Source organism: Sphingopyxis sp., from assembly GCF_034380315.1.
GTDB lineage: Bacteria > Pseudomonadota > Alphaproteobacteria > Sphingomonadales > Sphingomonadaceae > Sphingopyxis.
The window spans coordinates 221,728-276,939 of the sequence record NZ_JAXMPB010000001.1; the positions used below are offsets into that span (position 1 = coordinate 221,728).

The 55,212-nt window shown below is 64.0% G+C and carries 60 protein-coding genes (1 of these 60 only partly in view); 26 read left to right on the plus strand and 34 right to left on the minus strand.

All coding sequences use genetic code 11. The annotated features are described in order from the left end of the window. Positions 1-468, plus strand: the 3' portion of a protein-coding gene (locus tag U0S50_RS01160; RefSeq protein WP_322306915.1) for a M20/M25/M40 family metallo-hydrolase. It extends 945 nt beyond the left edge of the window; only the last 468 of its 1,413 coding nucleotides appear in the window; its start codon lies off the left edge, out of view; the stop codon is at positions 466-468. Between the two features lie 30 nt (positions 469-498). Here U0S50_RS01160 and U0S50_RS01165 read toward each other — a convergent pair whose 3' ends face one another. After that, positions 499-1,839: an acyltransferase gene (locus U0S50_RS01165; protein ID WP_322306916.1), complete on the minus strand. Its 1,341-nt coding sequence runs from the start codon at positions 1,837-1,839 to the stop codon at positions 499-501. A 337-nt stretch (positions 1,840-2,176) separates the two neighbouring features. Between U0S50_RS01165 and parC the strand changes: the two genes are divergently transcribed. Next, a complete protein-coding gene (gene parC / locus U0S50_RS01170) occupies positions 2,177-4,474 on the plus strand; it encodes a DNA topoisomerase IV subunit A (protein ID WP_322306917.1) in 2,298 nt (765 codons plus the stop codon). An 89-nt stretch (positions 4,475-4,563) separates the two neighbouring features. After that, positions 4,564-6,243 (plus strand): bifunctional diguanylate cyclase/phosphodiesterase, encoded by a 1,680-nt coding sequence (locus U0S50_RS01175; protein WP_322306918.1) that lies wholly within the window; start codon positions 4,564-4,566, stop codon positions 6,241-6,243. Here U0S50_RS01175 and U0S50_RS01180 read toward each other — a convergent pair. The 4 genes from U0S50_RS01180 to U0S50_RS01195 all read right to left on the minus strand — a co-directional run bounded on the left by U0S50_RS01180 (position 6,207) and on the right by U0S50_RS01195 (position 9,306). Beyond that, entirely contained in the window at positions 6,207-7,418 is a 1,212-nt protein-coding gene (locus tag U0S50_RS01180; protein ID WP_322306919.1) for a CCA tRNA nucleotidyltransferase, read from the minus strand. The two genes, U0S50_RS01175 and U0S50_RS01180, sit on opposite strands and share 37 nt — an antisense overlap. Then, positions 7,415-8,005, minus strand: coding sequence for a CoA pyrophosphatase (locus U0S50_RS01185; protein WP_322306920.1), 591 nt, complete (start codon positions 8,003-8,005; stop codon positions 7,415-7,417). The genes U0S50_RS01180 and U0S50_RS01185 overlap by 4 nt, the downstream gene beginning before the upstream one ends. Then, positions 8,005-8,589: a DUF1285 domain-containing protein gene (locus tag U0S50_RS01190; protein WP_322307271.1), complete on the minus strand. Its 585-nt coding sequence runs from the start codon at positions 8,587-8,589 to the stop codon at positions 8,005-8,007. Before U0S50_RS01190 ends, U0S50_RS01185 begins: the two co-directional genes overlap by 1 nt. A 213-nt stretch (positions 8,590-8,802) precedes the next feature. Continuing rightward, the gene (locus tag U0S50_RS01195) at positions 8,803-9,306 is read right to left on the minus strand and encodes an N-acetyltransferase (protein WP_322306921.1); all 504 of its coding nucleotides are present in this window, start codon (positions 9,304-9,306) and stop codon (positions 8,803-8,805) included. Positions 9,307-9,395: 89 nt separating this feature from the next. Between U0S50_RS01195 and U0S50_RS01200 the strand changes: the two genes are divergently transcribed. Both U0S50_RS01200 and U0S50_RS01205 read left to right on the plus strand, forming a co-directional pair. After that, positions 9,396-9,767, plus strand: coding sequence for a dihydroneopterin aldolase (locus U0S50_RS01200; protein ID WP_322306922.1), 372 nt, complete (start codon positions 9,396-9,398; stop codon positions 9,765-9,767). Beyond that, positions 9,764-10,528 carry an SDR family oxidoreductase gene (locus U0S50_RS01205; protein WP_322306923.1) on the plus strand — a complete coding sequence of 255 codons (765 nt, stop codon included), beginning with the start codon at positions 9,764-9,766 and terminating at the stop codon, positions 10,526-10,528. Before U0S50_RS01200 ends, U0S50_RS01205 begins: the two co-directional genes overlap by 4 nt. 46 nt (positions 10,529-10,574) lie before the next feature. On the opposite strand, the gene U0S50_RS01210 is transcribed toward U0S50_RS01205, so the two are convergent. Then, entirely contained in the window at positions 10,575-12,008 is a 1,434-nt protein-coding gene (locus U0S50_RS01210; protein WP_322306924.1) for an NAD-dependent succinate-semialdehyde dehydrogenase, read from the minus strand. A gap of 109 nt (positions 12,009-12,117) precedes the next feature. Further along, the gene (locus U0S50_RS01215) at positions 12,118-12,717 is read right to left on the minus strand and encodes a TIGR02466 family protein (protein ID WP_322306925.1); all 600 of its coding nucleotides are present in this window, start codon (positions 12,715-12,717) and stop codon (positions 12,118-12,120) included. A 46-nt stretch (positions 12,718-12,763) separates the two neighbouring features. Between U0S50_RS01215 and U0S50_RS01220 the strand changes: the two genes are divergently transcribed. Next, positions 12,764-13,696, plus strand: coding sequence for an SMP-30/gluconolactonase/LRE family protein (locus U0S50_RS01220; protein WP_322306926.1), 933 nt, complete (start codon positions 12,764-12,766; stop codon positions 13,694-13,696). A 13-nt stretch (positions 13,697-13,709) separates the two neighbouring features. Then, positions 13,710-14,411, plus strand: coding sequence for a VIT family protein (locus U0S50_RS01225; protein ID WP_322306927.1), 702 nt, complete (start codon positions 13,710-13,712; stop codon positions 14,409-14,411). Positions 14,412-14,438: 27 nt separating this feature from the next. Here the strand turns inward: U0S50_RS01225 and U0S50_RS01230 are convergent, their stop codons facing one another. Further along, on the minus strand, positions 14,439-14,810 hold the full coding sequence (locus tag U0S50_RS01230) for a DUF488 domain-containing protein (RefSeq protein ID WP_322306928.1): 372 nt from the start codon (positions 14,808-14,810) through the stop codon (positions 14,439-14,441). On the opposite strand from U0S50_RS01230, the gene U0S50_RS01235 reads away from it, so the two are divergent. The 3 genes from U0S50_RS01235 to U0S50_RS01245 are packed head-to-tail and all read left to right on the plus strand — an operon-like array spanning position 14,794 to position 17,445. After that, entirely contained in the window at positions 14,794-16,026 is a 1,233-nt protein-coding gene (locus tag U0S50_RS01235; protein WP_322306929.1) for a DUF2855 family protein, read from the plus strand. The two genes, U0S50_RS01230 and U0S50_RS01235, sit on opposite strands and share 17 nt — an antisense overlap. Further along, on the plus strand, positions 16,020-16,757 hold the full coding sequence (locus U0S50_RS01240; RefSeq protein ID WP_322306930.1) for a glutathione S-transferase family protein: 738 nt from the start codon (positions 16,020-16,022) through the stop codon (positions 16,755-16,757). The genes U0S50_RS01235 and U0S50_RS01240 overlap by 7 nt, the downstream gene beginning before the upstream one ends. Before the next feature lie 37 nt (positions 16,758-16,794). Beyond that, positions 16,795-17,445, plus strand: coding sequence for an HAD-IA family hydrolase (locus tag U0S50_RS01245; RefSeq protein ID WP_322306931.1), 651 nt, complete (start codon positions 16,795-16,797; stop codon positions 17,443-17,445). A gap of 50 nt (positions 17,446-17,495) precedes the next feature. On the opposite strand, the gene U0S50_RS01250 is transcribed toward U0S50_RS01245, so the two are convergent. Both U0S50_RS01250 and U0S50_RS01255 read right to left on the minus strand, forming a co-directional pair. Further along, entirely contained in the window at positions 17,496-18,299 is an 804-nt protein-coding gene (locus U0S50_RS01250) for a universal stress protein (protein WP_322306932.1), read from the minus strand. A gap of 60 nt (positions 18,300-18,359) precedes the next feature. Then, positions 18,360-19,268 carry a LysR family transcriptional regulator gene (locus tag U0S50_RS01255; protein WP_322307272.1) on the minus strand — a complete coding sequence of 303 codons (909 nt, stop codon included), beginning with the start codon at positions 19,266-19,268 and terminating at the stop codon, positions 18,360-18,362. An 89-nt stretch (positions 19,269-19,357) separates the two neighbouring features. On the opposite strand from U0S50_RS01255, the gene U0S50_RS01260 reads away from it, so the two are divergent. From U0S50_RS01260 to U0S50_RS01285, 6 genes are all read left to right on the plus strand, one after another. Then, a complete protein-coding gene (locus U0S50_RS01260; protein WP_322306933.1) occupies positions 19,358-20,068 on the plus strand; it encodes a CoA transferase subunit A in 711 nt (236 codons plus the stop codon). Further along, on the plus strand, positions 20,068-20,703 hold the full coding sequence (locus U0S50_RS01265) for a CoA transferase subunit B (RefSeq protein ID WP_322306934.1): 636 nt from the start codon (positions 20,068-20,070) through the stop codon (positions 20,701-20,703). Before U0S50_RS01260 ends, U0S50_RS01265 begins: the two co-directional genes overlap by 1 nt. After that, positions 20,696-21,145, plus strand: a complete 450-nt coding sequence (locus tag U0S50_RS01270; RefSeq protein ID WP_322306935.1) for a hypothetical protein — start codon at positions 20,696-20,698, stop codon at positions 21,143-21,145. The genes U0S50_RS01265 and U0S50_RS01270 overlap by 8 nt, the downstream gene beginning before the upstream one ends. A gap of 96 nt (positions 21,146-21,241) precedes the next feature. Beyond that, positions 21,242-22,549: a serine hydrolase domain-containing protein gene (locus tag U0S50_RS01275; protein WP_322306936.1), complete on the plus strand. Its 1,308-nt coding sequence runs from the start codon at positions 21,242-21,244 to the stop codon at positions 22,547-22,549. A 104-nt stretch (positions 22,550-22,653) separates the two neighbouring features. After that, on the plus strand, positions 22,654-23,598 hold the full coding sequence (locus U0S50_RS01280; protein ID WP_322306937.1) for an MBL fold metallo-hydrolase: 945 nt from the start codon (positions 22,654-22,656) through the stop codon (positions 23,596-23,598). Positions 23,599-23,659: 61 nt separating this feature from the next. Then, complete coding sequence (locus U0S50_RS01285; protein ID WP_322306938.1) at positions 23,660-24,343, plus strand: glutathione S-transferase family protein; 684 nt, start codon at positions 23,660-23,662, stop codon at positions 24,341-24,343. 50 nt (positions 24,344-24,393) lie between these two features. On the opposite strand, the gene U0S50_RS01290 is transcribed toward U0S50_RS01285, so the two are convergent. Continuing rightward, the gene (locus U0S50_RS01290; protein ID WP_322306939.1) at positions 24,394-24,912 is read right to left on the minus strand and encodes a sterol desaturase family protein; all 519 of its coding nucleotides are present in this window, start codon (positions 24,910-24,912) and stop codon (positions 24,394-24,396) included. A 164-nt stretch (positions 24,913-25,076) separates the two neighbouring features. Here U0S50_RS01290 and leuC point away from each other — a divergent pair, with 164 nt between their 5' ends. The 5 genes from leuC to U0S50_RS01315 all read left to right on the plus strand — a co-directional run bounded on the left by leuC (position 25,077) and on the right by U0S50_RS01315 (position 28,820). After that, positions 25,077-26,507 carry a 3-isopropylmalate dehydratase large subunit gene (leuC, locus tag U0S50_RS01295; protein WP_322306940.1) on the plus strand — a complete coding sequence of 477 codons (1,431 nt, stop codon included), beginning with the start codon at positions 25,077-25,079 and terminating at the stop codon, positions 26,505-26,507. Next, positions 26,504-27,103 carry a 3-isopropylmalate dehydratase small subunit gene (gene leuD, locus U0S50_RS01300; RefSeq protein ID WP_322306941.1) on the plus strand — a complete coding sequence of 200 codons (600 nt, stop codon included), beginning with the start codon at positions 26,504-26,506 and terminating at the stop codon, positions 27,101-27,103. Before leuC ends, leuD begins: the two co-directional genes overlap by 4 nt. 23 nt (positions 27,104-27,126) lie before the next feature. Next, a complete protein-coding gene (locus U0S50_RS01305; RefSeq protein WP_322307273.1) occupies positions 27,127-28,122 on the plus strand; it encodes an NADPH:quinone oxidoreductase family protein in 996 nt (331 codons plus the stop codon). Between the two features lie 68 nt (positions 28,123-28,190). Further along, positions 28,191-28,400 (plus strand): DUF167 domain-containing protein, encoded by a 210-nt coding sequence (locus U0S50_RS01310; RefSeq protein WP_322306942.1) that lies wholly within the window; start codon positions 28,191-28,193, stop codon positions 28,398-28,400. Positions 28,401-28,526: 126 nt separating this feature from the next. Continuing rightward, positions 28,527-28,820, plus strand: a complete 294-nt coding sequence (locus U0S50_RS01315) for a hypothetical protein (protein ID WP_322306943.1) — start codon at positions 28,527-28,529, stop codon at positions 28,818-28,820. Between the two features lie 54 nt (positions 28,821-28,874). Here U0S50_RS01315 and sdhA read toward each other — a convergent pair whose 3' ends face one another. From sdhA to ald, 5 genes are all read right to left on the minus strand, one after another. After that, complete coding sequence (sdhA, locus tag U0S50_RS01320; RefSeq protein ID WP_322306944.1) at positions 28,875-30,677, minus strand: succinate dehydrogenase flavoprotein subunit; 1,803 nt, start codon at positions 30,675-30,677, stop codon at positions 28,875-28,877. A 1-nt stretch (position 30,678) separates the two neighbouring features. Continuing rightward, complete coding sequence (gene sdhD, locus U0S50_RS01325) at positions 30,679-31,086, minus strand: succinate dehydrogenase, hydrophobic membrane anchor protein (protein ID WP_322306945.1); 408 nt, start codon at positions 31,084-31,086, stop codon at positions 30,679-30,681. Next, a complete protein-coding gene (gene sdhC, locus U0S50_RS01330) occupies positions 31,086-31,523 on the minus strand; it encodes a succinate dehydrogenase, cytochrome b556 subunit (protein WP_322306946.1) in 438 nt (145 codons plus the stop codon). Before sdhC ends, sdhD begins: the two co-directional genes overlap by 1 nt. A 290-nt stretch (positions 31,524-31,813) precedes the next feature. Next, on the minus strand, positions 31,814-32,041 hold the full coding sequence (locus tag U0S50_RS01335; protein ID WP_322306947.1) for a hypothetical protein: 228 nt from the start codon (positions 32,039-32,041) through the stop codon (positions 31,814-31,816). A gap of 20 nt (positions 32,042-32,061) precedes the next feature. Next, entirely contained in the window at positions 32,062-33,177 is a 1,116-nt protein-coding gene (ald, locus tag U0S50_RS01340; protein ID WP_322306948.1) for an alanine dehydrogenase, read from the minus strand. A gap of 160 nt (positions 33,178-33,337) precedes the next feature. Here ald and U0S50_RS01345 point away from each other — a divergent pair, with 160 nt between their 5' ends. From U0S50_RS01345 to U0S50_RS01360, 4 genes are all read left to right on the plus strand, one after another. Next, positions 33,338-33,811 carry an Lrp/AsnC family transcriptional regulator gene (locus U0S50_RS01345; protein WP_322306949.1) on the plus strand — a complete coding sequence of 158 codons (474 nt, stop codon included), beginning with the start codon at positions 33,338-33,340 and terminating at the stop codon, positions 33,809-33,811. Positions 33,812-33,934: 123 nt separating this feature from the next. Further along, positions 33,935-35,287, plus strand: a complete 1,353-nt coding sequence (locus U0S50_RS01350) for a methyl-accepting chemotaxis protein (protein WP_322306950.1) — start codon at positions 33,935-33,937, stop codon at positions 35,285-35,287. A gap of 48 nt (positions 35,288-35,335) precedes the next feature. Beyond that, positions 35,336-36,028: an SDR family NAD(P)-dependent oxidoreductase gene (locus U0S50_RS01355; protein ID WP_322306951.1), complete on the plus strand. Its 693-nt coding sequence runs from the start codon at positions 35,336-35,338 to the stop codon at positions 36,026-36,028. 3 nt (positions 36,029-36,031) lie between these two features. Continuing rightward, positions 36,032-37,003: a 50S ribosomal protein L11 methyltransferase gene (locus tag U0S50_RS01360; protein ID WP_322306952.1), complete on the plus strand. Its 972-nt coding sequence runs from the start codon at positions 36,032-36,034 to the stop codon at positions 37,001-37,003. 33 nt (positions 37,004-37,036) lie between these two features. Here the strand turns inward: U0S50_RS01360 and phhA are convergent, their stop codons facing one another. The 5 genes from phhA to U0S50_RS01385 form a co-directional block, all read right to left on the minus strand. Continuing rightward, positions 37,037-37,909, minus strand: coding sequence for a phenylalanine 4-monooxygenase (gene phhA / locus U0S50_RS01365; protein ID WP_322306953.1), 873 nt, complete (start codon positions 37,907-37,909; stop codon positions 37,037-37,039). Between the two features lie 38 nt (positions 37,910-37,947). Next, positions 37,948-38,568, minus strand: a complete 621-nt coding sequence (locus U0S50_RS01370; protein ID WP_322306954.1) for an ATP-binding cassette domain-containing protein — start codon at positions 38,566-38,568, stop codon at positions 37,948-37,950. Beyond that, positions 38,558-39,253, minus strand: coding sequence for a molybdate ABC transporter permease subunit (gene modB, locus U0S50_RS01375; protein ID WP_322306955.1), 696 nt, complete (start codon positions 39,251-39,253; stop codon positions 38,558-38,560). The genes U0S50_RS01370 and modB overlap by 11 nt, the downstream gene beginning before the upstream one ends. A 109-nt stretch (positions 39,254-39,362) precedes the next feature. Continuing rightward, positions 39,363-40,124, minus strand: coding sequence for a molybdate ABC transporter substrate-binding protein (gene modA, locus U0S50_RS01380; RefSeq protein ID WP_322306956.1), 762 nt, complete (start codon positions 40,122-40,124; stop codon positions 39,363-39,365). Positions 40,125-40,145: 21 nt separating this feature from the next. Beyond that, a complete protein-coding gene (locus U0S50_RS01385) occupies positions 40,146-40,796 on the minus strand; it encodes a Crp/Fnr family transcriptional regulator (RefSeq protein ID WP_322306957.1) in 651 nt (216 codons plus the stop codon). A 73-nt stretch (positions 40,797-40,869) separates the two neighbouring features. Here U0S50_RS01385 and U0S50_RS01390 point away from each other — a divergent pair, with 73 nt between their 5' ends. Beyond that, complete coding sequence (locus tag U0S50_RS01390) at positions 40,870-41,748, plus strand: sterol desaturase family protein (protein WP_322306958.1); 879 nt, start codon at positions 40,870-40,872, stop codon at positions 41,746-41,748. 68 nt (positions 41,749-41,816) lie between these two features. On the opposite strand, the gene U0S50_RS01395 is transcribed toward U0S50_RS01390, so the two are convergent. The 13 genes from U0S50_RS01395 to U0S50_RS01455 form a co-directional block, all read right to left on the minus strand. Then, positions 41,817-43,184: a PepSY domain-containing protein gene (locus U0S50_RS01395; RefSeq protein WP_322306959.1), complete on the minus strand. Its 1,368-nt coding sequence runs from the start codon at positions 43,182-43,184 to the stop codon at positions 41,817-41,819. 76 nt (positions 43,185-43,260) lie between these two features. Further along, positions 43,261-43,893 (minus strand): SCO family protein, encoded by a 633-nt coding sequence (locus U0S50_RS01400; RefSeq protein ID WP_322306960.1) that lies wholly within the window; start codon positions 43,891-43,893, stop codon positions 43,261-43,263. Further along, entirely contained in the window at positions 43,886-44,365 is a 480-nt protein-coding gene (locus U0S50_RS01405; RefSeq protein WP_322306961.1) for a copper chaperone PCu(A)C, read from the minus strand. The genes U0S50_RS01400 and U0S50_RS01405 overlap by 8 nt, the downstream gene beginning before the upstream one ends. A 15-nt stretch (positions 44,366-44,380) precedes the next feature. Then, complete coding sequence (locus U0S50_RS01410) at positions 44,381-46,387, minus strand: TonB-dependent receptor family protein (protein ID WP_322306962.1); 2,007 nt, start codon at positions 46,385-46,387, stop codon at positions 44,381-44,383. 69 nt (positions 46,388-46,456) lie between these two features. Beyond that, positions 46,457-46,849, minus strand: a complete 393-nt coding sequence (locus tag U0S50_RS01415) for a hypothetical protein (protein WP_322306963.1) — start codon at positions 46,847-46,849, stop codon at positions 46,457-46,459. Between the two features lie 104 nt (positions 46,850-46,953). Then, positions 46,954-48,123 (minus strand): sterol desaturase family protein, encoded by a 1,170-nt coding sequence (locus U0S50_RS01420; RefSeq protein WP_322306964.1) that lies wholly within the window; start codon positions 48,121-48,123, stop codon positions 46,954-46,956. 161 nt (positions 48,124-48,284) lie between these two features. After that, positions 48,285-50,459, minus strand: coding sequence for an NAD-dependent DNA ligase LigA (ligA, locus tag U0S50_RS01425; RefSeq protein ID WP_322306965.1), 2,175 nt, complete (start codon positions 50,457-50,459; stop codon positions 48,285-48,287). Next, positions 50,456-50,854, minus strand: a complete 399-nt coding sequence (locus tag U0S50_RS01430; RefSeq protein WP_322306966.1) for a putative quinol monooxygenase — start codon at positions 50,852-50,854, stop codon at positions 50,456-50,458. The genes ligA and U0S50_RS01430 overlap by 4 nt, the downstream gene beginning before the upstream one ends. Further along, positions 50,851-51,540 carry a GNAT family N-acetyltransferase gene (locus tag U0S50_RS01435; protein ID WP_416194936.1) on the minus strand — a complete coding sequence of 230 codons (690 nt, stop codon included), beginning with the start codon at positions 51,538-51,540 and terminating at the stop codon, positions 50,851-50,853. The genes U0S50_RS01430 and U0S50_RS01435 overlap by 4 nt, the downstream gene beginning before the upstream one ends. Further along, positions 51,537-51,830 (minus strand): hypothetical protein, encoded by a 294-nt coding sequence (locus U0S50_RS01440; RefSeq protein ID WP_322306967.1) that lies wholly within the window; start codon positions 51,828-51,830, stop codon positions 51,537-51,539. The genes U0S50_RS01435 and U0S50_RS01440 overlap by 4 nt, the downstream gene beginning before the upstream one ends. Then, positions 51,827-53,497 carry a DNA repair protein RecN gene (gene recN, locus U0S50_RS01445; protein WP_322306968.1) on the minus strand — a complete coding sequence of 557 codons (1,671 nt, stop codon included), beginning with the start codon at positions 53,495-53,497 and terminating at the stop codon, positions 51,827-51,829. Before recN ends, U0S50_RS01440 begins: the two co-directional genes overlap by 4 nt. 57 nt (positions 53,498-53,554) lie before the next feature. Next, positions 53,555-54,349, minus strand: a complete 795-nt coding sequence (locus U0S50_RS01450; RefSeq protein ID WP_322306969.1) for an outer membrane protein assembly factor BamD — start codon at positions 54,347-54,349, stop codon at positions 53,555-53,557. A 67-nt stretch (positions 54,350-54,416) separates the two neighbouring features. Continuing rightward, on the minus strand, positions 54,417-55,142 hold the full coding sequence (locus U0S50_RS01455) for a peptidylprolyl isomerase (protein WP_322306970.1): 726 nt from the start codon (positions 55,140-55,142) through the stop codon (positions 54,417-54,419). Positions 55,143-55,212 lie beyond the last annotated feature (70 nt).

Here is a 55,212-nt window from a genome sequence, read left to right on the forward strand (position 1 = left end):
ACCACCTGCGTCGCGACCTTGCTCGACGGAGGCCATGCCGCCAACGCCCTGCCGCAACGCGCCGGTGCCAACATCAACTGCCGTATCTTTCCCGGCCATGCGATAGAGGAAATCAAGGCCGAACTGGAGCGCATCATCGGCGACGTCGGCGTTACGGTGACGCAGCTTCCCCCCAAGCGTCCGGCGCCGCCCGCCCCGCCGCTGGCGTCAAAGGTGATCGGTCCGATGCAAAAGCTGGTCGATAGATATTGGCCTGGATTAAAAGTGATCCCGTCAATGGCGAACGGCTACACCGATGCGACCTTCCTCGGCGCGGCGGGAATTCCGACCTATGGCATCCCTGGCATGTGGGGCGATCCCGACGGCAATGGCGCGCACGGCCTGAACGAACGGATGGAGGTTCGGTCCGTCTATGTCGGGCGTGACTATATGTTCGATCTGGTCAAGGCCTATGCCAGCAATCCATGATCGGAGCGCCTCTTTGTGAGGCGCTCCGGCTTACGCACGCGACTGAGCCAGCCGGTGCACCGGGCCGAACTGAGCGATCGCCGCGCCAATGAAGGGCAGCGCGACGAGCCATAGCCGCACCCCGGTCACGCCCATCGGGCTCGCGATGCTGATCGCCGCGGTCGCGCCCAACCCGGCACAGATCAGGACCAGGCCGGTCATCAGGCGCCAGTGCGGCACGTCCCTGTCGCTGCCGCTCGCGCGTTCGTGGCGCGCGAAGGCCATGATCAGCGGAAAGAGCGCAAGGATATAGAGCAGGAACCAGACGGGTCGCGCGATCCACCAGTTTGCACTGCCCGGCTGGACATCAAGTCCGACCCCGCCAAGCAGCCAGGCCGCCACCATTACCAGCACAAAGGCGGTCAGATGCCAGAGATAGATGGTCATGATCATGCCGTTGACGAGCACCACGCTGGTCCAGACGCGCATATTGTCCAGCATCCGTCGGCCCGCTGGCTCAAGCGCGAGCGCAAATCCGCTTTGGGCGATACCAAGCGCGAGCAGCGCTATCGTCGGAGGCATCGAATTGCTGAGTTCCGCACCCGGAACGCCGATCATCGCGATCGGATAGGGACCAAAGCTGACAAGCAGGCCGAGCGCGATCGATCCGCCCATCCCCCATATAAGCGCCCTTCCCGGCGTCAGCCGCCCTTCGCTCCATGCAAAGCCGAGTTGATGGATCGCGAGCCAGACAAAGCCGAAGTTCAGGAAATTGACATAAGGGACATCGAACCGCAGCGCGGCGATATCGACCGCCACCGCCCCGGCGGCCAGCGCCCAGAAGGATGCAAAACCCCAGCGCTTCCAGGCGCGCCAGGTCATCGGCACCAGCGCCGCGACCATCAGATAGACCGACAAAAACCAGACCGGGATCAGCGCAAGTTGCGCCGCCATTGCGACCACGCCGCGCTCGATACCCATCAGCGTGCCGAACATCGCGACCAGCGTCCAGATCAGGAACAGCGGTAACACCGGATTGATCAGCCGCTGCAGCCGCCCGCTGTACCAGCTTTCATAAGAGCCGCCGTCACGCTGCGTCGTTGCCCACGACATGCCGTTCGAAAAGCCGCCAACCAGAAAAAAGAGCGGCATCACCTGAAACCCCCAGGTCAACCACTGCGTCCAGGGCAGGATGCCAAGCAGATGTCCGCCCTCGACCGCGCCGTCCCGCATATATGGCGCAGCAACCAGCCAGTGGCCGACAACAACTGCCAGGATCGACAGCGCACGCAGAAAATCGACATAGCGGTTGCGTTCGGGGGGCGCCTTCGACGCCATCTCATGGGCCCGCGACCAGATATTTTTACGAGCGGCGCCTGCGGCTTCGGTCATAATGTCATCCCCTCCGGTAGAAGATGCAAGCTAATGCCCATCGGCGGCAAGACAAGGGGCCAGACGGTGCATCCTCGGGATCGGCGCCCCTTTTCCGCTTTCCTGCTTTATCGTGCCGTGTCAGCGTCTTGCCGCCCCTTGAAATCGGGCGCCCAGCCTGACAGGCTCGCAGCGAAAGGTCGTCGCTTAAAGCCATAAAAGACAAAATCCGGGCGCGCAGATGTGGGAGGTTTTCTGGCTTTAGGCGCACCGGGCGCCTCCTCCACCGCCGATCGCGCGGGACGGGCGATGCTTCGCCTTTGCCTTGGCGCGCCAGCCTTGCTATCGGCTCGGGACAATGGCGACCGACACCGAAGACCTTCCTCCTTCCGAACCCGGCAACATCGACACTCCGTTCGACAGTGCGCTCTCCGAACGCTATCTCGTCTATGCGCTGTCGACGATCACGGCACGCTCGCTGCCCGACCTGCGCGACGGGTTAAAGCCCGTTCACCGTCGCCTGCTCTGGGCGATGCGCGCGATGCGGCTCGACCCCAGCCAGGGATATAAGAAATCGGCGCGCGTCGTCGGCGACGTCATCGGTAAATTCCATCCGCACGGCGACACCGCCGTTTACGACGCGATGGTCCGCCTCGCCCAGGATTTCTCACTCCGCTATCCACTCGTCGACGGCCAGGGCAATTTCGGCAATATCGACGGCGATAATGCCGCCGCCTATCGCTATACCGAGGCGCGGCTGACCCGCGTGGCGGTCGACCTCATGCAGGGGCTCGACGAAGGCACGGTCGACTTCCGCCCCACCTATAATGGCGAGGACGAGGAACCGGAGATCATGCCGGGCCTCTTCCCCAACCTGCTCGCCAATGGCGCAAGCGGCATTGCGGTCGGCATGGCGACCAATATTCCCCCGCACAATGCCGCCGAAGTGATCGATGCCGCGCTGGTGCTGATCGATCAGCCCAACGCCGAACTCGCCGCGCTGCTCGAACATGTGAAGGGCCCCGATTTTCCGACCGGCGGCATCATCGCCGACAGCCCCGAAACCATCATCCATGCGTATGAAACCGGGCGCGGCAGCTTTCGCGTCCGCGCGCGCTTTTCGACTGGAAAGCAGGAAGATGGCAGCTGGGAGGAAACGGGGATCGAAAAGCTGTCGGGTGGAACCTGGCAACTTGTCATCAGCGAAATTCCCTATGGTGTCGCGAAGGGCAAGCTGATCGAACAGATCGCCCAGCTGATCGCCGACAAGAAGCTGCCGATCCTTGAGGATGTCCGCGACGAAAGCGCCGAAGACCTGCGCATCGTGCTGGTACCGAAGAGCCGCAACGTCGACCCCGAGATACTGAAGGAAAGCCTGTATCGGCTGAGCGAGCTCGAAAACCGTTTCGCGCTTAACCTGAACGTCCTCGACGCAACGCGCACGCCCAAGGTGATGGGGCTGCACCAGCTGCTGACCGAATGGCTGCAGCATCAGATTATCGTGCTCGTCCGCCGCGCCGAACATCGCATCGGCAAGATCGACGACCGGCTGGAACTGGTCGCGGGCTATCTGATCGCCTTTTTGAACCTTGACCGGATCATCGAGATCATCCGGACCGAGGACGAACCCAAGGCGGTGATGATCGCCGAATTCGAACTGACCGACCGTCAGGCCGAAGCGATTCTCAACATGCGCTTGCGCTCGCTGCGCAAACTGGAAGAGATGGAACTGAAGCGCGAACAGGATGCGCTGACCACCGAGCGCGAAGAGCTTGCCAAGCTGATCGAAAGCCCGGCACGTCAGCGCACCCGGCTGAAACGCGACCTCAGCGCCCTGCGCGCCGTATATGGCCCCGACACGGCTCTCGGTGCGCGCCGCACGACATTGGCCGAGGCGGCGCCCGCGCGCGATATCCCGCTCGACGCGATGATCGAAAAGGAACCGGTGACGGTCATCCTGTCGAAACGTGGCTGGATTCGTGCCCAGCGCGGCCATGTGGCCGCCGACCAGTGGGCCGAATTCAAGTTCAAGGAAGGCGACGAGCTGGCCTTTGCGACACATGCGCAGACCACCGACAAACTGCTCGTCGCGGCCAGTGACGGCCGCTTCTATACCATTGGCGCCGACAAGCTGCCCGGCGGACGCGGCTTTGGCGAACCGCTTCGGTTGATGGTCGATATCGATTCCGATGCCCGGATCGTTGCGATGATACCGGTCAGTGCCGACGGCCGCCTGCTCGTCGCATCGACCAGCGGGCACGGCTTCGTCGCCCAGATGAACGAAGTGACGGCCGAAACGCGCAAGGGCCGAAATGTCGTCAACCTGAAACCCAAGGCCGAACTCGCGGTGGTACGAGCGATCGGCCCCAGCGACGACAGCGTCGCGGTGGTCGGTGAGAATCGCAAGCTGGTGATCTTCCCGCTCGCCGAAATCCCGGTGATGACGCGCGGCCAAGGCGTGATGCTGCAACGCTATCGCGACGGCGGCCTGTCCGACGTGACCAGCTTTACCTTCGCCGAAGGATTGAGCTGGACGATGGGTGGCGAAACCGGCCGGACGCGCACCGAAACCGATCTTGCGCCCTGGCGCGTCGCTCGCGGCGGTTCGGGGCGCATGCCGCCAACCGGCTTTCCGCGAAGTAACCGCTTCAACTGATCCGATTTTTTCGGTGCCGTAAACAGCTTCTTTACCTCCCCGAACATACGCATGGGTAAATGGGGAAAGGTCGCTTAAAACCAGCTGCTATGCCTATAGATCGCACCGGCGAAGACCGGCCCTTATTGTTCGTCGGTTGGATCGACGCACTTCCGGTACCGGCGGCACTGATCCGCCCGCTTTCGCGCGGCAATTTCAGCCTGCATGCCAGCAATGCCGCCTTTGACCGCCTGAAACTGTCGCCTGCGAGCGCCAGTATCCCGCTCCCCTTGTCGCGCGCGATCGAACGAGCCGCGAATCATCCTGGCGACACCCAGGAATTTTCTTGTCAGCTGGGCGAGGGAATTGCGGCCCGTGACCTGCGTGGGTCGATCGGGCCATTATCAGCCGAATGCGGCGACGATTCGCTGTTCCTGCTCACCCTGATCGACCGCACGCAGGAAATGATGACCGAGCGCAATCTGCGCCGCGAACTGGTGTCGGACAGCCTGACCGGCCTGCCCAATCGCGCCGGGTTCGAAGAGATGGTCGAACAAAGGTCGGGACTCGACGGCCCGGCCGAACATGTGATCCTGTTGCTCGACCTCGCCCGGTTCAGCCGGATCAACGAGCATATCGGACCGCTGGCGGGCGATGAGCTGATCATTACGGTGGCACGGCGGCTGAAATCCAGCCTGCGCAGCGGCGATATTCTGGCGCGCACCGGTGGCGACGAATTTGCCATTTCATCGCGCATCGCCGGCGGGCGCGCCGATGTTCGCGAGCTCGCACGGCGCATTCGTGGATGTTTCGACCACCCCTTTCGTATCGGCGAGTTGAAGGTCAGCGTCGATTGCGCGCTGGGCTGCGCGATCCAGCCCGGCGGCGACGCCCATATCGCCGACCAGATTCGTCACGCCCAGATCGCCCTGAAACGTGCGAAGCAAACCGATCGGATCGAAATATACGAACCCGAATCGGCGATGTTGTCCGACAATCGCTTTGGCCTGGAAACCGCACTTCGCAACGCGATTGAGGAAGATCGGCTGCATCTGGCCTTTCAGCCCTTGATCGAACTGGCGACCGGGCGCGTATCGGGTTTCGAGGCGCTGGCACGCTGGAACGACGACCAGGGCAACGCCATTTCGCCCAATGAATTCATTCCGGTCGCCGAAGATTCGGGGCTGATCGTTCCGCTGGGCCAATGGGCGATCGGCAAAGCCGCAGCCATGCTGGCGCAATGGGACGGCCAGAATGATACGGGGCCCGTCGATTGCTACATCTCCGTCAACGTGTCGGCGATCCAGCTGATCCGTGACGATGTGGCCGACGTCGTCCGCGACGCGCTGGCCACCCACGGCATCGGCGGCGAGCGACTGATGATCGAACTGACCGAGAGCGCAATCATCGGTGATCCCGATCGCGCCATGTCGGTGCTGAGTGAGTTGAAGGCATTGCGAGCCCGGGTCGCGATGGACGATTTTGGGACCGGCTATTCCAATCTGGCCTATTTGCAGCGCCTGCCGATCGACGTGCTGAAGATCGATCGCAGCTTTGTCGAGCATATGGTGGACGACCGCGAAAAGGTGGCGATCGTCCGGACGATCCAGAGCCTGGCCGAAGTGCTGGGGATGAAGACCACCGCCGAGGGCGTCGAAACCACCGACCAGGCCCGGTTGCTGTCCGCGCTCGGTTGCGATTTCGGACAGGGGTTTCTGTTCGCCAAGCCGATGGATAGCGGCTCAGCAATCGATTATTGGCGCCGTTCGCTTTCGCATCCGATCTTCTGATCGACCAGTTCGGCGACGCGCGATGCGTCGGGAAAATCTTCACTCACCCATGCGGCCTCGACCGCCTTCAGCAATCGCGCGACATCGGGGCCAGCCGCTACGCCCCGCGCCACAATATCCCCGCCCTTCAACGGCAACATCGGGACATTCCAGCCCCCAAGCGACTGCACCGCAGCGCCGGACGATGCGACGTCGCCCGCCAGCAGATGAATGTCGCGCGCGGCTTCGATACCGACCGCATGCGCCAATTGCCGCGCCGGACGCGCAATATCACCGCGTCGCGCTGCAAGCGCCGCAAGGTGGGTGCGCTGTTTTTTCGAAAGACGCAGCCGGCTGGACACCTGTTCGGCGATGGCGGCATCGGCCGGCAACAGCGCGGACAGCCGGCGCAGCGCCGTGCCCTGTTCTCCCGCCGCATCTTCGTTGCCGAGCAACCGGTCCAATGTGGTGGCAAAAGCGCCGTCCAGTTCGGGTAGCATGACCGCGAAGATCCCGTCGTGGGCCATCTGCCCGACGATCGCCCGCGGATCGGGCAACGCCAATATCTTGAGCAATTCGTCCGCGATGCGTTCGCGCGACAGGCTTTTGAGCGACTGGCGTGCCGCGATCACCGCCGCATGGCTGTCGGCATCGAGATCGCCGCGACCGAAGCGCGCCACGAAACGATAAAAACGCAGGATACGAAGATGGTCCTCCGCAATGCGTGTCGCGGCGTCGCCGATGAAACGCACGCACCCTGCCGAAAGATCGGCGATGCCGCCAAACCAGTCTTCGACCTCGCCCGTCAACGGATGCGCATAGAGCGCATTGATCGTGAAATCGCGGCGCGCCGCATCGTCGCGCCAGTCGTCGGCAAAGGCGATCGTCGCGCGGCGGCCGTCGGTTTCGACATCGCGGCGCAGCGTCGTGATTTCGTGATGATCGCCGCTGGCGATGGCGGTCACGGTGCCATGGGCGATACCGGTCGGGATGATCTTGATATCCGCCGCCTCCAGCCGCCGCGTCACGTCAGCCGGCAGCAACGGCGTCGCAAGGTCGATATCGGTTGCGGGATAGCCGAGGAGCGTATCGCGCACGGCGCCGCCGACGACCTTTACCATATCGGCACCCAGCGCGTTGACGATCCGGCGCAGCCCCGTCCGGCGGCGCCATTCGGCTTCGGGAAGCATGGTCATCGGTGCCAGCCCGGCGGCAGACGCTTCGCAAGATTGATGATGATATCCGCCGTCACGCCCCAAATCCGCCGTCCCTGCCAATGCATGTCATAATAGCGCCGCAGCCGCCCCTGCCAATGCGCCTCATGCCGTTCGTAATTGGCGGGGTCGAACAATATGTCGAGCGGGACTTCGAACCAATCCTCAACCTCGTCGGGATTGGGGTCGAGTGGCAGGTCGGGCGGAATGACCCCGAGCACCGGCGTGATGTGATAACCGCTGCCCGACCGATAGGCATCGGTCGTTCCCGCGATCCGCACGTCGCGGCGATGAAGGCCGATCTCCTCCTCCGCCTCGCGCAGTGCGGCATCGACGACATCGCGGTCGCCCGGATCGACCTTTCCTCCCGGAAAGGCAACCTGTCCCGCATGACTACGCAGCCATTGCGGCCTCTGGGTCAGGATGATGCCCGGGTCCGGGCGATCGGTGAAGGCGATCAGCACCGCAGCGTCGCGAAGTGTATCGTCCCGATTCAGCAGATAGGTTTCGTCCTGCCCGCTATCAGGCAACAGATTGTCGAGCGCTCCGCGTAGCTTGTCCGACAGCATCAGCGGTCCACCAGCGGAAAGCAGGCACCGTTCGACCAGATCGCGGGCGGATCGCCGCCATCCGACAGCGCCATATCGACGATATCATAGAATAAAGCCCGGTCGATCCGCGCTTCCAGCCCGTTGCCGATCGTACCGCGGACATGAAGCCTGGGGTCGGGATTCTCGGGGTCGCTGCCGAAAGCAAGCGGATGCTCCGCACCGGCCATGACCAGATCATCGGTGTCGAGGCGGAAGACGAGACGGCGCACCGCACCGCTCCCCTCGCTCTTCATCTCCACGGCGCGAAATGGCGTGTCCTCGACCGCGATAGCCAGCCTCTCAGCCGGAGTGACGAGAACATGGCCGCCATCCGGTTCGCGGCGCAGGATCGTCGAGAACAACCGGACCATCGCGGGCCGGTTGATCCGCCCTCCTTCATGATACCAGCTTCCGTCAGCGCGAATTTCCATCGCGCTGTCGCCCGTCCGTTCGGGATGCCATTGCTCGACCGGCGGCAATTTGCGGGCCGCGAGCAATTCGGCGGCCTCGGCAAGCGTCAGGGCCGAGAAATCAGCGGGAAGCAAAGGAACGGAACGGACCATCCCCTTGAGATAAGCGCCGATGGGCGCAAGTAAAGGCATGACAGCGCCGGAGAACGCATCGGCGACCGCCGTCGCCCCCCAGCGCGCTCATGCGAGAAAGTCCCGGAAAACTGCGCAACTTTACTCGCAAATCGCTGCTCGGCAGTGTGAAAGATCGGCATGGCGCAATGCTATGCCGCCCCCGCATTATAGGACAGCGCTTTGTCGCCGCGCCTACCGCGGCCCGATCATCCCGGCACCGGTCGGCAACGCATGTCCGTTTGTCGCCCGGGCAAGGAGGCGGCGGCGTTCGAATGGCCCCGGCAAATCCCATGCTCCGGTCGCGTCGGCGGCAAAACCGAAGAAGCGCCCATAATATTCGGGATCGCCGATCATCATGAGCGCGCCGTCGGCCCGCGACTCCGCCGCGTCTAGCATATGCGCCATCAACGCGCGTCCATGCCCACCGCCCTGGACGTCGGGGCGCACCGCGACCGGCCCGACCATGACCAGCGGCGTGGCGACACCGTCGGCCGACCGGTGCGCGACGGGCCAACACTGGATCGTGCCGATCAATGCTGCATCGTCCACCAGAGCGAAGCTGAGGGCCGGGACCGCATCGACGCCTTCGCGGATGCGGTAGGCAGTTCGTCCAAAGCGATCCGGACCAAAAGCCGCATCGAGGAGATCCTCGACCGTCTGGGGTTCGATATCCGTCAATGGAAGTAACTCGACCAATGCGCGCCCTTTCGCTAATGCGGCGGCGCTTTAGGGGCAGGCAGCGGCGTTGCAAAGCCGAATATCGCCCCACTCGACAGGAAGATGGCGTGACCGACACATTATGGCTCGAAGTCGACGGGCTGACCGTCCAGGTGCTGACCGGCATTTATTCGGAGGAAACCCATCTGCCGCAACCGCTGCGCATATCCGTGCGCGCGCGGCTGGCGATGGCCGACCATTATGATCCGACGACACCGCTGAGCGCATCGAAAAACTATATGCACCTGAAGTTCGCGGCGACCGACGGCATCCCCAAGGATGTCCATTTCGTGCTGATCGAAAGCGTCGCCGATCACATCATCGACACGCTGTTCCTGCAGGACGAGAAGGTCGAGGAAGTGGAAGTCAAGATCGTGAAGCTGGCCATTGCCGAAGAGGACGAACAGATCGGCATCACCATGCGCCGGGCGCGCAAATGACGCAGAAGCTGGCGCTGGTCACGGGCGGGCTGCATCGCGTCGGCGCGGTGATCGCCGCACGCCTCGTTCGCGAAGGCTATGCGCTGGCAATCCACAAGCGCAGCCCAGGCGAAGCCGATCCTGTGCTGGCGGACGCGCTTCTCGAAACCGGCGCGACAAGCCACCGCTTCGCCGCCGACCTGTCCGACGCGGCGGCGGTCGATGCGCTGATCCCCGCTGTGGCCGAGCGATTCGGGCGCACACCGGACCTGCTGGTCAACAATGCGGCACTGTTCGCCGAAGGCGAATGGCCCGACCTGTCAGCCGCTGCATTGACCGAGATGATGCAGGTCAACCATCATGCGCCGGTGATGCTGGCCAAGGCACTGGTCGCGGCGAGCGGACCCGATACCCGTCCGGCGATCGTCAACATCGTCGACCAGCGCGTGCTGCACCCAGTTCCCGACCAGCTTGCCTATAGCCTGTCGAAATCGGCGCTGTGGCAGGCGACCGCGACGCTGGCCGTTGCCTTCGGCGGCCGGGCGCGGGTCAATGCGGTCGCGCCGGGACTGACCCTGGAGACAGAGGATTACAGCAAGGCCCAGATCGGACGGCTCGCGTCGCGCATGCCGCTCGGCGCCTTGCCCACCCCGGCCCAGATCGCCGATGCCGTGCTCTATCTCGCACGCGCCGAAGCCGTAACCGGGCAGACGATCTTCGTCGATGGCGGTGCGCATCTGTCGCCGATGGGTCGCGATTTCGTGGCGCTGGAGCGCGATTGACGCAGCCGGGCGCCTCCCCGCCGCCAAGCGGCGGGGAGATGGCACCTCAGTAAATATGCACCGCCTTGGTGATCAGATAGCCGTCGAGTCCCTCTGGCCCGCTTTCGCTGCCGAAGCCGGATTCCTTGATCCCGCCGAATGGCATGTCATGGCTGGAAATCACGAAGCTGTTGATCCCGACCATACCGCTTTCGATACCATCGGCGATACGATTGATGCGGCGGCCATTTTCGGTGAAGGCAAAGGCGGCGAGGCCGTAGGGCAGTCGGTTCGCCTGTTCGAGCGCCTCGTCCTCGTTGCCAAACGGGCGGATCATTGCCATCGGACCAAAGGGTTCATGGTTCATCGCATCGGCGTCGAGCGGCACATCGGCGAGTGCGGTCGGGCGGAAGAAATAACCCTCGCCGGTCGCCTCGCCGCCTGCGATCACCCGCGCACCCTTTGCCGTCGCATCGGCAATCAGCGCTTCAAGCGCCGGCGCGCGGCGCGCATTGGCAAGTGGGCCCATCTGGGTGTCGGCATCGAATCCGCTGCCGATCTTTACCCGGCTGGTGCGTTCGGCAAAGCCTTTTACAAAAGCGTCGTAGATACCCTGCTGGACATAGAAGCGGGTGGGCGAAACGCACACCTGCCCGGCATTGCGGAATTTCTGCATGACCACGCGGTCGAGGGTCGTTTCAAGGTCGCAGTCGTCAAAAATCAGCACCGGGGCATGACCGCCCAGTTCCATCGTGATCCGCTGGACCCGGTCGGCGGCCAGCTTCATCAGATGCTTGCCCACTGCAGTCGAACCGGTGAAGCTGACCTTGCGGATGATGGGGCTCGCCAACAGATGGCGGCTGATCATGTCGGGATTGCCATAGACCAGTTGCACCGCATCGCCCGGAATACCCGCGTCCGCGATACAGCGCATGATCGCGCTGGTACAACCCGGCGTTTCCTCGGGCGCTTTTGCGATCACGACGCAGCCCGCCGCGAGCGCGGGCGCGATCTTCTTGACCATCAGGTTGACCGGAAAATTCCAGGGGCTGAAACCCGCAACCGGCCCGACCGCCTGTCTGAGCACCATCGCGCGCTGTCCCGCCGGACGCTGCAGGACGCGGCCTTCGATGCGCTTTCCCTGTTCCGCGAAATATTCGAAAAGCCCGGCCGCCGACAGGACCTCGCCGCGCGCCTCGGCGATCGGCTTGCCCTGTTCGAGGGTCAGCAGCGTCGCGATATGCTCGACCCGTTCGCGGATCAGCCCCGCCGCCTTGCGCATCAGCGCGGCGCGCTCGTCGGGGGTCTTGGCTCGCCACAGCGGCCAGCCGCGTTCGGCAGCGGCAAGAGCTTCGTCAAGATCCGCTTCCGTCGCGACGGGCAGGTCGGCGATCGTTTCTGCCGTTGCCGGGTTGAACACCGGCCGTGCCTCGCGCCCCTCACCCCCGCGCCATTCCCCGGCAATGAACAGCTGAAGGTCGGCGTCGTAGGTCACAGTCATGGGCATCTTCCTGTCTGATCCGCTTGCACCGAGCTACGCCGAAATACTTGTCGATCCGGCCCTGTGCCAAAGAAAAGGGGGTGGTTGGGTTACGCCGATATAGTCCCGATCAGCGATAGTTAAAGCTGATGCTGATCCGTTCGCCCTTGCCGCCGTTCGGCATGACTTCGTGCCGGAGCCAGCTTTCCCAGAGGAAAATGCGCCCGGCGGCGGGTTCGGCATAGACGAAGGGGTGAAGATGTTCGGGTGCATCCTCGCAGCGCCCGGGCGCGGCCATCATCATGGCAAGGCGCGGGTCTTCAAGTTTCAGCGCCCCCGATCCCGGCGGAACCGCGACATAGAAGGTGCCCGACACGATACTGTGCGGATGGATATGACCGCTGTGGGTGCCGCCCGGTTTCAGGATGTTGACCCACAGGCTGTCGAGCTTCAGCGGCTTGGCAAGGTCGAAATGGCAAGCCTTGGCAAATGTCTTTACCTCGCGGTCGAGCAGCCGTTTGAGGTCCGCGAAGGCGGGATCGCGCTGCGGCAAATCGTCGAGGCTCGCATAGCTGGTATAGCCGCGATAGCCATGCTCGCGGCTCCACGCGCGGCCTGCCCCGTCCTCGCTCGCGAACAGGCGGCAGCTGTCCTCCAGTTCGTCCAGCAGGTCGGGCGAGCCGATGTCGGCCTCGTAAAAATGGGTGGCGAAGAGCGTGCGAACCGTCATGATGGCCGCAAAGCACAGCAGACCGACGAGGGCAAGGGAGAGGAAGATGGCCACCTTTGAATTGATCGCCAGTGGATTGCGCTTTCCCGAGGCCCCGGTCGTCATGGACGACGGCAGCGTCATCGTTACCGAGATCGAGGCCGGCCGCATTACCCGGTGCTGGCCGGGCGGCCGTAAACAGGTGATCGCAGAGCCGGGCGGCGGCCCAAACGGCCTGGCAACCGGGCCTGATGGCAAGCTGTATTGTTGTAACAACGGCGGCTTCAACTATGCCGAAAGCGACGGCCTGCTGGTGCCGCATGGGATTGCCGACGATTATTCGGGCGGCCGCATCGAACGCATCGATATCGACACCGGAGCGGTTGAAACGCTTTACCGGTCGGGCGAGAGTGGCGTCGTACTACGCGGTCCCAACGACCTGATGTTCGACGCCAGCCGCGATCATGGCGGCGGTTTCTGGTTCACCGATCACGGCAAGGTCGATTATCGAAAGCGCAGCCACGACATTGTCGGCATATTTTATGCCAAAGGCGACGGCAGCTTCATCGAAGAAGTCATCTTTCCGAGCCACAATCCGAACGGCATCGGCCTGTCGCCCGACGGCAGCAAGCTTTACGCCGCCGAAACCTATACGTGCCGCCTGACCCAGTTCAACATCATCGCCCCCGGCAAGGTGGACGACAGCGGCGGACCCGCGGGTCCAGGCATGCCGCTGTATCGCCCCGCCGGATATAAATTCTTCGACAGCCTGGCGATGGAGGCGAATGGCAACATCTGTGTCGCCACCATCGGCGAATGCGGCATCAGCGTCATATCCCCCACGGGGGAGTTGGTCGAATTCGTCGCCACCGACGATATTTTCACAACCAATATCGCCTTCGGTGGGCCCGATCGCCAGGATGCCTATATCACCCTGTCGGGTACCGGTCGCCTGGTCAAAACCCGCTGGCCGCGCCCCGGCCTGCAATTGCAATACTGAGGAGAAGGCCCGGATGCGGCACGAAATTCACCGCGAAAGCCATGCGATGGAACGGATCGGCTGGCTGCGCGCCGCGATCCTGGGCGCCAACGACGGCATCGTATCGACCGCCAGCCTGATCGCCGGGGTCGCAGCGGCAGGCGCCTCGACACCGACCATTCTCGTCACCGGCACCGCCGGACTGGTCGCGGGCGCCATGTCGATGGCGGCGGGCGAATATGTTTCGGTCAGTTCACAAAGCGATGCCGAGCGCGCCGACATCGCGCGCGAGACGCAGGAGCTCGCAAACGACCCCGCTCACGAACTGGAGGAATTGACCCAAATATATCAGCAACGCGGGCTCGATCGAGCACTAGCCGAACAGGTTGCGGCGCAGCTTACCGACCACAATGCGCTCGACAGCCATTTGCGTGACGAACTTGGCCTGACGCACCACATGCGCGCCCGGCCGATTCAGGCTGCGGCCGCATCGGCGGCCAGCTTTGCGGTCGGGGCCGCCCTGCCCCTGGCGATCGTGCTGCTGACAACAGGACCGCGACTACCCTGGCTGGTATCGGGCGCATCACTGCTCTTTCTGGCACTGCTCGGCGCGCTAGGCGCGTGGGCGGGCAACGCTCCGATGCTGCGTCCGGTGGCGCGCGTCACCTTTTGGGGCGCGATGGCGATGGCCGCGACGATGGCGATCGGGTCGCTGTTCAACGCGCCGATCGGTTAGTCCGGGCAGGCTCGAACCGGGTGCGGGTCAGCGCGCATCGAGCCAGTCGCGCAGGGCAACCGCATTGTTTCGCATATCGTCCTTTGCCGCATACAGCAGCGTCACGGGACCGCACGCAAGCGCTGCGTCAACCTCGCGCAGGGCCGCTTCGATCGCCTCTCCGCCGGCGTCAAGTTCGGCGAAATAAGCCCGGCGAAAAGCCGCCCATGCGGCGTCCGAACCTGCCGTTTCGCCGTGAAAATCCTTGCGCAGGGCATCGCTGGGCGACAAGGCGCGCACCCAGGCGGTCAGCGCGGCGCGATCCTTCGACACCCCGCGCGGCCACAGCCGATCGACCAGAAAGCGCGCGCCGTCTCCTTCGTCGGCGGGGTCATAGATTCGCTTGACCGATAATCCCATCACCTGCCTCGCTTCCGATTGCCAGCCGCCACGGCATCTGCAACTCTATCGCCGTCCCGGCATCGCGGGCAAGGCAATAGACGGAGACGATATGACCGACAGCGGCTGGGCCATCGAGATCGACCGCGACGACATCGGCAAAGCCGAGCTGGTCGGCGACCCGTCTCCCCCGCTCACGCCCGGACAGATACGGATGCGTATCGACAGCTTTGCGATGACCGCGAACAACATCACCTATGCGCTGTTCGGAAAGCCCGCCGGTCTTTTCGGTCCCGACAAGGACGGTAATGATCAGGGTTATTGGGATTTCTTTTCCGAACGCGGGACGCCGGGGCGTCTGCCGGTATGGGGCTTTGCCACCGTGACCGAAAGCGCCGCCGAAGGCATCGCGGCAGGCGAGCGCTTCTATGGCTATTATCCGATGGCAAGCCATGTGTCGTTGCAGGCAGGCCATGTCGGTGCTTCCGGCTTTACCGATGTCACGCCGCGGCGCGCGACCCTGCCGCCCATTTACAACCAGTATCAACGCGTCGAAGCGCTCGCAGACTATCGCGCCGCCGACCACGACTATTGGCCGATCTTTCGGCCTTTGTTCCTGACCGGCTGGCTGATCGCCGACCAGTTGGAAGATGAAGGTGATTATGGCGCAGCCCAGATTCTGATCGCCAGCGCGTCGAGCAAGACAGCCATCGGCCTTGCGCACGCGCTGGCGCAGCGTCCCGGAACGCGGCCGCAAAGCGTCGGGCTGACCAGCCGCGCCCATGTCGCCGGCCTTGCCGCGCAAGGCCTTTACGATCGGGTCATCGCCTATGACGACATCATGACGCTCGACCGCCACGTCGCGTCGGCCCTGGTCGATATGGCGGGCAATGGCGCGGTGACGCGCGTGGTGCACAGCCATTTCGGCGATGCGCTGAAGGCATCGATCATTGTCGGCAAGTCGCACTGGGACGCAGACGCCGGACAAGCGGCACTGCCAGGCCCCGACAGACAGGGATTTTTCGCGCCGGGACGCAGCCAGAAGCGCATCGCCGACTGGGGCGGCGCGGCCTTTGCCCAGAAGATGGCGGGAGCCTGGACCGGGTTCATGGATATTGCCCCTCGCCTGGCGCGGGTGGATCGGCGAACGGGATCGGAAGCAGCGCTGGGTGCCTATCAGGAGATGCTGGACGGGCGTAGCGATCCCGCAGCGGGGATTTTGATATTGCCATGCTGATCGTCGGAAACCCGGTTTCGCCTTTCGTGCGCAAGGTACTGACCCTGCTGCACCTGAAGGGCATCGACTATGAACTGGACCCGATCGCACCCTTTTACGGCAATGACGAATTTTCGCGGCTGAGCCCGCTGCGGCGTATCCCGGTGCTGATCGACGGCGATCTGGTGGTCAATGATTCGACAGTGATCGCGGAATATCTGGATGAAGCCTATCCCGAAGTCCCCACCCTGCCGCAAGGCGCGGCAGCGCGCGCGCAGGCGCGATGGATGGAGGAATATGCCGACAGCCGCCTGGGCGATCTGTGTATCTGGGGCCTGTTCTTTCCCCGGATCGTGGCGCCGCATATTTTCAAGCACACGCCCGATGAAGCCGCCATCGCCAAAGTGATCGAAGACGATCTGCCCGCCGCGCTCGACTGGATCGAAGCGCAGGCACCCGATGATGATTTTCTGTTCGAGACGCCGAGCATAGCCGACATCGCCATCGCCTGTCCGCTGCGCAACGCCGCGATCGCAGGTTGGACGCCCGACCCCGCACGCTGGCCGCGAACAGTGGCCTGGCTGGAGCGCATCGGGGCGTTGCCAGCCTTTGCCCGAACGCTCGAATTCGAACCCGCCATTCTGGCCACCCGCCGCGACGGACAACGGGCCGCATTGGAAGCGGTGGGCGTACGGGTCGCAGCGACCAGTTTTGGCACCGACACGCCGCGCGCCAGTATCATGCTGCGCTGAAGCACACGCCCGGCAACCACCGATAAAGGAGCATCATATGGGCCGCCCCACGACCGTCATTTTCGATTTCGGCGGCGTCATCACCGCGTCCCCCTTCGAAGCGTTCAACCGGCTGGAGGCCGAACGCGGCCTGCCGCGCGATTTCGTGCGCCGGGTCAATGCCGCCGATCCCGACCACAACGCCTGGGCGCAGTTCGAAAGGGCGGAGATCGACGCCGCCACCTTTGACGCCCGATTCGCCGACGAAGCCCGCGCCATGGGCCACGAGTTGGAAGGCCAGGCCGTGCTGGCCGTACTGGCGGGTGCGGTACGTCCCGCGATGGTCGCCGCGCTCGACACGCTAAAGGCCCACCAGTTCACCATCGGCTGCATCACCAACAATGTTCCTTCCGGCAAGGGAGCGGGAATGGCGCGTAGCGACGACATGGCGCGCGAGGTTGCCGCGATCATGGCGCGTTTCGACCATGTCATCGAATCGAGCAAGGCCGGCGTCCGCAAGCCCGACCCGCGCATCTATGACATGATGTGCGCAGCGTTGGGCGTCACGCCCGCCGAATGCGTCTATCTCGACGATCTCGGCATCAACTGCAAACCTGCCGCAGGGCTGGGTATGCACGCGATCAAGGTCACGAGCGGCGAACAGGCACTCGCCGACCTGTCGGCGGTAGTCGGCGTCGCCTTGCCCTGACGCCCGGCTGTCGCCCGGCGCCCGCCAAAGGACGCCGGGCCGCGCGGTCCCTAATGCGCGAGGAGGAGGGCGAAGCGGCCGCTGGTCAGCAGATATTGCGTTGTGCCGCCGAACAAGGTTTCGCGCAGACGGCTGCGGCCGAACGCGCCCATGACGATCAGCCCGGCACCCAGGGCAACGGCTTGTTTTTCCAGCACCTCCTCGACCGTCTCGACACCACGCTCGACCGCCTTCAAATCGGCGTGGATATCGTGCCGCGACAGATAGCGCAGCGCATCAGTCGCGGGGAAAGTCCCATCTTCCTTGCCCACCGTCACCAGCGTCACCGCGCGTCCGCGCAGCAGCGGCAAGGCGGCGCGAAGCGCAGCAGCGGCCTGAGGGCTGCCGTTCCACGCGACCATCGCGGGCGCTTCGAAATCGAAACCACGCGCCGTTTGCGGCAAGGCCAGCACCGGTACCGGGGTCGCCAGCGCAAGATCGCCCGCAAGCAGGGGCGGCACATTCGCCCGGTCGGGATCGGGCAGGCTGACCACCGCAAGGTCAGCAAGCGTCGCCGACGCCGCAAGCGCCCCGACGATATCGCCATCCGCCATCACAACGTCCCACGCGACATCTTCGTTGGCGAGGCGGTCGGACAGACGGCTTTCGAGCGCCAGATCATCGGCCTGCGCCTTGGCCAGCGCCTCGGCCGCGAAATAGGTTCCGCCAAAGGGGTCAAAGCTGACAAATTGCTGCAACGGGGTCGCAATCATCAGCGTGACATGGCCTTCGAAACGACGGGCGACATCAAGCGCCGCCTGAAGCCGACCTTCGGACGCATTGCCATTGTCGGCATGGACCAGAATCGAACGCATGATCTCTCTCCTTCGGCATCGGGGGGTATGACGGGATAATGCGGGAGGAGGCTAATATGTTCATTGACCGGGATCAAAGCCTTCATCCATGCGCAGCTCCGCCGCCCGATCAAAGATGCGAGCCAGAACGGGCTCGGTATCGGCGACGCGGATCGCGACATGAAATTCAACCGGTGCCAACGCGGGCAGACCCGCCAGTTCGACCAGCGCCCCGATCGCCAGTTCGCTGCGCACCATCGGTTCCGGAAAAATGCCAATGCCGCCGCCCGCACGCGCGATGTCGATCATCATGCGCGCATTGTTGCACAGGTTGAGCGCGCGGGGGGCGATCCGCGCCGCGTCAATCGCGTCGCGCATCCGGCCATGAATAGGTGAGTGGCTGGCGAGCGACCAGATCGGCAGCGATGCCCCATCCCCCGCATCCGAAAAGGCCGCCGCCGTCGCCGGGCTTGCAAGCCAGACCAGCGCAACCGCACCGATCGGGCGGGTCTTGAGCGCGGGGTGCGCGATAGGGCCCGCCGCAAAGGCCAGATCGGTGCGCCCGGTCAGCAGTTGCTGGATCAGGTTCGCGGTAAGATCGATTTCAATCTCCAGCCCGACATTCGGCATGTCCGCCTTCAGCGCCGCGACGAAAGGCGGCAGGCAACTCGCCGCCGCGATCTCGCCCGCGCCGATTCGCACGACACCGCTCGATTCGGAAAAGCTGCCGCTGCCGAGCAGCGCCGACTGCAAACCGCGGAGCAGTGGATCGCAGTCGCGCACCAGCTTGCGCGCCGCCGGTGTCAGCGACATCGCCCGCCCCTCGCGCCGGAACAGCACCGTTCCCAGCCGCTGTTCCAGTTCGCGCATCCGGGCCGATACGGCGGGCTGGGTCGTGTTGAGCCGCTCGGCAGCGGCGGAGAAAGTGCCGAGCCGGTCGATCCAGAGCAGGGTTTCGAGATGATAGATAGAGACGCGATTGATCGACATCATTTATGGATAATCTAAAAATACTATAATTAGAATTGATGATTTAGATGCGCCAAAATCGCCGCCGATTATCAGGAGGAGGCCGTTTCATGGCGAACAAGCGATACCCCGATGCCGCCGCAGCGCTGGAAGGACTGTTGTTCGACGGCATGCACATTTGCGCTGGGGGCTTTGGCCTTTGTGGCATTCCCGAACGGCTGATCGACGCGATCCGCGATGCCGGCGTCAAGGACCTGACCATCGCCAGCAACAATGCCGGTATCGACGGCGAAGGCCTAGGCAAGCTGCTCCGCACACGGCAGGTCAAGAAGATGATCTCGTCATATGTTGGCGAGAACAAGGAATTTGAACGCCAGTATCTGGCAGGCGAACTCGAGGTTGAATTCTGTCCCCAGGGTACGCTCGCCGAACGCTGCCGCGCAGGCGGGGCAGGCATTCCCGGCTTTTACACCAAGACCGGCGTTGGCACGCAGGTCGCCGAGGGCAAGGAAGTCAAGAATTTCAACGGCCAGGATTATATTCTGGAGCGCGGCATTTTCGCCGACCTTGCGATCGTCAAGGGATGGAAGGCCGATGAAAGCGGCAATCTGATCTTTCGCAAGACCGCGCGCAATTTCAACCAGCCGATGGCAACGGCCGCGAAAATCTGTGTCGCGGAAGTCGAGGAAATCGTTCCGACCGGCAGCCTCGATCCCGACTGCATCCACCTGCCCGGCATCTATGTAAAGCGCATGATCGTCGGCGCACCCTATGACAAGAAAATCGAGTTCCGAACCGTCCGCGAAAGGGAGAGCGCATAATGAGCTGGTCTCGTGACGATATGGCGGCGCGCGCCGCAAAGGAATTGCAGGACGGCTATTACGTCAATCTGGGTATCGGCATTCCGACCCTGGTGGCGAACCATATTCCGGGCGGGATGGAGGTCACGCTGCAGTCCGAAAACGGCATGCTGGGCATTGGCCCCTTCCCCTTTGCGGGCGAGGAAGACCCCGACCTGATCAACGCTGGCAAGCAGACGATCAGCGAGTTGCCCCAGTCGGTCTATTTCAGTTCGGCCGACAGCTTCGCGATGATCCGCGGCGGCCATATCGACCTGACCGTCCTCGGCGCCATGGAAGTCGCCGAAAATGGTGATATCGCCAACTGGATGATCCCCGGCAAGATGATCAAGGGCATGGGCGGCGCCATGGATCTGGTCGCCGGGGTCAAGAAGATCATCGTCGTGATGGAGCATGTGTCGAAGAATGGCGACCCCAAGTTCATTCCGGCCTGCACCCTGCCGCTGACCGGCCAGAATGTCGTCGACATGATCATCACCGACCTCGCAGTTTTCAAACGCGACGACCATGCAAGCCCGTTCCGGCTGGTCGAAATCGCCCCCGGCGTGACGGCCGAGGAAGTCGCGGAAAAGACAACGGCCCACTATATTGTCTGACTTTGCGGCTAATCCCGGCTCGGCCTGGCTGATTGCGGCCGGCTGGCTGGCAGTTGTCGCTGCGCTGGCGCATGTCGGCTGCATCATCGGCGGACCCGAATGGTACCGTTTTTTCGGCGCTGGAGAGGGCATGGCGCGCGCGGCTGCGCGGGGCGACTGGCACCCAACGCTGGTCACGCTGGCGATTGCATCGATCCTGCTGGTCTGGGCCGCCTATGCCTTTTCGGGCGCGGGATGGCTGCCGCGCCTGCCGTTGCTGCGCACCGGGCTGGTGGTGATATCGGCGATATTCCTGGTCCGCGGCCTGTTGTTCGTGCCGGTCAATATGTGGTCACGCCAATATTCGGACGGCTTTGCCATTTGGTCGTCGCTGATCGTCCTCGTCTATGCCGCCGTCTATGGCATTGGCACGGCGCGGGCATGGCGCGCGCTCGCGCCCTGATCCCGCCTGGCGGCGGCCACGTCGGCGGCGAACCAAGGCGTGACCTCGCACCCCGGGGGTGACGGCAACCAAAGCCGGGGCTAAGACGTATCCCATATGCGGTCGCAACCCCATCATCCGTCCATGCTGCGTACGCTGGCAGTCCTGACGGCCATCGTCGCACTTGGACTGGCTGGCTGGTTCGGCTTTCGCGCCGTTGGCAGCAGCAATCCGCTTGTCAGCGTCGCCATCCCGATGAAGGCCCCGGAAAATCTGCCCGACACGCCCGAAGAATGGCGAGGACAGATCGATTATCGTGCGCTCGACAACCAGCTGTCGGCTATTTCCCAACGCCCCGAAATGGCCGGGCTGGCAGTCGCGGTGGTCGAGGATGGCGAGTTGCGTTTCGTTCGAACCTATGGCTTTGCCGACCGGTCGAGCGGCGCGCCGGTGACGCCGCGCACGCTGTTTCGCTGGGCATCGGTTTCGAAGACCGCGACGGGCGTGCTGGCCGCAGCGCTAGCCCACGACGGCAAGGTCGATCTGGATCGCCCCATTGCCGACTGGCGCACCTCGCTGCGCCTGCCGGGCGGGGCCGAGGCGCGGATCACGATTGACGACTTGCTGGCCCAGCGCACCGGCCTGACCAAGAACGCTTATGACGAAAAGCTGGAAGAAGGGCAGCAACCCGAATTGCTGCGTGCGAGCCTGGCCAACGCCCCGCTGCAATGCGACCCCGGAACCTGCCACACCTATCAGAACATCGCCTTTGACGCCGCAACAGAGATTTTGGGCGAAGCCGCGAACGAGCCGTTCCCAGACATTGTGGAAAACCGATTCTTCCGCCCGCTTGGCATGATCAGTGCAGGCTTCGGGATGGAGCGGCTGACCGGCGCGAAAGACTGGGCACGGCCGCATCGCGAACAGGAAGTACGCCCTGTGAAGGAAGCCTATTGGCGGGTTCCCGCCGCCGCCGGGGTCGAAAGCGACATCGTCGATTTCGCGCGCTGGATGCAAGCGATGATGGGCAACCGCCCCGACGTCCTTCCCACCCCGGTGCTGGAGCTGGCCCATCGCCCGCGGATCGGCACGGCCCGCATCTATGGCGGCGCTTTGCGCCAGGCCAACAGCGATGCCACCTATGCCCTGGGCTGGCGGGTTTTCACCTATGACGGCCACCGCCTGGCTGGTCATTCAGGCGCGGTTTCGGGATATCGCGCGACGATGATTTTCGAACCCGCCACGCGAACCGGCGTCGTCGCGATGTGGAACAGCGACTGGGGCTTTCCCTTTCGAATCCCCTTTGCGGTGATCGACAGCTATCATCGGCGTCCGGATGCCCGCTGGCTCGACATGAGCGAACTGCCCCCGCGACCGGGCGCGATGGCCGCCCCGGCAATCGCCGCCGCCGATCCGGCGGGATAACGCCGGGCGCCAGCCGCCCCTCGGGCACGCCTTTCTGTCTCTCCTTCGCAGCCATGGACATGCCCCCCTGCTTCGGGCAGCGTGCGGCCATGAATCACCCTGACATGACACGGCGCGCCATGCTCGGCAGCCTGGCCGCCCTGCCGATCCTTGGCGCCCAAGCACCCCTTGCTTTCGCTTCGGAAGCGCCCGGCAGCGACCAGGAAAAATCGCGCCTGATCCTGCTCGGCACCGCAGGCGGCCCGTCCCCCAAACCCAATCGCGCGGCCCCTGCACAAGCGGTCGTCGTCGGCGATGCCGTCTATGTCGTCGATTGCGGCAATGGTGTGGCGCGGCAGATGATATTGGCGGGATTGCGGCTCGACGCGATCCGGGGCGTCTTTGTCACCCATCATCATTCGGACCATAATGCCGATTACGGCAATTTGATGCTGCTTGCCTGGGCGAACAACCTGTCGTCGCCGGTCGACTGCTATGGCCCGCCGCCGCTCGCGCGGATGACCGAACAGTTCCTGGCGCTCAATGATTATGACATCCAGACCCGAATAAGCGACGAAGGGCGCGTGCCGCTGTCCGGATTGATGCGCCCGCAAGAGATCAGCGCAGGCGGCCTCGTCCACCAGGGCGCACGGGTGCGCGTGACCGCAGCGCTGGTCGACCATCCGCCCGTCACCCCGGCGCTCGCCTATCGTTTCGACTGCCCCGATCGCTCGATCGTCTTTTCGGGCGACACCCGCCCCTCCTCGGCACTGGTCGCGCTCGCCAAGGGCGCCGACATATTGGTTCACGAGGTCATGCACCTTCCCGCGCTCGATCCGCTGATCGCCAGCGAGCCCAATGCCCGCCGCCTGCGCGAGCATCTGATCGCAAGCCACACGACCACCGAACAGGTCGGCCGCATCGCCACCGAGGCTGGAGTCAAAACGCTGGTCCTTTCGCATTTCGTGCCGGGCGGCCACCCCTTTGTCCCAGACGAAATCTGGCTGGAAGCGGTGCGCCCCCATTTCGATGGCGAGATCATCGTTGGCCGCGACCTGATGGAGGTTTGACCGCGCCGGCCCTTGCAACGACCGGCGGCCTCGGCCATCGGCACCGGGAAGGAGACTCCCAATGTCCTACGTCCTGATCACCGCCAACCGCAATTATTCAAGCTGGTCGCTGCGTCCCTGGATCCTGATGAAAGCGCTGGGCATTGCATTCGAAGACCGGGTAGAGCCCTTCACCCAGCCGGTGAACTATGACGCCTTCCGCAGCTTTTCGCCGACCGGCCAGGTGCCCGCGCTGCTCCATGAAGGGCGCACGATCCATGATTCGCTGGGCATCACCCTCTATCTTGCCGATCGGCACGACGGCATTTGGCCGACCGACCCCGACGCGCGCGCCTGGGCACAATGCGCGACCGCCGAGATGCACAGTGGTTTTTCTGCGCTACGCGATGATTGCACGATGAATATCGGGGTGCGGGTAACCCCGAAGCCGGTGTCGGACGCGCTGGCCGCCAATGTCGCGCGGGTCCGCGAATTGTTCGAACAAGGGCTCGCCCGCTTTGGCGGGCCATGGCTCGCAGGTGCCGAATTTTCGGCGGTCGATGCCTTTTTCGCGCCGGTCGCCTATCGCATCCGAACCTATGGCCTTGATGTCGGCGGCGGGCAGGCGTGGGTCGACCACGTGCTGATGCACCCCGCGATGCTCGACTGGGAACGCCAGGCGCTCGCCGAAAGCTGGCGCGAAGTGGCCCATGAGGAGGAATTGCGCAGTTGCGGAATGATCACCGCAGATTATCGGGCAACCTGACCCCTATCCACCGCCCGTGGGGGGCCGCCTCCACGCGCCCCGGCACCAGTTCAATCGACCAGCGCGTCGCGCACCACGGCGACACCCGTTTCGCGCTGCGCCTTGAGCTCGGCCTTCAGCTTTGCCGGGTCGCGCGCCACGACAAAACCGAAGCTGACCCCGCCCTCCTTGCCGATGGTTGCATGGTGAAGCTTGTGCGCCTGAACCAGCCGCTTTGCATAGCCGCGCCGGGGCACCCAGCGGAAATAGCGCTGGTGGACGAGGCCATCGTGCACCAGCGTATAGATGATGCCATAGAAAAGAATGCCGAGCCCGATCCACGTCGCTGGCTCCCATGCCGCCGCACCGCGGATCATCGGGCTGCCCAGCGCGAACATAGAGATGCTCATCGCCGCGCCGACCAGCGCGAAACGGTCGTTCTTTTCAAGCACATGCCCATGCGGTTCGTGATGATCGCGGTGCCACGCCCAGCCAAAGCCGTGCATGATGTATTTGTGGCTCGCCCATGCAACGCCCTCCATCGCCGCCACCGTGGCGAGAATGAGCGCGAGGATAGCCAGAGTCGACATGCCGCCCCTATAGACCTGTGCCTTTGCCGATACCACATACTCCTTCCTTCACTGCCCTTGCATTCCTCCCCGAACGGGCGGCAGCGTGCCAGTGCCGCGACCGAATATTGCGTTTTTGATCGCCACCGGCTTGCATTGTTAGGCGGCTGTTCTAAGGCAGCCTGATGAACAGGCCCCGCACGCTTTACGAGAAAATCTGGGATGCGCATGTCGTCGAACAGCGCCCCGACGGCACCGCGCTGATCTTCATCGACCGCCACCTGGTCCATGAAGTCACCAGCCCGCAGGCCTTTGCCGGGCTTCGCGCCAGCGGACGCACGGTACGACGCCCCGATCTGACCCTCGCCGTCCCCGACCATAATCTGCCGACCACGGCGCGGCTCGATGCGGGCGGCGCCAAGCTGCCGATCACCGACCCCGAAAGCGCCGCGCAATTGGCGGCACTCGAAAAGAACGCCCCCGAATATGGCATCCGCTATATCGATGCGGTGGCACCCGAACAGGGGATCGTCCACGTCGTCGGACCCGAACAGGGATTCTCGCTGCCCGGCACCACCATCGTCTGCGGCGACAGCCACACCGCCTGCCATGGCGGCATCGGCGCGCTGGCGTTTGGGATCGGAACGAGCGAGGTCGAACATGTGCTGGCGACCCAGACGCTGTTGCTCCAGCCCGCCAAGACGATGGAAGTGCGCGTCGAGGGCGAGGTCGGCGCCGGTGTTTCGGCCAAGGACATCATCCTTCACATCACCGGTACGATCGGCGCGGCGGGCGGCACCGGCCATGTCATCGAATATACCGGCAGCGCGATCCGCGCCCTGTCGATCGAGGGGCGCCTGACGGTCAGCAACATGGCGATCGAGGGCGGCGCGCGCGCGGGGCTGATCGCCCCCGATGAAATAACCTTCGCCTATCTGAAGGGCCGACCCTATGCGCCCAAGGGGGCCGATTGGAACGCCGCGGTCGATTATTGGCGGAGCCTCGCGACCGACCCAGGCGCAACATACGACAAGCTTGTCGTCATCGACGCCGCCGACATCGCGCCGAGCGTGACCTGGGGCACCAGTCCCGAGGATGTCGTACCGATCACCGGTGTCGTTCCCGACCCGGCAAGTTTTACCGATCCGTCGAAGCAGGCTGCGGCGGCCAAGAGTCTGGCCTATATGGGGCTCGAGCCCGGCACGCCGATGCGCGAGGTTGCGATCGAGAATATCTTCATCGGCAGTTGCACCAACAGCCGCATCGAAGACATGCGCGCCGCCGCTGCCGTGATCAAGGGCCGCAAAAAGGCCGACAATGTGAAATGGGCCATCGTCGTCCCGGGCTCGGGATTGGTAAAGCGCCAAGCCGAGGCCGAAGGGCTCGACCGCATCTTCATCGACGCGGGTCTCGAATGGCGCGAACCCGGCTGCTCGGCGTGTCTCGCGATGAACCCCGACAAGGTGCCGGCGGGCGAGCGCTGCGCCTCGACCAGCAACCGCAATTTCGTCGGTCGCCAGGGACCGGGCAGCCGCACGCATCTGGTCAGCCCCGCGATGGCCGCCGCCGCCGCGGTCACGGGCAAGTTGACGGATGTGCGGGAGTTGATGGCATGACACCGATCGAGAAAGTCGAAGGCCGCGCCATTCCGCTGGGGCTGAAGAATGTCGACACCGACGTCATCATTCCGGCGCACTGGCTGAAAACGACGAGCCGCGAAGGAATGGGCAAGGGCGCGTTCGAAACGCTGCGCGCCGACCCCGACAATCTGTTCGACCGGCCCGAATATAGGGGCGCACCGATCCTGATCGCCGGCGATAATTTCGGTTGCGGATCGAGCCGCGAGCACGCTGCTTGGGCGCTCGGCGATCTTGGCATCCGCGTGGTGATCGCGCCGTCCTACTCGGACATTTTTTCGGGTAACGCGGTTAAGAACGGGATACTGCCCGTGGTGCTGCCGCAGGCGGCCATCGACCGGTTGATGGAGGTCGCGGCGACCGACCCCGTTCACGTCGATCTCGACACGCAAACGGTGACGACACCCTTTCAGGATCGCTTTACCTTCGACATCGATCCCTTTCGCAAAATGTGCCTGCTGAACGGCCTCGACGAAATTTCGCTGACCGAAAAGAGCGGCCCGGCGATCGATGCCTATGAACAGAAACTGGCGGAAAGCCGTCCCTGGTTAACGCCGACCCTGATCGAAAGCTGACGAAAACCACCAAGGAGAAGATGATGAAGGCTCTCTTGTCGACCGCGACCGGCGGTCCCGAAACGCTGACGCTGGGCGAATTGCCGCGCCCCACTGCGGGCAAGGGACAGATCGTGATCGACGTGAAAGCCTGTGCCGTCAACTTCCCCGATACGCTGATCATCGAGGACAAATATCAGTTCAAGCCGGAGCGCCCCTTTGCCCCCGGCGGCGAAGTCGCGGGGCTCGTCGCCGACGTCGGCGAAGGCGTGACGGAATTCAAGGTCGGCGACCGGGTGATCGCGGGATGCGGCAACGGCGGCATGGCCGAAGCGGTCGCGGTGGGCGCCCACAATGCCTATCACCTGCCCGAAGGCCATGATTATGCGGCGGGCGCCTCGCTGCTGATGACCTATGGCACCAGCATCCATGCGCTGGTCGACCGCGGCCATATCAAGGAAGGCGACACCCTGCTGGTTCTGGGCGCCTCGGGCGGCGTCGGTATCGCGGCCGTCGAACTCGGCAAGGCATTCGGCGCGCGCGTCGTGGCGGGCGTGTCGAGCGAAGAAAAGGCAAAGGTCGCGCGTGACGCGGGGGCCGATGCTGTCGTCATCTATGGCCACCAGCCCTTCGACAAGGATGCGTCGAAGGAACTGGCGAACAAGTTCAAGGAAGCCGTGGGCCCGGGCGGCGCCAACGTCATTTATGACGCGGTCGGGGGCGACTATGCCGAACCCGCGCTGCGGTCCATCGCCTGGGAAGGCCGCTATCTGGTCGTCGGCTTTCCCGCTGGCATTCCGCGCCTGCCGCTGAATCTGACCCTGTTGAAAAGCTGTGACGTCGCCGGAGTCTTCTGGGGTGCGTTCGTGATGCGCGAACCGGAGCGCAATCGGGCCAACATCGCCCGCCTGTTCCAGCTTTGGGAGCAGGGCAAGATCAAGCCGCGTGTCACCGGCACCTATAGCCTGGAAGACGGCGGCAAGGCGATCGCCAAGCTGGGAGATCGCAGTGCGGTTGGCAAGCTGGTCGTGACGCTCTGAAATATCGGCCGCCGCCCGAACTGACTGCAGCGCTGTCGGCTCTTGTCGCACCGACCGGGCGGGTCGAGGTGCGCGTAACCCCCGGCGCGAGCCGCGACGAGGTACGGATTGAGGGGGATAGCGTGCAGCTGCGCGTCACCGCCCCGCCCGCCGATGGCGCGGCCAATGAGGCCGTGCTGAAACTGATGGCGGCCGCGCTGGGCCGCCCCCGCCGCGATCTGACGCTGCTGCGCGGTGCCAGCGCGCGGATAAAGCTGATCGGGGTTGCCGGCGTCTGATCGCCTCGGGACGGGGACGGCCCCCTCTCCCGGAAAATGTCACCGCTCTTCTTCTGCCATTAACCCTTTGTCAGGGGCTCGCGCCCTATGGTCGATAAAGGACTATTGGGACCGCAGGATATTGTGATGGCGACTCGCCGTTCGAAAATGGAAGGACAGGCTGAAAGCCTGGCGAACATCTCGCGGACGCGGCGCGCCCAACTGGTCGCCGAATTCGAAGGCGAACTGGGTATCGATCACAAGGCGCGTGCCCGCCAAGCCTATGAAGAGAAACGTTGGCGGATCATAAAGACGATCATCGTCTGGACGATCGCGGTAATGTTCTTTGCCATCGCCTGTCAGAAATTATGGCTGATGGGGCAGAATGTCGACCGCCCCTTCTCGGACCTCAACCCGACGCACGACCTGTTCGGCGAGTAATCGTTCCGACGCCGATGGCGGCGGGGCAACTCCGGTCGCACCCGCCGTTAGCCATTAATAAACGCGCGCCTTGGGCTTGATATATTCGGCGTCGTCCGAGAGCGTATATTCGTGGACCGGACGGTAATCGAGGCGGACGCCGCCACCTTTGCCGCCCCAGCCGTCGAACCAGCTGATCGTGTGCTTCATCCAGTTCGCATCGTCGCGATTGGGGAAATCCTCGTGCGCATGGGCGCCGCGGCTTTCCTTGCGGTTGTGCGCCGAATGCATCGTCACCGTTGCCTGGGCGATCAGATTGTCGAGCTCGAGCGTTTCGACAAGGTCGGTGTTCCAGATCAGGCTGCGGTCGGTGACGCCGATGTCGTTCATCCGCTCATAGGTCTTGGCGAGCTTTTCCTTGCCTTCGGCCATCAGTTCGTCGGTGCGGAACACCGCCGCATGCTGCGACATGGCGCGCTGCATCTCGGTGCGAATTTCCGCGGTCGGCGAACCGCCTTTCGCATGACGGAAATGGTCGAGGCGGCCGAGTGCCAGATCGGCGCTGTCCTTGGGCAGCGCGGGCTGCGCGGCGCCGGGGGCGAGCAGTTCCCTTAAGCGATGGCCGGTCGCGCGGCCGAAGACCACGAGGTCGATCAGGCTGTTCGAGCCAAGACGGTTCGCACCGTGCACCGACACACAGGCGGCTTCGCCGACCGCAAACAGGCCGGGAACCACGGTGTCGGGGCCGTCCTTGCCCAGCGTCACCACTTCGCCATGATAGTTACAGGGAATGCCGCCCATGTTGTAATGGACGGTCGGCACCACCGGCAGCGGCTGGCGGGTCAGGTCGACGCCTGCGAAAATCTTTCCGCTCTCGGTAATCCCCGGCAACCGCTCGGCAAGCACCGCGGGATCGATATGGTCGAGGTGCAGATAGATATGGTCAGCGTGCGGCCCGACGCCGCGGCCTTCGCGGATTTCGAGCGCCATCGAGCGCGACACCACGTCGCGCGAGGCAAGATCCTTGGCCGACGGGGCATAGCGTTCCATGAACCGCTCGCCTTCGCTGTTGGTAAGATATCCGCCCTCGCCGCGCGCGCCTTCGGTGATCAGCACGCCCGCGCCATAGATGCCGGTCGGGTGGAACTGGACGAACTCCATGTCCTGGAGCGGCAGGCCGGCACGCAGCACCATGCCGCCGCCGTCGCCGGTGCAGGTATGCGCCGAAGTCGCGGTGAAATAGCAGCGGCCATAGCCGCCGGTCGCGAGCACCACCGCCTGGCTGCGGAAACGGTGGATGCTGCCATCCTCCATGCACAGCGCGATCACGCCGCGACACGCACCATCCTCCATGATCAGGTCGAGCGCGAAATATTCGACGAAAAAGTCCGCGTCATATTTCAGTGACTGCTGATAGAGCGCGTGGAGCATCGCGTGGCCGGTGCGGTCAGCCGCGGCGCAGGTGCGCTGCACCGGCGGACCTTCGCCCATATTCTGCATATGGCCGCCGAACGGGCGCTGATAGATGGTGCCGTCCTGATTGCGACTGAACGGCACGCCCGCATGTTCGAGCTCATAGACTGCGGCGGGCGCCTCGCGCACCATATATTCGATCGCGTCCTGATCGCCCAGCCAGTCCGACCCCTTGACGGTGTCGTACATGTGCCACTGCCAATGGTCGGGCGAATTATTGCCCAGGCTGGCGGCGATGCCTCCCTGCGCCGCGACGGTGTGGCTGCGCGTCGGAAACACCTTGGTGATACAGGCGGTCTTCAGCCCCGCCTCAGCGCTGCCCATGGTGGCGCGCAGGCCCGAACCACCGGCGCCGACGACAACGGTGTCGTACACATGGTCGATGATCTTATAGGCTTCGGTCATGTTACATGCCTCCCGGAGCGAGCCCGGCAGCGGGCGCCAATGCGATGCGGACGATGGCAAAAATGCCGTAGGCCGCACCGCCAATGGCAAAGAAGTTGAGCAGGACGAGCGCGAACAGGCGCGTCGCGTCGCTGTGGAGATAATCCTCGATCAGCACCTGCAGGCCGAGGCGCAGGTGTGAGAAGACGCTGATGATCAGCAGGATCAGCGCAAGCGCGACCAACGGGCTCGACGCCCAGCGCAGCACCGCCGCATGGTCGGTGAGCGGCAGACGCATCAGCGACACGAACAGGAAACCGACCAGCAGCACATTGCCGAGCGCGGTCAGCCGTTGTTGCAGCCAGTGATGCGATCCGTGATGCGAGGAACCGAGCCCGCGCACGCGGCCAAGACGCGTACCATTGCCCATCACAGCGTCCCCTTCAGGATATACAGCCAGGTCGCTGCGGTCGCGAACAGCGCGCCCAGGATCACGATGGTCGACCACAGCTTGTTGGTCTTGAGCTCATATCCCGCGCCGGTGTCGAGAACGAGGTGACGCAGGCCCGAAAACAGGTGCTGGAAAAAGGCCCAGGTCAGACCGATCAATACGATCTTGCCCAGGATATTGGTGATCTGATGTACCGGTCCGCCATCGGGATCGTGCCAGACGCACGCGACGAAAGCCGCATAGGCATCGGGCCCGGCGGCAAGCGCGCCCAGCCACCAAAGGAACATCAATGTTCCGACGATCGCAAGCCCGTCACCGCTGACGCGATGAAGGATGGAAACCGTCATGTGCGGTCCCCATTTATAGACCTGCAGATGCGGCGCGCGCGGTCGCGTACCTTGTTCGTTGCCAGCCATATCAGCCCCGTTTTCCTGACTCTATCCGGTCGATGCGCTGCCGGTTAAGCCTTCTGGGCGGGATATGCAATTGCTTAGGGCCGCAAGGCCGCAAGAATTCGGCGGATACCGGGTTTCCGGAACGAAAGACACCAGCGGGCGGAATAGCCGCACGTGAAGACGGCGGAACGATCGATGGCCGCATGATCGCCCTGGCGTGGCCCGATGGCACATCCCCTAATTGTTCGGGGATGTCATCGAAAAAAGGCGGCGCCCCCGCCCCCGACAGAGGGAGCGCGCCGCCCGGAAAGCTATTTTATCTTGTCGCGGTTCGCGTAGAGCAATGCCGCCAGCACCGCTGCGGAACCGATGCCGATGCCCGCCGCCTTTTTCCATCCCATGCGCTTGCCGCCCTTGTCGGCGCCAGCGGCTTCGGAGGCATCGGCAGCCTCCTTTTGCGCGCGCAGTTCACGGGTTGCGCGCAGCACCTCATTCTCTTCTTCTTCGTCCTGGGGAAGGGGCGGATTCTGGTCGGTCATCTTCTCTCATGTCCTGGTTGTCAGGCGAGCGCCTGATCCACAGACACATAATCGGTTCCGATCGCTTCGGCTACGGCCTCAAACGTCACCTTGCCATTCCAAACGTTTAATCCCTGCGAAAGATGCACGTCGCGGCGCAGCGCCTCCTTCCAGCCAAGGTCCGCAATACGCAGCGCATGCGGCAAGGTGACATTGTTGAGCGCATAGGTGCTGGTGCGGGCAACCGCACCGGGCATGTTCGCCACGGCGTAATGAACGATACCATCGACGATATAGGTGGGGTCGGCGTGGGTGGTCGCATGGCTGGTTTCGAAACAACCGCCCTGGTCGATCGCGACATCGACGAGCACCGCGCCAGCCTGCATCGTGCCGAGCATGTCGCGGGTGACGAGCTTTGGCGCCTCCGCCCCAGGAATCAACACCGCCCCGATCACGAGGTCGGCCTCTGCGACACATTCGGCCAGGTTGGCGCGGTTCGAAAAGCGCGTCTTCGCACGCGATTCAAAGAAGGTGCCGACCCGTTCGAGCACGTCGGGATCGCGATCGAGGATGGTGACGTCGGCGCCAAGCCCCGCCGCCATCTGCGCCGCGTTGAAACCCACGACGCCGCCGCCGATCACGCACACCTTGGCCGGGGCCACGCCCGGCACGCCGCCGAGCAGGACGCCGCGGCCGCCATGCGCCTTTTCCAGCGCGGTGGCGCCGGCCTGGATCGACATGCGCCCGGCGACCTGGCTCATCGGCTTGAGCAGCGGCAGGCCGCCATGCGGGCTGGTGACGGTTTCATAGGCGATGCACACCGCGCCCGATTTCATCAGGTCGCGCGTCTGCTCGGGATCGGGCGCGAGGTGAAGATAGGTATAAAGAACCTGGCCTTCGCGCAGCATCGCGCGCTCGTTCGCCTGCGGCTCCTTCACCTTCACCACCATGTCGGCGGCGGCAAAGATTTCCTCCGCACTGCCGACGATCTCGGCACCCGCTTCTTCATAATGGCGATCATGCGCGCCGATCCCTTCGCCCGCGCCGGTCTGGACCAGCACACGGTGGCCGTGCGCGGCAAGTTCGCGCGCGCTTTCCGGGGTCAGCCCGACGCGATATTCGTGATTCTTGATTTCCTTGGGGGTGCCGATGATCATGATCGCTCTCCGAAGATGGACGGCCCTCAAGTACCGCAATTTCGGCACCCGAAGCCTTTGGAAAAATATAGCGTCGAAATGGTGAGAGGTGCTTGCATACTATCGTGCAATATCCGAGGTTCACGCATGATTTTCGCGCCAATCCTGGAAATGACGCACGATGTTTGATCGAATCGATGCCAGGCTGCTTAACCTGCTGCAAAAGGACGGACCTAGACCGGCGGCCGAAATTGGCGAAAAGGTCGGCCTGTCCGCCTCCGCCTGCCACCGCCGCATCCGCTCGCTGGAGGCCGAGGGTGTCATCACCGGCTACGCCGCGCGGCTCGACCCCGATCGCATCGGCCTCGGTCTCGATGTTTTCGTCGACATCAGCCTGACCTCGCAGAGCGAGGAGGCGCTCACCGCCTTTGAAAGCGCGGTGAAGAGTTTCGACGAGATACTGGAATGCCAGCTTTTGTCCGGCGCCTCCGATTACCGGTTGCGCGTCGCGGCGCGCAACGTCGCCGACTTCGACCGGCTGCACCGCCACTGCCTGTCACGCCTGCCCGGCGTTGCGGCGATGCACAGCGCCTTCGCCCTGCGCACGATCAAGGCTTTCGAAGGCTATCCCATTCCGGCCGCAGAGCGGCGCTGATCGGCAGAAGCCCTCACCGGGTTAACGGTGAATTTACCATCCGTGGATCATATCCGTACAAGGAATGTCGCGGATGATGCCGGCCATGGCTGGCAGCGGTCCGCCTGACGAGGAACAAGGGTCATGGTGAAGCAAAATCCGATACACAGGCAACAGATCGATCCGGTGCCGATGGCGGAGCGCTTTCCTATCTATGACCTCGACGGCCAGCTCGCCGCCAATGCCTTGGAAATCCAAACAATCATCGCCGGCCATGAAGAGGAAATCGGCAAGGCCTATTGGGATGCGTTCAACGCCCTGCCGACCATCACCCGCCCGGTCGAAGGTGAATTGCTCGAAAGCTATATCCGCGGCAGCGCCCGCCATACCTTCGTCAAATATGCCGATGCCACCGGCCAGGAAGTTGCGACGATCGCCTGTCAGAATGCGCACATGGCGCGGCGGGTCAATCTGCAGCTGTCGGCAGTGAAATCCTGTATCGCCGAAAGCCACCGCCTGACGATCGAATATGTCATGGCCGCCTGTGCCAACGATCTGCCGCGCGCTGCCCGGCTGGTCAGCAGCATCCACCGGCTCGGCCTGCTCGAAGCCGATATCATGCAGCGCTATGCCGAAAAGCTCGACCGGGCCGCGATTTCGACCGAGCGCCAGGCGCTGGCGGGCGATTTCGATCGCTCGATCGCCACACTCGTCCAGGACAGCGAAAGCGTGCGCCAGCAACTCGCGAAACAGGCCGCATCGGCCGACCATGCCGCCAAGGGAATGATCGCCAAGACGAGCGAAGTCGCGGCGGCATCGGAACAGTCGGCGATGGCCATGCGCGAAGCCGCCTCGACCGCCGCCGGCCTGATCCGTGCGATCGAGGATGCCCGCAGCGAAGTCGAGGCATCGGCCGCCGTCGCGACGCGCGCATCCGAACAGGCCGGCGAAGCCGTCGCCATGTCCGACGCACTGTCGCACCATGCCGAATCGATCGAATCGATCCTTGGCCTGATCCGCGAAATCGCCGGCCAGACCAATTTGCTGGCACTCAATGCGACGATCGAGGCCGCACGGGCAGGCGAATCGGGACGCGGCTTTGCTGTCGTCGCCCAGGAAGTCAAAAGCCTGGCCAATGAAACGGCCCGCGCAACCGACGACATCGCGGGCAAGATAACCGCGATTCAACAGGCGACCCGTGGATCGGTGTCGGCCAACCAGTCGATCCAGGCCACGATCGTCGAGGTTCAGCAATCCGCCCAGCGCATCCGCGATGCGATGGACGCGCAGGCCCAGACCGTCACCTCCATCACCGCGGCGGTCGACGAAACGGCGCTGGCCGCCGACAGCATGTCATCGACCATCGCCAGCATCCGGAACGATTCGGGGATGGTCGCGGGCGAGATCAGCACATTGTCGAGCGAGTTCGCTCAGATGGGCGAACGGTTGCAGGCGCTGGAGACGGCAGCGAGCGAGTTCAGCCGCCGGGTCGCCTGACGCGCAGCCGACCTTGGCAACGGCCATGCCCCTGCCCTAAGGCGGGGCATGACCAAGCATATCCTGATCAGCGGCGCGAGCCGCGGCATCGGCGCCGCCATCGCCGACGCGCTGGCTCACCAGAACCACCGCATCATCGCGCTGTCGAGCGCCGATGGCGATCTTGCCGACCCCGACGTGCCGTCCCGCTTGTGGGCCGACAGCCTCGACCGGCTGGACGGACGCATCGACGTGCTGATCAACAATGCCGGGGTGTTCGAGGCGAACCCGATCGACGCGGCGGGCGACGTCTGGCTGGACAGTTGGAACCGCACGCTGCAGATCAACCTGACCGCCGCGGCATCGCTCTGCCGCCTCGCCGTGCTGCATTGGCAGCAAAGCCGACTGGGCGGGCGCATCGTCAATATCGCCAGCCGCGCCGCCTATCGCGGCGACAGTCCGGCGCATTGGCATTATGCCGCCGCAAAGGCCGGAATGGTGGCGATGACCAAGACGATCGCCCGGGCCTATGCCCGCGAAGACATATTGGCCTTTACCATCTGCCCCGGCTTTACAATGACCGGGATGGCCGACGATTATCTCGCCAGTCGTGGCGGCGACAAGCTGCTCGCCGACATCCCGCTCGGCCGCGTCGCCATGCCGCAGGAGGTCGGCGAAATGGCACGCTGGTGCGCGCTCGACGCGCCGCGGTCGATGACCGGCGCGGTGCTCGATATCAACGGCGCGAGCTATGTGCGCTAAACCATGAGCTGGATCGTTTCCCTTCCCTGCACCCGTGACGAGGCGGAAGCGCTGTCAGGCGAGATTCCCGCGCTCGACGCAATGCCCGAAGCCCCTGTCGTGGTGACGCGCGAAATCGACGAAGGCGCCGGCGAGTGGCAGATGGACGCCTATATGGATGCAAGACCGGGCGCCCCGCTGCTCGCACTGCTCCAAAGCCTGGTGCCGAGCGCCAGGGGCCAAAACCCAGTTGTCGAGGAATTGCCCGAGGAGGATTGGGTAACGCTCTCGCAGCAGGGGCTGAAACCGGTTCGCGCGGGGCGCTTCTTTGTCTACACGAGCAGCTATGCTGACGCGGTCCCGGCCGATTGCATCCCCTTTCTGATCGACGCGAGCCAGGCCTTTGGCACCGGTGGGCACGATACGACCGCCGGGTGCCTGTCGATGCTCGACCGGCTCGCGCACAGCGGCGCAGTGCCGCGCAACGTCGCCGACATTGGCACCGGAACCGGGCTGCTCGCCTTTGCTGCCATGGCATTGTGGCCCCGCGCGCAGGCAATCGCGTCCGACATCGATCCGGCGAGCATTTTCGTGACGCGCGACAACGCCGGTATCAACAGGGTGGCACTAGGACGCGGCGGCGGACAGCTCGCCCTGGCAGTAGCGCCGGGCACAGACCACCCGGCGATCCGGCATCGTGCGCCCTATGATCTGGTGATCGCCAACATTCTGGCCGGGCCGCTGATCACCCTGGCGCCCGATATCGGCGCGGCAACCGCACCCGGCGGCCATGCTATTCTGGCCGGGTTGATCGCACGCCAGATGGACGCGGTTCTGGCCGCCTATCGCGCGCAGGGTTTTCGCCTCGTCGCGCGCGGCGGCAGCGCCGAATGGCCGTGCCTGTTGCTGGTTAAGCGGCGGCGCTATGGCTGGCGGCGCAAGGAACGCGCCTTTCACCGCGCCAATCCAGCCGATGCCAGTTTCGGAAGCTGGTAATGCGAACCCGCCCCGCGAACGGGCGGGCCGCCATCAGCCGCTTTTCGCGAGGGCATATTCCTGCGTGCCGCGCGTGATCACCGTGTCGTCGGCCAGAATGTCAGCAATCGGGATCGGCGGCAGCGCGTCATTCGCGGCATAAAGCGGCGCGAAATCGGTGTTCACCGTGACATCGAGCAGCTGGTCGAGGCTGTCGATGACAAAATAATTCTGCTGAAAATCGTCGATCCGATAGTCGGTGCGCATCACCCGCGCGAGGTCGAAGCCGATACGGTTCGGGCTGTCCGAATCGAGCGCGAACACGCTTTCGGCAAAGGATGAGACGATCCCGGCGCCATAGATGCGCAGCCCGTCCGCTTCGCGGATCAGGCCGAATTCGACCGTGTACCAGTAAAGCCGCGCCAATTGCTTCAGCGCGTCAAACTGCTGTGACCGCAGCCCGCCCTTGCCATATGCGACCATGTAATCGGCGAACACGGGATCGGCGAGCATCGGAACATGGCCGAAAACGTCGTGAAACACGTCCGGTTCCTGCAAATAGTCGAGCTGCTCGGGCGTGCGGATGAAATTTCCCGCCGGAAAGCGCCGGTTGGCGAGGTGGTCGAAAAACACATCGTCAGGAACCAGCCCCGGCACAGCCACAACCTGCCACCCCGTCGCCGCCATCAGGCGCGCGTTGAGTTCGCGATAGTCGGGAATGCCCGGCTTTTCGAGGCGCAGCACGTCGATGCCGCGCAAAAATGCCTCGGCCGCGCGGCCCGGCAGCATCTCCGACTGGCGTGTGAACAGACGGTCCCACATCGCATGTTCATCAGCGGTGAAGGCATCCCAATTCTGGGGGATCGTCCAATCGGGCGCTGCGCCCGGCGGCGGTGTCTCGTGGACGTGGGTAAATTGGCTCTCCATAGCGAGACCCATAGCATAAATTGGTTTCAAGTGAAACTTTATCCACCGATCGCAATCAACTGGGTCGCCAGCCGGTCGACCTCCGCCCGGTCGTGGCTGACATAGAGGATCGGCAGCCGAAGTTCGTCGCGGATCCGTTCGATGACCCCCATGATCTCGTCGCGCCGCGCCGCATCGAGCGAGGACAAGGGTTCATCCATCAGCAGGATTTCGGGGCCGCACAGCAGCGCGCGTCCAATCGCCACCCGCTGTGCCTCTCCCCCCGACAGGCTATGCGGCCAGCGCCCGAGCAAATGGCCGATGCCAAGGAAGGCCGCTGCTTCATCCAGGCCCATCCAGCGCCTTGCCGGATCGACCAAATCATGGCCATAAAGCAGATTGGCGCGCACCCGCCGGTGCGGGAAAAGCCGCCCGTCCTGAAAGACATAGCCGACCCGTCGCGCCTCGGGCGGCAAGTCGTTACCGTCACCGAACAGCGTACGTTCGCCGATCCGGATATGGCCGCGATCGGGACGCAGCAGCCCCGCGACCATATTGAGGATGCTGCTTTTTCCGGCGCCCGACGGACCAAACAGCGCGGTCAGGCCGGGCCCAGCGGTAAAGCGCGCGGCGATGACGCGCTCGCCGAACCGCCGCTCGATGTCGATGTCAATCGCCACGCACGCGCCTTTCGACATGGGTGCGCCGAACCAGGCATTCGGAAACGATCAGCGCACCAAGCGACAGAGCCACCGACAACAAGGCGAGCCGCGTCACCATCGCCTCTCCCCCAGGAACCTGCAGCGCCGAATAGATAGCGAGCGGCAGCGTCTGGGTTTCCCCCGGGATGTTCGAAACAAAGGTGATGGTCGCACCGAACTCGCCGATCGAGCGCGCAAAGCCGAGGACCAGCGCGGCGAGCACGCCGGGCAGCGCGAGCGGCAGGCTGATCGTAGAAAAGGTGTGCCAGCGCCCGGCACCCAGCGTCCGCGCCGCGCCCTCCAGCCGGCGATCAATTCCCTCGATCGACAGGCGCATCGCGCGCACCATCAGTGGCAGCGCCATGATCGCGGCGGCCAGCGCGGCCCCCGTCCAACGGAACATCAGGCTGGCCCCGAACCAGCTTTCGAGCCAGCGCCCCGCCGGACCATGTGGGCCGAGCGCGATGAGCAGCAACCAGCCGGTAACGACCGGTGGAAGCACCAGCGGCAAGTGGACAAGCCCGTCGAGCAACACCCGTCCCGGAAAGCGATAGCGCGCGAGCACCCAGGCGATCGCGAAAGCGATGGGCAAGGTTGCAACCACCGCCACCCCGCCGACCTTCAGCGACAAGGCAACAATGCCCCATTCTTCGGCAGAGAGCATCAGACAATATCCCCGCCGTCATCGCGCGGGCCGCATCCTGCCCAGTGCAACGCCGTTCTGGATTGCGTCGCTTCGCCCGCACCGGTGGCTCTGATGGTGCCCACGTCTATCAAGGACTCACAAAACCGTGGCGCGCAAAAATCACCCGTCCCGCGTTTGACAACAGAAAGGCACGAAAGGCCATGGCGTCGGGGTGCCGCGATGCCCGGAGCTGCGCAACGGGATAACGGATCGGCGCATGGCTCGACGCCGGAAAGCGACCAACGACGCGCACCGCCTTCGACGCCCGCGCATCGGTGGCATAGACAATGCCGAGCGGGGCGGCGCCACGTTCGACTAGCGCCATCGCCGCACGGACATTTTCGGCAGGCGCCAGCCGTCCCGCGACATCGCGCCATACGCCAAGCGAGCTGAGCACCGCCCTAGCATATTTCCCCGCTGGCACGGCGGCGGGGTCCGCCACCGCGAGTCGCCCGCGGCCCAGCACCCGGGCAAGCGGAAAACCCGGCGCGGGCGCGAGCCGCAGCGTCCCCGACGCTGGGCCGATCAGCACCAGCCGGTTTCCGAGCAATATCGCCCGTGTACGCGGACGAAGCAGCCCCGCCCTTTCCACCGTATCCATCCATGGCTCGTCCGCCGACACGAAGAGGTCGGCTGGCGCACCGGCAAGAATCTGGCGTGCCAACGCCGAAGAACCGGCAAAGGACAAGACCGGGCGCGCATGTCCCCGCGCCGCCCAGACATCGGCTGCCTCGCTGAGTGACTCCTGAAGGCTGGCGGCCGCGAGGACCAGTGGCCCGCGCTCGCTCGCCCCCGCCGGAACAAGCCACAGCGCGGCAAGAAACAGGCAAAGGCGTTGGAAAGTCGGCATCTTAGCCGATCTATAGCGCCGTCACACACGCGGCGATAGCGCGGTCAGCATGCGGATATGGCCATAACCCCGCGCGACCACGCCCCGCGCCGTCAGTTCTCGCAATGCTGCGCCCAGCGTCACCCGCGAGACCCCAAGCAGGTCGGCCAGCTGTTGCTGGGTCGCGCGCACCGTCATCCCGTCAGGCGCATCGGCCGCCATGACCGACAACAGGTGCCGCAGCCGGTCTGCGGTTCCCAGCCTCCGTTCGGCATCGATCATATCGAGCGATACGGCGAGCTGGCGCCCCAGGCTGCGCAACAGCAACTCGGCCCAGCCGATGTCGGCGGTCATCAACGCACGGAGCAGCGGCCGGTCGATCGCAATCAGGCGTGCGGGGCCGCTGGCGATCGCATCGACCTGGCGCGGGACGCCGGTGAAGAAGGCAAGCTCGCCGAACAGGTCGCCGGGACCGAGCACCGCAAAGGCAGTAAAACCCCCGTCCTCGGCATAACGGCCGACGATCACATTACCCTCTATCACCGCCCAAAAGGAATCGCCGGGGTCGCCCTGATATTGCACGAACTGACCATCGGCGAAGCGGCGCGCAGGTGCCTGCGCCGACAGCATCGTGCGGTCGGCGACCGACAGCCGCGTTCGCTCCGCCAGCGCAAATTGATAACTTCTTTGCATTCGTCGTTACCGACTTGTGGCACCTCCTTGTGAAAAGGCAAGCGGCGCACAGCCGCTGGTGGGAGAAAAATGGATGCACCTGACCTCGGCCCAGGCAAGCCTGATCGTCGCCGGAATCTATGTCGGCTTCTGCTTGCTCGAATTGATCTACACCCGCTTTTTCGCAAAGCGCGAGCAATCGCGCCACGACGGCATCGTCGAGATCGTCAGCACCTTCATGCTGCTTGGGGTGACCCAGCCCGCAATCCTGCTGGCGGTGGGCGCCATCGGCCACAGCTTTTTCCCACAGTATGAAGGCGCGCTGGCGAACATTCCTTTTCTTGCCGCGCTCGTCCTCTTCCTGCTGCTGGAGGATATGACCCAATATTGGTGGCACCGCGCGTCGCACAGCTTTGCCTGGCTCTATAATCTACACCGCGCGCACCATAATGGCCGCTATATGAGCGTCCGGCTCGTCTATCGGAACAACATCATCTATTATGCACTGATGCCGGGCATCTGGTTCGCGGGCGCACTCGTCTATCTGGGGCTCGGCTGGTTCTATGCCGGCTATCTGATCGTGAAGATGGCCGTCATCATCGGCGCGCACAGCGATGTCGCCTGGGACGCGCCGCTATATCGCATCAAATGGCTATCTCCGGTGATGTGGGTGGTCGAACGCACGATCAGCACCCCTGCCACGCATCACGCACATCACGGACGCCATGCCGACGACCCAGCGGTCAACTACAAGGGCAATTTCGGCAATCTTCTGTTCTTCTGGGACGTGCTTTTCGGCACCGCCCGCATCACGCGGAGCTATCCGCAAAGCTATGGCGTCGAAAACCTGCCCCCCGCAACGCTGGGGCAGCAATTGCTCTGGCCGATCTTTCCCGAGAACAAGGACATGAGCGCCCATATCCCCGGGGCGGTTCCGGCAACGCCCGAGCCGCGCGCTGTGACCGCGGGCTGACCTGCGGCCACCCGCACAACGGCAGTCGGCCCGGCACCGCGAGGAGGCGGCATCGGGCCACATTGCCCTCACCGTCCGGCCGATACCACACCCAGCCAGCGGGCGGCAGCAGGAATATGCGGCCACAACAGCCGGTCCACGATCCAGAGCAGGATCAGCGAAACAGCGAGCAGCGGTAAAAAGGCAGCGAGGACCAAGACAATCGCCGCCGCTCCCTTTTGCCTGGCGAGCTCCCGCGGAAGCGGAGGCGCGCCGAGTACATCGTCCGGCTTGCGCCGCCGCCACATCAGAAAGCCCGAAATGCCAAGAGTGATCAGCGCCAGCGCGGTCGCGACCCCGATCAGCTGGTTGGCACGCCCGAACAATTGCCCCTCGTGCCACGCAATCCCGACTCCGACGATGCGGTCGATGACGTGCTTGTCGGCAAAGCCGCTTCGCGACACTTCTATTCCCGTCACCGGATCATAGCTGATCTTGCGCACTTGCGGCCGGTTCTGTGTCTGCGTTGTTACCGTCCAGATGTTGCCATTGGGCGGTCCGAACATGTTGGGAGCGCCCGGCGGCTGGATGATGACCGGGGGCGGCAGCGCTTCCTGCCGTGCCCGCAGCACGATGCGGTCGAGCGCGACGCGCGGCCCTACGGCCACCGGGGGCGGCGACGGCCTTGTCATGGTATGATCGCCATGCGCTGAATGCGGATCAGCGCCCCCGCCCTTCCAATCCTGCATCCCCGACACCCAGCCCATTTCGGCGCGCAGCGCACGAAAGCCGCCTGCCCATACATCGGTCCACGGCAGGGCGGTCAACAGCAGGACCAGTGCCAACCCCGACACCCAGAAACCGGTGACGGCATGGAGATCGCGCAGCGCGGTGCGCGGCCCGCGCGACAGCCTCGGCCAGATCACCCCCGCCAGTCCGCGCCCGCGTGGCCACCAGAGATAGAGCCCGGACAGGATCATGACGATCGCCCAGCTCGCCGCAAGCTCGACAAGAATGGAACCAGTGCGTCCGATCAGCAGGCTGCCGTGGATGCGCGCGAGCCACGCCGATAGACGCGCCTCGGGATCGGCCGAGCCGATCACCCGTCCCTGCGGCGAGATCGCGACATCGCGCGCGCGTCCTTCTGCAAGACCCAAATGAACAACTGCGGCATCGCCCGCCGCTTCGGGCAAGCGGTAGTGATGAAAATGCGCACCCGGAAAGGCAGCAAGCGCGGCGGCGACCTGCGTATCGGCATCAACCGAACGCTCGACTGAAAGGCCGCGCCAGTCGCGTTCCTGCCATCGGTCCAGCTCCGGCTTGAACAAATAGGCCGCGCCCGTGACCGACAGGATCAGAATGAAGGGGATGACGAAAAGCCCGGCATAGAAATGCCAGCGCCAGATCGTCCGGTGCAAATGCGTCCCGGTCACGGGCGCAGGATCGGAATGGGTCATGCGATGGTCGCTCCGCGTTGGTCGAACCGTCCGGTCGCCGCCCAAAGACGATGCGACCGGACGGTCCCCTGTGGCCTCAGACAATGATACGGCGGAGCTTTTCCAGCGCTGTCTGATCATTTTCGTGATAGTCGATCGTCGTCACGAACCGCCCGTTTCGATCCATCAAGAAGACGGCGGCACTGTGATCGACGGTATAGTCACCGCCCTCGACCGGCACCTTGCGGACAATCACGCCATAGGCCTTTTGAATCTGCGCCAATTGTTCGTCGCTTCCTGTAGCGCCGATGATCGGCGTGCGGAAAAGCGCAACGTAGCTGCCGATGTCGGCGGGCTTGTCGTGCTGCGGATCAACCGAAACGAAAACGATATCAAACTTGTCGCCATCGGGACCGAGCCGTTCGCGCAGCTGTGCCATGCGCGCCAGACTGGTCGGACAGACATCGGGGCAGCGGGTGAAGCCGAAGAAGATAGCGAAAGGACGCCCCTTCAACCGCTTGTCGGTCAGGACTGTGCCGTCGGCGGCGGTCAGTGTGAAAGGACCGCCGATACCGAGCCCCGCGGAAGCGGCTGTGCCATTCTTTCGGTCGCCACCCCCCGTTCCGATCACCAGGATCAGCCCGCCGATCGCCGCGAGGGCAACGAGAACCCACAGGATGCGGCGCGCGCGGCGAAATCCCTGAACGCCATCGGGCTTTACTTCAGTCATGGCGGCCTCCCGATACGCTTGTTGCCGTGATCGGCCGGACCTTGAAACGGACCGTTACCGCACCTTGCCGCTGAAAGCGCAGCGTGACGGGAATATTATCTCCCAGTTCCAGAGGACGCTTCAGCCCCATGAACATCAGATGATAGCCGCCGGGCTTGAGCGCGACCGTCTTGCCAGCCGGAAGAGCCAGCCCGTCGGTCATCTGCCGCATCTTCATCACACCGTCTTCGACGGTCATGCGATGGATCTGCACCTCGTTCGCGATCGGCGAGGAAGCAGCGATCAGCCGATCGTCGATGCGCCCCTGATTGGTGATATTCAGGAATCCGCCGCCTGCCTTTTGCCCCGGCGCGGTCTGGCGCGACCATGGCTGATCGATACGCAGCGGCCCGGCCGTAACAAGCTGAGCGAGTAGCGGCGTCGCTGCGGCAAAGAGGGACGCCGCCAGCGCGGCGCGTGTGGTGATATGCATCGCTTATGTCTCCCTTCAAAAACGGGCACGAAGGCCCGCCGACACGGCACGGCGTTCGACAGGGTAATAGACGGCAGAAGTGTCGGTGACGGTGATCGCCGCGCTGATGTCGCCGATCACTTTCTTGCCCGTGAGGTTGCGGACATCGACAAAAGCGTCGATCCCATCCGTTACCCGGGCACCGGCGGTGAAGCCGAACAGCACGTAGCCCGGTGTCTTCACCCGGTTGCGATAGTCGGCGAACGGCCCCTCGGGCACCCATTCAAGGTTCGGCGCGACATGCAGCGCATCGGTGCCGATCCGAAGTTCGGCGCGATAAACATGGCGCGGCACCACCGGCAGCCGGTTATCGCCATAGGCCACGTCGCCGCGGAACCGGAAATCGCTGTAACTGTAAACCTGCCGCAGCCGCAGCCAGGCGGCAGGGTTGATTTCCAGCGCGACCTCCGCCCCTTCGTGCCGCGTCCGGTCGGCATTGAAGGTCGATGCCGGAACATTCACCTGCCCCGTGTCATATTGCAGCAATTCGCCCCGGATATCGGCGCGATAGAGCGAGAGGTCCCAGCTCAGCATGCCTGTACGCCCGCGGGTGCCGACCTCCGCTGTCCATGCGCGCTGCGCATCCAGTGGCACGAAAGTCGCGACCTGCGCCAGTTCGATAAAGCCGGGAAATTCGACCGAACGGCTGTAATTGCCGTAAAATTGCACGCCCCGTGCGACTTCGAACAGCACACCAAGCTTTGGCGAGAAGGCATCGAAATCGGCGCGTCCGCGATTATCGACGACACCGCCCGCAAAGCTGTTGAAGCGTTCGTGCTGGCGCCGCGTCCCGTCGGCATAGATGCCGCCCGCAATCAGCGTCAGCGCCTCCACCGGTGTCAGCCGCAATTCACCATAAAGCGTCGCGGTACGCGCATCCTGCCGCGCATCGAACGTCTTCGCCCCGCGCTTTCCCGCGCGATTAACGAAGCGTTTCGAACGGACGTCGCCGACGCGCCATTCACCGCCCAGCGTCGCCTCCACACGCTCGCCCGCATAATCGAAACGGAAATAAGCGCCGCGGTCGACACTTTCCTGATCAACCACCTGGAATATCGGGTGATAGAGCGACTTCGCATTGATGAAGGCCCCGACGTCGAGCGTGGAGGCACCCCAATCGAAGCGGGTGCGGTTCTGGATGCGCAGCGAATCGACGTCGCGTGCATTGTCGCCGGCAACGCTGTTCGCATTGGCCATGCGCGGGGTGGTGAGCGCCCGAACGCGGGTCAGCGCGCCGGGGATGTCCTGGTTGATATTGTTGAAGCTGACATAGAGGCGGTTCGAGACGGTGTCGCTGAACGCCATTCCGACATTGCCGTGAAAGCGAAAGCTGTTGCGCTTGGCATGATCGCGGTCGCCATCGGAGCGGTCCAGACTGACTGCGCCCCAGGCATCGACATCGGCACCCGCAACGCCCGCCGAAACGAGGCCGCGATAGCTGTCGAAGCTGCCGGCATCGCCGCGCAGGTAGAAGCCCTCGGCGGTGCGCCCGGTGGGGGTGACGCCATTGACCGCGCCGCCCAGCGTCCCCGATCCGAAGCGCAGCGCATTGGCACCGCGATACACCTCCAGATGGTCAAAGAAGATCGGCTCCAGTTCCTGGAAATCGCCATTGTCGTCGGCAAGGTTGATCGGCACGCCGTCCTGAAGCAGCGTCAGCCCGCGCATGTGAAAGCCGCGCGACAGGCCCGATCCGCGGATCGATATGCGCACTTCCTGGCCATAGCGCGGCTGGAGATAGACGCCGGGCGAAAAGGCCAGCGTATCGCGCAGGGAGACGATCGATTTGTCGGCATAGTCGCGATGGCTGACAACGTCGGCACCGCCTGCGGTGCGCGCGGCGCGATCATTGGCCGTATCAGTGAGTTGGGGGGCCGTAACGATGATGGTGCTGTCGGCCGCTTCTTCGGCATGGGCCGTAGCGGGCATGAGCAGCATGGCGAGCGCCAGCAAGGGCGCCGCCGGGGTGGCGTGATATTTCATGAATAATCCTTCGCGGAAGAACAGATATCGACCGGCGCGCGCAGCCGCGCGGCCGGCAATCAAACTGGATCAGGCGAAGGCAGGAGGTCCGGTGCTGGGCGGTAGCGGTGACGCAATGCCGGGCGCGTAGCCGAGCGCCGGGATCGTCAACAGCGTCCGTCCGGGAAAGAGCGCAACGGCGGGCAGCGAGGGGGTGTGGGGCAACAGCGGGGCAGCCGCTAGCGCACCCCAGGGGCAATGTTGCTGCGCCTCGCCCGGATCATGGCCTGCAGCACGCTCGATCGGGATCGTCACCGTGCCGCCGGGGTTTGCGGGATCCGAACAGATGCGCACGGTGATCGTTCCGCCCGCATCGCTTTCAATCATCCAGCCCGGCGCAACCAGCATGCGCGCAGCCAGCGCCAGCAGCACGGGAAGCAGCAGGACGATGCCAGGACGGCGAAAGGCGGAAAGCAGGCCCACACCCCGCCCCATATGGCGCAGCAGGACAGCTGGCAAGCGGACAGACCGTCCCACCCTTCGTCGCCGAACGCCGCTGCGCCCTTGCACCGCCACGACGTGAACGGTTATTCCGCCGGGGCGTCGTCGGTCTTCTTTCCGGTGCGGGTCCATGGATAGAGAAACTGCCCCCAATAGTGACGCGGCACATCTTCGGGGATGCCGTAATTTTGAGGCCAGCGATCCTTGGGCAGATGAAAGGTGCCGAACAATTTGTCGAGGAATGGGAAATGGATCGCGAAATTGACGTCGAACGCCTCGCGTTCCAGCCCATGATGCCAATGATGGAAGCGCGGTGTCGCGATCCAGTGCCCGAGCCGGTTGAAATGCCCCCCGACATTAGCGTGAAGCAGTGACGACCAGACATATACGAAGCCGATATAGGCCTGCATCACCGACGGCGCGAAACCGAGAGTGAACAGGGGCAGCGAGGTAATCGAGCGCAGCAGGATAATCTCGACCAAATGCATCCGCGATCCCGCGAGCCAGTCCATGGATTGCGCGCTGTGGTGGATGGCATGGAAACCCCACAGGAAAGGAACCTTGTGGAACAGACGGTGATACCAATATTGCGCCAGATCGGACGCGACCAGCACAATGGCGAACTGCACCAGCCAAGGCAAAGACGCGATCCCGGCACGAAAAGCATCCCAACTGCCGGTGTTGGCGTTGACGAATTCCTGCGGCGCGAGCGCAAGAAAGCTTAGCACCTGCACGAACATGGTGCTGACGAGATAATAGAAAAGATCCTCGCGCCATTCGGTTCGGAACAGCCGTTGCGCGCGGCGATGCGGAAAAGCGCGCTCCAGCGGTGCGAACATGAAGCCGGTGATGAGCAGATTGACGACAAAAAAGTCGAGTCCGAAGAATATACCCCAGCTTCGTGTCTCGTCAGGCTGAACATAGGCACCGCCCAGCAGCGCAGCCGCCAGCCCGACCATCAGCGCGGTCAGCCCCAATATCTTGCGCGGACGCAGCAGCAGGCTGAGAAGCGCAAGCGCATAGCTGGCAAGCAGCACCAGATGCACCGCCCCGCGAAAGGCGGTCAAATCCTTGATCAATGCCAGTTCGGGTGTAGCAAACCAGCCGGGAAAACGAAGCGCAACGACCATGAAGAAACCGCTGATCGCAAAAAGGAGCGCGAAAAATCCCGACAGCCAGCCGCTGCCGAATCGTCGCACCTCGGTATGCGATTCAAGATCGCGCATCAGATTGTCCAGATAATCACGCTTTGCCATGCATCCCCCTCACAGCATGTCCGCCGCTTCGTCTGTGACGACGCGCACGATCTGCTATTGCCCTTCGTAGGACGCGGCGAGAGCCGATCGACCTAAGGGCACGCTGCTACGCGCTCGTTGCCTTGCAGCGTTTTTCGTTCCAACGTTCACGGCAGCGCGGATCACCCCGCCGCCGCGACGATTTCGGCCCATTCGGCCTCGTCGATCACCCGAATGCCGAGCGCCGCGGCCTGTTTGAGCTTCGATCCCGCGCCGGGCCCCGCGACGACGAGGTCGGTCTTTGCGCTCACCGATCCGGCCGCCTTGGCGCCGAGCGCTTCGGCCTGCGCCTTGGCTTCGTCGCGGCTCATCGTTTCGAGCTTGCCGGTGAAAACGACGGTCTTTCCCGACACCTCGCTGTCGCGCGTTTCGACGACATAGGGTGGCGGCGACACTTCGGAAAGCAGATCGTCCCACAGCGCGCGGTTGTGCGGTTCGTGGAAGAAATCGGCGAGCGCCTCGGCAACCGCGGGCCCGATGCCGTCGGCGCGCACCTCCAATATCGCCTTGATCGCGTCGAGGCGGCGGGCGGCATATTTTCCGTCTGATTCACCAAGCGTGCGCGGATTGGCGGATGCCCAGGCCGCAAGTTCCGCCGCTTTCCCGGGAAGCCGAGCGATATCGCCAAGGCCTTTCAGCAAATCGCGCGCCGTCACTGCGCCGATGTGGCGGATGCCGAGCCCGAACAGCAGCCGCGCCGCGTCGGGCGCGCGCTTCGCCTCGATTGCCGCGAGCAGATTGTCGACCGACCTGTCCTTCCACCCTTCCCGCCCGAGCAGCGCGTCGCGGTGCCGTTTCAGCCGGAAAATGTCGGCGGGGCCCTGGTCGAGCCAGCCGAGCTCCATAAATTCGGCGATGCTCTTTTCACCCAGCCCCTCAATATCGAGCGCGCCGCGGCTGACGAAATGACGCAGCCGTTCGAATTTCTGCGCCGCGCAAATCAGGCCGCCGGTGCAGCGGACATCGACCTCGCCCTCCGCGGCGACCGCTTCGCTGTCGCACACCGGGCAATGATCGGGGAAGATATAGGGTTCACGCGCCGCTTCGCGGGTCAGATTTTCGACAACCTGCGGGATGACGTCGCCGGCGCGCTGGACGACGATGCGGTCGCCGGGCCGCACCCCCAGCCGTTCGATCTCGTCGCGGTTGTGCAGCGTGACGTTCGAGACGACTACGCCGCCGACGGTGACGGGGACGAGCCGCCCGACCGGGGTGAGCTTTCCGGTGCGCCCGACCTGGATGTCGATCGCCTCCAGCGTGGTTTGCGCGCGTTCGGCAGGGAATTTATGCGCGATCGCCCAGCGCGGCGCCTTGGCCACGAAACCAAGGCGCGCCTGCCAGTCGAGCCGGTCGACCTTATAGACGACACCGTCGATGTCATAGGGCAGCTCGGCGCGTTCGGCTTCGATCGTGCGATAATGGGCCAGCACATCGGCAAGGCTGTCGAACCGCCGCAGCAACGGCGATACCGGGACGCCCCAGCTTTCGATCCGCTTGACCATTTCATATTGGGTCGCGGCGGGCACGTCGCTCGCCTCGCCCCAGCCATGGGCGAGGAAGCGCAGCGGCCGCGACGCGGTGACGCTGGCATCCTTTTGCCGCAGCGACCCGGCAGCGGCGTTGCGCGGATTGGCGAACTGCCGAACGCTGTCTGGATCGAACGCCTGCCCGCGCTGGTCGGCGAGCGCCCGCCCCTCGTCCATAAAGCGCGCGTTCAGCGCGGTGAAGTCTGCCTTGGCCATATAGACCTCGCCCCGAATTTCGAAGATGTCGGGGACGTCGCGGGCGAGCGTTTCGGGAATGTCGGCAATGGTGCGCACATTGGCGGTGACATCTTCGCCCACCATTCCGTCGCCGCGCGTCGCGGCTTGGACCAGCACGCCCTTTTCATAGCGTAGCGAACAGGACAGACCGTCGATCTTGTCTTCGGCCGTCAGCGCGACAGGATCGCCTTCACCTAGATTGAGGAAGCGGCGCACGCGCGCGGCAAATTCCTCGACATCCTCGGCCGCAAAGGCGTTGTCGAGGCTCATCATGCGCTGTGCATGGGTGACTTTCGCAAGCGGCGACGCCTCGACCGCAGCACCGACCATCCGGTTCGGACTGTCGGCCCGGACGAGGTGCGGAAACGCTTCCTCCAGCGCCGTGTTGCGGCGGACGAGCGCGTCATAGTCGGCGTCCGAAATCTCCGGACTATCCTCTGCATGATAAAGCTTGTTGTGATGCGCGATCGCCTTTGCCAGCCGCATCAGTTCATTGGCGGCAGCAGCCTCCGAAAGCGATTCGATATCGGTCATTTCGCGGTCTTTGCCACCGGCTTGAATTCGACGCGAGTGCCGAATGCCGCAATCAACGGACGCCCCTTGGCGATTGCGGCACGAACGGCGGGATGTTGCAGGGACGCTGTATGGGCCTCCTGCGTTTCCCAAAGCTCGACGACCCAAAGCGCGTCGGAGTTGGCGCTATCCTCGCCGACCAGATACCCCATGTTTCCGGGCATTTCGTTCGTTCCCTCGGTCAGGATCGCCGCCAGCGCAGCCCGTTGTCCGGGCTTTGCGATCATCTGTCCGATCAGTCCGAATTCCGGATTCACCTCTTCCATCCGCATCTCCAGCGCCTGAACTTTTCGGGTGGGGACGAACATGGCGGCCATGGCGAGCAGCGCCGCCATGTGCTGGCGCCGATCAATCATTTGGCGATGGCCAGCACGTGATTATGGAGGCGGGTCCGAAAACCCAGCGATTCGTAAAGGCCGATCGCCCCCGCATTGTCGGCATAGCTGTGCAAGAATGGTCGCTCGCCGCGCGCCACCATTTCGCGCATGACATGGCCAATCAAGGCGCGAGCAAAACCACGCCCCCGGCAATCGGCCCAGGTTGCCACGCCGCTGACCTCCGCCATCCCTGGCATCAGCATGCGCTGTCCCGCCATGGCGAGCAGGCGCCCTCGTTCGCGAATACCGAAAAAAGGGCCATAAAGATGGGTCTTCGGCCCCCATGGGCCAGGTTGCGCATGCTCGGCCAGCGCCGCCATCTCGTCGGCATCGGTATCACCAAGTGGGACGATGGCCGGATCGCCGGACCGCGGCGCGGGCGGCGGACCTTCGGCGACCATCTGCGTCAGGACGGCACGCTTCACTTCGCGCGTTCCGGGCGGCAGCGGCCAGGGTTCATGCTCGACGATCCACAGCGCCCCATCGTCGGGCACCAGCGCGGCGAGGGCCGCCTGTGCGGTTTCCCCGCGATCCGCCGCAGCGCCGAAAGGGCCATAGCCGCGATCAAGCCGCAATGCCATGGTATCACCCTCCGCCAGATGCGCCTGGCGACCGGTGAGCATCGACCAGATCGGTCGGTCGAGGGGATGGGGCGCGGTGTTCACAGGGCAAACAATATCAAGGTTGCGAACAAAGCCAAGATAGCCAGGCCGCCACCGGACATGGCCGCCCCGACAGCCGCCGACCGAAAACGCCAGAAGGCCACAACAAATGCGACCGCGATCAACAGCAGAAGCTCGGGAAGCGACGCCAACCAAAAGCTGGCGGGATCATAGCTTTCAGGATGATAGATGCTGTTCGTCGCATGCCAGTCGTAGCGCACCAACACGAGCGGCAGTGGGATCAACAGCGCAAAGAATATCCGGCCCATCTGAACCAGGCGCAGACGTGTCACACCGCTTCCTCGAGCAGACGCTCGGCCTGTGCCCTTGCCTCCACTGTCACTTCCGCGCCCGACAGCATGCGCGCGATCTCCTCGCGGCGACCAGCAACGTCGAGCGCGCGAACGCCGGTGCGCGTCACAGTCCCTTCGCTCGACTTGGCGATCATGAAATGCGACGCCCCCTTTGCCGCGACTTGCGGGCTGTGCGTCACCGCGAGCAGCTGTTTACCAGCGCCAGCCAGACGCGCGAGGCGTTCGCCAATGGCCGACGCAACCGCACCGCCAACACCGCGGTCGATTTCGTCAAAGATGATCGTATCTGCCCCGCCCTCTTCGGCGAGCGCAACCTTCAGCGCCAGAATGAAGCGGGACAATTCACCGCCGCTCGCGATTTTGGCCAGCGGAGCGAACGGCGCGCCGGGGTTGGTGGCGATGAGAAATTCGATCCGGTCCAAGCCATCGGCACCCCAGCGTTCGGCGGGCAGCCGTTCAACCAGCGTCTGGAACCGCGCGGCATCGAGCTTCAGCGGCGCCAGTTCGTTCGCCACAGCAGCGCCGAGCCGCGCCGCCGCCTTCGACCGTTGATCCGACAACGCGGTCGCGGCGTGGGTATAAGCGGCGGCGGTATCGCGCACCGCTGCTTCGAGCTTGGCGAGCCCCGCGCTGCCGCCTTCGATCGCGTCGAGCCGAGCGGCAAGATCGTCCGCAAGCTGTGGCAACTCGTCGGGCTGGATATTATGCTTGCGCGCCAATGCCCGCAGTTCGAACAGCCGCGTCTCGGTCGCCTCCAACCGTTCGGGGTCATACTCCATCGCTCGCGCGGCTTCGTGCAGCTTGGTTTCGGCATCATCGGCATCAATGATCGCGCGGTCGAGCGCCGCAAGCGCTTCGGCGAGCAGGGGATGATCGCCGGCCAGCCGGTCGAGCCGCCGCGCCGCGCCGCGCAGCAGCGCCGGACCGCCGTCGCTGCCGTCAAAGGCATCGAGGATGGCCGACAGGTCGCCCGCAATCCTTTCACCCTTTTGCATTGCGGCACGTCCCTCTGCGAGTTCGGCTTCCTCGCCCGGCTGCGCGCCGAGCGCCTGCAATTCGGCAACGCAATGTTCCAGCCATTCGCGGTCGCGCTCTGCCGCGTCAAGCGCGGCGCGCGCCGCTGCCAGCCGTTCCTCCGCCGCGCGCCACGCCGCATGCGCCACCGCAACCGCGGCGGTGTCAGCGCGTGCATAAGCATCAAGCAAGGCACGGTGCCCGGCAGGCACAAGCAAACCGCGATCGTCGTGCTGGCCGTGAATTTCGACAAGATAGCTGCCGACTTCACGCAACAACGCCGCTGAACAGGGTTGATCGTTCAGAAAGGCGCGGCTGCCGCCATCAGCCTTCAGCGTCCGTCGAATAAGCAGCGGTTCTCCGGGTTCGACGGACAGGTCATTGTCGACCAGCAGCGCCGCAAGCGGTGTCCCCGACACCGGTGCTGCAAAGCTGGCCGTGACTTGCGCCCGGTCGGCACCCTGACGGACAAGGCCGCTGTCGGCACGCATTCCGAGTACCAGCCCCAGAGCGTCGAGCAGGATCGATTTTCCCGCCCCCGTTTCACCGGTCAGCACGCCAAGCCCATCCTCGAAATCGAGGTCGAGCCGCTCGATCAACACGATGTTGGCAATGGACAAAGCGGTCAGCACGATGCGTCCTTACCGCAGAACAAAATGCGAATCTATTCCGTAGTGACGGAACGACCCTCAGGCGCTCGGCGCGTAGCGCTGCATCAGCTTGTAGGCGCGCTCATACCATTCGTTGCCCGGATAATTGGCACCAAGCACCGCCGCCGACTTCTTCGCCTCTTCGGGAATACCCAGCGCCAGATAGCATTCGGTCAGACGATACAGCGCTTCGGGCGCGTGACTGGTCGTCTGGAAACGATCGACAACCTCGCGGAAGCGGATCGACGCGGCAAGCCAGTTGGAGCTGCGCTGATAGAAGCGGCCGATCTCCATCTCCTTGCCCGCCAGATGGTCCTGTACCAGATCGATCTTCAGGCGCGCGTCGGCGGCATAGCGGCTGTCGGGATAGCGCCGGATCACTTCGCCGAGCGCATTCTGTGCCTGCTGGGTGATCTTCTGATCGCGGGTAACATCGCTGATCTGCTCATAATAGCTGAGGCCGATCAGATAATAGGCGTAGGGCGCGTCCTTGTTGCCGGGATGGATGGCGAGGAAACGCTGCGCGGCCTCGATCGCCGGCGTATATTCGCGGTCCATATAATAGCTGAACGAACTCATCAGCTGAGCACGACGCGCCCAGGGCGAATAGGGATGCTGGCGCTCCACTTCATCGAACAACCCGGCCGCCAGGCGATATTGCCCGCGATCGAGCCGGTCCTGCGCCGCGCGGTACAGTGTATTGACGTCACGCGCGACGTAGCGCGTGTCCTTCTTGACCCCGGCGCCTCCGCCGCAGGCCGCCAGCAAGGGCGTAACAACAAGGGCGGCGGCGATCAGGCGCGTCACGGCGCGCGAGGAGGAACGCTGAGTCATGCGCGCGGTATAGCCACAGCGCAGATGAACGCAAAATAAATGATGGGGGGCCCGGCGCTTTAGCCCGCTATTGCGGCGGAGCGTTCGCAGACTCGGTCGCGACCTCAGTCTTGACCACGCAGCCCCGCCGCATGTCGAGCGGCGGCGGAACGCGGCGAGCGGTCCGGATCGTCACCATCGGATCCAGAATCTGCCCCCGCATCACCCCTTCGCCAGCGGTCGGGGAAATGGGGGCGGCAAAAATCTTTTCCGCGATGTCGAAACCGGCAACAATCTCTCCGAACACCGCAAAGCCGATACCGTCGCCGCCCGGCGCGTCAGCATCGAATCCCTTGATGTCGGACAGCAGCAAAAAGAAGTCCGTCGTCGCGTCGCCAGGATTGAGGCGCGCCATCGACAACGCGCCCTTGCAGTTGGTCAGCCCGGTCCTGGTCGTCGGCTCATGCGCGATCGGCGGAAAGTTCCGACGCGCGTCGCCGCGATTACCCGCCTGAACGATCTGGTTCGCCTCGCCCCAATTTCGTGTCGCACGATAAAATTGGAAACCGTCCATTCGTTTCGAATCGACATAACGCAGGAAATTGGCGGCGGTGATTGGCGCGCGCTTGTCTTCGACCCGCACCACGACGGGACCCAGATCGGTGTTCAGCGCCACGAAAGGCCGCGTGTCGGGAACTTCCGGTAGCGCAGCATCGCGTTGCTCGGCGATCGGGGCAGAGGACGCCGCCGACTGGGATGCGGCAGCAGGAACGACAGCGGCAAGGGCCAGCGCGGCAAACGGAAAGGTCAACATCGGGCGATCATAAGCGCAAAATGGCAGCGATGGCGAGCCCGGACGATCATTAAACCATTCGGTTGACAAT

Coding starts and splice junctions, on each gene's coding strand:
- U0S50_RS01275 (WP_322306936.1), top strand. CDS start 21,242: ATGCGGTCGCAACCCCATCATCCGTCCATGCTGCGTACGCTGGCAGTC.
- U0S50_RS01395 (WP_322306959.1), bottom strand. CDS start 43,184: ATGACCCATTCCGATCCTGCGCCCGTGACCGGGACGCATTTGCACCGG.
- U0S50_RS01345 (WP_322306949.1), top strand. CDS start 33,338: ATGTTTGATCGAATCGATGCCAGGCTGCTTAACCTGCTGCAAAAGGAC.
- U0S50_RS01280 (WP_322306937.1), top strand. CDS start 22,654: ATGACACGGCGCGCCATGCTCGGCAGCCTGGCCGCCCTGCCGATCCTT.
- U0S50_RS01335 (WP_322306947.1), bottom strand. CDS start 32,041: ATGACCGACCAGAATCCGCCCCTTCCCCAGGACGAAGAAGAAGAGAAT.
- U0S50_RS01210 (WP_322306924.1), bottom strand. CDS start 12,008: ATGACTGTGACCTACGACGCCGACCTTCAGCTGTTCATTGCCGGGGAA.
- U0S50_RS01245 (WP_322306931.1), top strand. CDS start 16,795: ATGGGCCGCCCCACGACCGTCATTTTCGATTTCGGCGGCGTCATCACC.
- U0S50_RS01410 (WP_322306962.1), bottom strand. CDS start 46,387: ATGAAATATCACGCCACCCCGGCGGCGCCCTTGCTGGCGCTCGCCATG.
- U0S50_RS01455 (WP_322306970.1), bottom strand. CDS start 55,142: ATGTTGACCTTTCCGTTTGCCGCGCTGGCCCTTGCCGCTGTCGTTCCT.
- U0S50_RS01430 (WP_322306966.1), bottom strand. CDS start 50,854: ATGATTGATCGGCGCCAGCACATGGCGGCGCTGCTCGCCATGGCCGCC.
- U0S50_RS01190 (WP_322307271.1), bottom strand. CDS start 8,589: ATGGTCCGTTCCGTTCCTTTGCTTCCCGCTGATTTCTCGGCCCTGACG.
- U0S50_RS01255 (WP_322307272.1), bottom strand. CDS start 19,268: ATGTCGATCAATCGCGTCTCTATCTATCATCTCGAAACCCTGCTCTGG.
- sdhD (WP_322306945.1), bottom strand. CDS start 31,086: ATGGGCAATGGTACGCGTCTTGGCCGCGTGCGCGGGCTCGGTTCCTCG.
- U0S50_RS01450 (WP_322306969.1), bottom strand. CDS start 54,349: ATGACTCAGCGTTCCTCCTCGCGCGCCGTGACGCGCCTGATCGCCGCC.
- ald (WP_322306948.1), bottom strand. CDS start 33,177: ATGATCATCGGCACCCCCAAGGAAATCAAGAATCACGAATATCGCGTC.
- U0S50_RS01260 (WP_322306933.1), top strand. CDS start 19,358: ATGGCGAACAAGCGATACCCCGATGCCGCCGCAGCGCTGGAAGGACTG.
- U0S50_RS01305 (WP_322307273.1), top strand. CDS start 27,127: ATGAAGGCTCTCTTGTCGACCGCGACCGGCGGTCCCGAAACGCTGACG.
- leuC (WP_322306940.1), top strand. CDS start 25,077: ATGAACAGGCCCCGCACGCTTTACGAGAAAATCTGGGATGCGCATGTC.
- leuD (WP_322306941.1), top strand. CDS start 26,504: ATGACACCGATCGAGAAAGTCGAAGGCCGCGCCATTCCGCTGGGGCTG.
- U0S50_RS01175 (WP_322306918.1), top strand. CDS start 4,564: ATGCCTATAGATCGCACCGGCGAAGACCGGCCCTTATTGTTCGTCGGT.
- U0S50_RS01390 (WP_322306958.1), top strand. CDS start 40,870: ATGCACCTGACCTCGGCCCAGGCAAGCCTGATCGTCGCCGGAATCTAT.
- modB (WP_322306955.1), bottom strand. CDS start 39,253: ATGCTCTCTGCCGAAGAATGGGGCATTGTTGCCTTGTCGCTGAAGGTC.
- U0S50_RS01350 (WP_322306950.1), top strand. CDS start 33,935: ATGGTGAAGCAAAATCCGATACACAGGCAACAGATCGATCCGGTGCCG.
- U0S50_RS01290 (WP_322306939.1), bottom strand. CDS start 24,912: ATGTCGACTCTGGCTATCCTCGCGCTCATTCTCGCCACGGTGGCGGCG.
- U0S50_RS01240 (WP_322306930.1), top strand. CDS start 16,020: ATGCTGATCGTCGGAAACCCGGTTTCGCCTTTCGTGCGCAAGGTACTG.
- U0S50_RS01285 (WP_322306938.1), top strand. CDS start 23,660: ATGTCCTACGTCCTGATCACCGCCAACCGCAATTATTCAAGCTGGTCG.
- U0S50_RS01385 (WP_322306957.1), bottom strand. CDS start 40,796: ATGCAAAGAAGTTATCAATTTGCGCTGGCGGAGCGAACGCGGCTGTCG.
- U0S50_RS01315 (WP_322306943.1), top strand. CDS start 28,527: ATGGCGACTCGCCGTTCGAAAATGGAAGGACAGGCTGAAAGCCTGGCG.
- U0S50_RS01225 (WP_322306927.1), top strand. CDS start 13,710: ATGCGGCACGAAATTCACCGCGAAAGCCATGCGATGGAACGGATCGGC.
- U0S50_RS01165 (WP_322306916.1), bottom strand. CDS start 1,839: ATGACCGAAGCCGCAGGCGCCGCTCGTAAAAATATCTGGTCGCGGGCC.
- phhA (WP_322306953.1), bottom strand. CDS start 37,909: ATGGAGAGCCAATTTACCCACGTCCACGAGACACCGCCGCCGGGCGCA.
- U0S50_RS01230 (WP_322306928.1), bottom strand. CDS start 14,810: ATGGGATTATCGGTCAAGCGAATCTATGACCCCGCCGACGAAGGAGAC.
- ligA (WP_322306965.1), bottom strand. CDS start 50,459: ATGACCGATATCGAATCGCTTTCGGAGGCTGCTGCCGCCAATGAACTG.
- U0S50_RS01355 (WP_322306951.1), top strand. CDS start 35,336: ATGACCAAGCATATCCTGATCAGCGGCGCGAGCCGCGGCATCGGCGCC.
- U0S50_RS01265 (WP_322306934.1), top strand. CDS start 20,068: ATGAGCTGGTCTCGTGACGATATGGCGGCGCGCGCCGCAAAGGAATTG.
- sdhA (WP_322306944.1), bottom strand. CDS start 30,677: ATGACCGAAGCCTATAAGATCATCGACCATGTGTACGACACCGTTGTC.
- parC (WP_322306917.1), top strand. CDS start 2,177: ATGGCGACCGACACCGAAGACCTTCCTCCTTCCGAACCCGGCAACATC.
- U0S50_RS01185 (WP_322306920.1), bottom strand. CDS start 8,005: ATGCTGTCGGACAAGCTACGCGGAGCGCTCGACAATCTGTTGCCTGAT.
- U0S50_RS01205 (WP_322306923.1), top strand. CDS start 9,764: ATGACGCAGAAGCTGGCGCTGGTCACGGGCGGGCTGCATCGCGTCGGC.
- modA (WP_322306956.1), bottom strand. CDS start 40,124: ATGCCGACTTTCCAACGCCTTTGCCTGTTTCTTGCCGCGCTGTGGCTT.
- U0S50_RS01215 (WP_322306925.1), bottom strand. CDS start 12,717: ATGACGGTTCGCACGCTCTTCGCCACCCATTTTTACGAGGCCGACATC.
- sdhC (WP_322306946.1), bottom strand. CDS start 31,523: ATGGCTGGCAACGAACAAGGTACGCGACCGCGCGCGCCGCATCTGCAG.
- U0S50_RS01360 (WP_322306952.1), top strand. CDS start 36,032: ATGAGCTGGATCGTTTCCCTTCCCTGCACCCGTGACGAGGCGGAAGCG.
- U0S50_RS01250 (WP_322306932.1), bottom strand. CDS start 18,299: ATGCGTTCGATTCTGGTCCATGCCGACAATGGCAATGCGTCCGAAGGT.
- U0S50_RS01220 (WP_322306926.1), top strand. CDS start 12,764: ATGGCCACCTTTGAATTGATCGCCAGTGGATTGCGCTTTCCCGAGGCC.
- U0S50_RS01420 (WP_322306964.1), bottom strand. CDS start 48,123: ATGGCAAAGCGTGATTATCTGGACAATCTGATGCGCGATCTTGAATCG.
- U0S50_RS01180 (WP_322306919.1), bottom strand. CDS start 7,418: ATGACCATGCTTCCCGAAGCCGAATGGCGCCGCCGGACGGGGCTGCGC.
- U0S50_RS01400 (WP_322306960.1), bottom strand. CDS start 43,893: ATGACTGAAGTAAAGCCCGATGGCGTTCAGGGATTTCGCCGCGCGCGC.
- U0S50_RS01405 (WP_322306961.1), bottom strand. CDS start 44,365: ATGCATATCACCACACGCGCCGCGCTGGCGGCGTCCCTCTTTGCCGCA.